Source organism: Pseudomonas sp. SG-MS2, from assembly GCF_009933855.1.
In the GTDB taxonomy this organism is placed as follows: domain Bacteria; phylum Pseudomonadota; class Gammaproteobacteria; order Pseudomonadales; family Pseudomonadaceae; genus Aquipseudomonas; species Aquipseudomonas putida_E.
Genome location: NZ_MOMO01000074.1, coordinates 1 through 55,929 on the forward strand (window position 1 = coordinate 1; position 55,929 = coordinate 55,929).

Genomic DNA, 55,929 nt, shown 5'->3' on the forward strand with positions numbered 1-55,929 from the left:
ACCTGCTCAAGCAAGCCCAAGGCGAACAGGCAGCCTACCTTGAAACCCTCAAGAGCCTGGTTTCGGTCGACACCGGTACCGGCACAGAGCCCGGCCTTGCACAAGTCAGCGCCGCGCTGGTCAAGCGCCTCGAGGCATTGGGTGCCCAGGTGCAGACCCACCCTGCCCAACCGTCCGTGGGCGACAACATCGTCGGCACCTTCAAAGGTACCGGCAGCAAAAATTTTCTGCTCATGGTCCACTACGACACCGTGTTCGTCCCTGGCACCGTGGCCAAGCGCCCGTTCCGCGTGGATGGCCCACGCGCCTACGGCCCAGGCGTTGCCGACGCCAAGGGTGGCGTGGCGATGATCCTGCATGCACTCAAACTGCTGCAACAGCAAGACTTCAAGGGTTACCGCACGCTCACCGTGCTGTTCAACCCGGACGAGGAAATGGGTTCGGCCGGGTCGAAACAGATCATCGCCGAACTGGCGCGCAAGCATGACTACGTGTTCTCTTACGAGCCACCGGACAAGGACGCCGTGACGGTCGCCACCAATGGCATCAACCGCCTCAGGCTCGAGGTCAAGGGCCGTGCCTCGCACGCAGGCTCGGCCCCCGAAGAGGGGCGCAACGCGTTGACCGAACTGGCCCACCAGTTGCTCCAGCTCAAAGACCTGGGTGATGCCAGCAAAGGCACCACGGTGAACTGGACCCTGGCCAAAGCCGGCGAAAAGGCCAACATCATCCCGGCATTGGCCACTGCCGAAGCGGACATGCGTTACTCGGACCTGAGCGAGACCGACCGGGTGCAGGGGGACGCTCAGCGCATCGTGAAAAAACTGCTGGTCGCCGATACCCAAGCGACCGTCACCGTCGAAAAAGGCCGCCCACCCCTGGCACGCAATGACGCATCGGCGAAGCTGGCCCAGACTGCCCAGCAGCTGTATGCCGAGGTCGGCCACAAGATCGAGCCGATTGCCATGCGCTTCGGCACCGATGCCGGCTATGCCTACGTACCGGGCAGCGACAAGCCGGCGGTACTGGAAACCCTGGGCGTGGTCGGCGCGGGGCTGCATGGTGACGACGAGTACATCGAGCTGAGCAGTGTGGCGCCGCGCTTGTACCTGACGGTCGCGATGATCCGGCATCTGGCGCAATAATAAAGGTACTTCCACAACTGCCCTATGGGCCGCCGGCAATCCGGCGCCCTCAGGGTCACCTCACCCCCACCCGTCCATGCGCATCGTCGCCCGCACCAGCCGCTGCTCCTCCTGCTCGATCTCGCGCAAACTGTCGCGAATCCCGTTGATGTGTTCGCGCGCCGCCCGCTGCGCCTGCTCCGGCAATTGCTCCATCACTGCGTGATACAGCCGCGCATGTTGGCGGTCGATCTGGCGCTTCTGCGCGGGGCGGCAATACAGGTTGTTGACCGATGCGAACACCGTGTTCAAGGTCAGGTCGCTGAGCGACTGCAGGGTGTGCACCAGCACCGGGTTGTGCGAGGCCTCGCTGATCGCCCGGTGGAATGCATGGTCGCGGTGGGCGTGCTCACGCGCATCCAGCCCTTCGGGCGCTGCGTGGGCGGCGAGCATGTCTTCGTAGCGACGGCGGATCAGCAGGCGATCAACATCGGTGGCACGCAACGCTGCCAGGCGTGCGGACTCGGCCTCGAGCAGCGCGCGCACTTCCAACAGGTCGAACAAGGTGCGCGGTTGCGAGCTGAACAGGTGCATCAGCGGGGTGACGCCCACCTGCTGCCCGGTCAGGTCGGCGACGAACGAACCGCGCCCCTGCTCGGTGTCGATGATGCCGCGCCCGCGCAGGATGCGCAGGCCTTCACGCAGTGCCGAGCGTGAACAGCCGAGCTTTTCCACCAGGCGTCGCTCCGAAGGCAAGGCCTGCCCCACCTTGAGCACACCCTCGACGATCAACCGTTCGACCCGCTCGGCAACCTGGTCGGCGACCTTGGCCTTGCCTTCAGCAACCATGTGCACCCCCTCAACTGGTAGGACCACTTCCATAGCCTGCGCCAATCTACGCATCCCAACCGGTAAATAACCAGCACCTGCCGGAAAAACTGGTAGGACCAGTGCGCTGCAGGCTCGACCTGAGGCAACGGGGCGCGCAGGCTGAGGGGGTGAACGGTTTACCCACAACAACAAAAACTGCCGTTGAGTGAGCCTGATGAACATTCTCTACGACGAACGGGTCGATGGCGCGCTGCCTGCCGTGGACCAGCCGGCCCTGCTGCAGGCCTTGCGCGAAGCGCTGCCCGACCTTGAGATCCTGCATAGGGGCGAAGACCTCACACCTTACGAATGCGACGGCCTCTCTGCTTACCGCACCGTGCCCCTGATGGTGGTGCTGCCCGAGCGTCTGGAGCAGGTGCAGACGCTGCTCAGGCTCTGCCACCTACGCGGCGTGCCCGTCGTGGCGCGTGGTGCCGGCACGGGCTTGTCAGGCGGCGCATTGCCACTGGCCAAGGGCATCCTGCTGGTCATGGCACGCTTCAACCGCATTCTTGAAGTCAACCCGCAAGGCCGTTTCGCCCGGGTTCAGCCGGGGGTGCGCAACCTGGCCATTTCCCAGGCAGCGGCGCCCTATGGCCTTTACTACGCGCCAGACCCCTCTTCGCAAATCGCCTGCTCCATCGGCGGCAATGTCGCTGAAAACGCCGGAGGCGTGCACTGCCTGAAGTACGGTTTGACCGTACACAACCTGCTCAAGGTGGAGATCCTCACCGTCGAAGGCGAACGCCTGACCTTGGGCAGCGATGCCCTCGACAGCCCAGGCTTCGACTTGCTGGCACTGTTCACCGGTTCCGAAGGCATGCTCGGGATCGTCACCGAAGTGACCGTCAAACTGCTGCCCAAGCCCCAGGTCGCCCGGGTCCTGCTGGCCAGTTTCGACAGCGTGGAAGACGCCGGCCGGGCCGTGGCCGACATCATTGCTGCCGGGATCATCCCCGGTGGCCTGGAAATGATGGACAACCTGGCGATCCGCGCCGCCGAAGACTTCATCCACGCCGGCTACCCGGTAGAGGCTGCGGCGATCCTTTTGTGCGAACTCGATGGTGTCGAGGCCGACGTGCAGGACGACTGCGAGCGTGTGGCAGCGATACTGCAGCAGGCCGGTGCCCGCGAGGTGCGCCTGGCCTGCGACGAGGCCGAGCGCGTGCGCTTCTGGGCAGGCCGCAAGAACGCATTCCCGGCGGTGGGGCGCATCTCGCCGGACTACTACTGCATGGACGGGACCATCCCGCGCCGCGAACTGCCGCGCGTGCTCAAGGGCATCAGCGAACTGTCCGCGCAGTACGGCCTGCGCGTTGCCAACGTGTTCCACGCCGGCGACGGCAACATGCACCCACTGATCCTGTTCGATGCCAACCTGCCCGGCGAACTGGAACGCGCCGAAGCCATCGGCGGGCGCATCCTTGAACTGTGCGTGGCAGTGGGCGGCAGCATCACCGGCGAGCATGGCGTGGGCCGCGAGAAAATCAACCAGATGTGCGCGCAGTTCAACAGCGACGAAATCACCCTGTTCCATGCCGTGAAGGCAGCGTTCGATCCCAAAGGGCTGCTCAACCCGGGCAAGAACATCCCCACCCTGCACCGCTGCGCCGAGTTCGGTGCCATGCATGTGCATCACGGCCAACTGCCCTTCCCTGACCTGGAGCGCTTCTGATGAGCCTGGACCGCGATATGAGCCAGGACCTGCTCGAACAGGTCAACCAGGCCTTGAACCTGAACACCCCGCTGCGCATTCAGGGCAGCAACAGCAAAGCCATGCTGGGGCGCCCGGTGGTCGGGGAGCTCGTCGATACCCGCGGCCACCGCGGCATCGTCAGTTACGACCCGACCGAGCTGGTGCTCACCGCTCGCGCCGGTACGCCACTGCAAGAGATCGAGGCGGCGCTGTTCGAGGCCGGGCAGATGCTGCCATGCGAACCGCCCCACCTCGGCGCCGGGGCGACCCTGGGCGGCATGGTAGCAGCGGGGCTGTCCGGGCCCCGTCGGCCCTGGGCCGGGTCGGTACGCGACTATGTGCTCGGCACGCGGGTCATTACCGGCCACGGCAAGCTGCTGCGCTTTGGCGGTGAGGTGATGAAAAACGTCGCCGGTTACGACGTCTCGCGGCTGATGGCCGGCAGCTTCGGCTGCCTGGGCCTGCTGACCGAAGTGTCGCTGAAGGTGCTGCCACGGCCGCGGCAATGCCTGAGCCTGCGCCTGCCGATGGACCGCCATCAGGCCCTGGCCGAACTGGCCGAATGGGGTCAGCAGCCGTTGCCGATCAGCGCAGCCTGCCACGACGGCGAAGCACTGTACCTGCGCCTGGAAGGCGGTGAAGGCTCGGTGCAATCGGCCCGCCAGCGCCTGGGCGGCGACGTGCTCGACAGCCCGTTCTGGAGTGACCTGCGCGAGCAGCGCCTGGCCTTCTTCGAGGGCCCCGAACCGCTGTGGCGCCTATCGGTGCCCATCGCCACCGCCGAACTGGACCTGCCGGGGCGCCAGCTGATCGACTGGGGCGGCGCGCAGCGCTGGCTGAAGTCCGGCGCCCCCGCAGCGGCGATCCGCGAGCAGGTGGCCAAGGCCGGCGGCCACGCCATCGGCTATGCCCAAGGCGAGCACAGCAGTGCACCACTGCCGGCCGCGCTGATGCGTTATCACCACGCCCTCAAGCGTCAACTCGACCCCCAGGGCCTGTTCAACCCTGGCCGCCTGCACCCGGACCTGTGAGGCCACGCCATGCAAACCAACCTGAGCGACACCGCCAAGCGCCTGGCCCGCGCCGAAGAGGCCGAGAGCATCCTGCGCGCATGCGTGCACTGTGGCTTCTGCACGGCCACCTGCCCCACCTACCAGTTGCTCGGCGATGAACTGGACGGACCGCGCGGGCGCATCTACCTGATCAAGCAAGTGCTCGAAGGTGCGCCGGTCACCGCCAGTACCCAACTGCACCTGGACCGCTGCCTGACCTGCCGCAACTGTGAGACCACCTGCCCATCAGGGGTCAAATACCATGACCTGCTGGACATCGGCCGCGCCGTGGTCGAACAGCAAGTGCCCCGCCCGGTCGGCCAGCGCCTGCTGCGCCAAGGTTTACGCGCAGTGGTGCCGCGCCCGGCGCTGTTCAAGGCGCTGACCCGCGCAGGCCAAGCCTTGCGCCCAGTCCTGCCGGGCACACTCAAGCGCAAGTTGCCCGCCCAGGTGGCCTCCCCTGGCAAACGCCCGGCGGTGCGCCACGCGCGCCGCGTGCTGCTGCTAGAAGGCTGCGTACAGCCGGCCCTGTCGCCCAACACCAACGCCGCCACCGCGCGGTTGCTGGACCGCCTGGGCATCAGCGTGGAACCTGCATTCGAAGCTGGCTGCTGTGGCGCGGTTGATTACCACCTCAATGCCCAGGAGCAAGGCCTGCAGCGTGCCCGGCGCAACATCGATGCCTGGTGGCCCGCCATCGACGCGGGCGCCGAAGCCATCGTGCAGACCGCCAGCGGCTGCGGCGCCTTCGTGCGTGACTACGGCCACCTGCTGGAGAAGGATCCGCTTTACGCGGCCAAGGCAGCGCGGGTCAGCGCGCTGTCACGCGACCTGGTGGAAGTGCTGCGCGACGAGCCGGTCGAGCAACTGGGCGTGTGCGCCGAACAACGCCTGGCTTTTCATTGCCCGTGCACCCTGCAGCACGCCCTCAAGCTCGGCGGCCAGGTGGAGAGCCTGCTGGCCCGGCTTGGCTTCACCCTCACCGCAGTGCCCGACGGCCATTTGTGCTGCGGCTCTGCCGGGACCTACTCGCTGACCCAGCCCGAACTGTCGCGGCAACTGCGCGACAGCCGACTCAACGCGCTGGAAAGCGGCAAGCCGCAACTCATCGCCACCGCCAACATCGGTTGCCAGACCCACCTCGACGGTGCCGGACGCACACCGGTACGGCACTGGATCGAAATCGTCGAAGCAGCCCTGAACCAGGAGAACAGCCATGCATAGCAAGTCCGTGATCGGCCAGGTCGAAGTTGCCCGCCTGCTTGCAGCCGCCCGCCAGGAGGCCCTGGCGCACCAGTGGAAGGTCACCATCGCGGTGGTCGACGACGGCGGCCATCCGCTTGGCCTGGAGCGCATGGACGGCTGCGCGGCAGCCAGCGCCTACATCGCCGTTGAAAAGGCTCGCAGCTCGGCCTTGGGGCGCAAGGAAACGCGCGATTACGAACAGATGGTCAACGGCGGGCGCACCGCGTTCGTCACCGCGCCGCTGCTGACCAGCCTGGAGGGCGGCGTGCCGTTGCGGGTGGATGGCCAGGTGGTCGGCGCCATCGGTGTATCCGGGGTCAAGCCTGAACAGGATGCCCAGGTGGCCAAGGCCGGGGCGGCGGCCATCACGTAATCCGCGCCTTGACAGCTCACCGCCAACAGAAGAGCCGGGCCGCGGTTGGCTTTTGCAGGTCGACCGCTTGCAAGCCACCCGGCACCTCTCTACACGTTCAGAAAATTCCTACCCATCCTCTCGGAAGCGTCCTACTTGCCGCGCACCACCATGGAAAACATGATCGGCACTTGTGTCCCAGAGGAAGCTGCGCATGCATCCACACACCCGCACCACTGCCGAGTTGCGCAGCGCCCTGCGCGAGCTGCTGGCCCATGATGTCAGCAACCCTGACGACGACCCGCACTGGTCGGGAGTACTGTTCTTTTGTGCCACCGACGAGCGCACGCGGGGGCTGATCGAACGCATCGAGTTGCTGGCCAGCGAATTGTTTTTCGACGCGTGTGGCCGCCTCATCGCGCACCGCATCCGTAACATCGCTGTCGAGGGCGTTTGCATCAAGCAAAAGCGCAAGGCGCCAGCCGATGAGACGGTGATCCGTATTGCGCTGCTGGACAAGGGCTATATCACGGTGAGTACCGCACGATTCTGAAGCCAGCAGGCGACTGGGACGCTGCTGCGGTGCCGTTGATTCATTTTTGCCTTGCTTTGTTTTTCTTTTGCTTTTGCTTCTAAGTGCGCGGTATGCCAGGCACCGCCGATTGCGACTTCAGGAGGCCGAGCGCAGGTCTTGCGCAGGGAGGTGACGGGCATGGATGCCCGTCAAGCGCTTCGGCCCATGGCTGGGCCGTGCAGGCGCTGAGGCCGGCCAGGCTGGGCCAACGCTACTGCCCAACCAACCTAGCCCGGTATCTCCCCGGGCTTTGCCCCGTCCACTTCTTGAACGCCCGATGAAACGCACTGGGCTCCTGAAACCCCGCCTGCTCGGCGATTTCGGCAATGCTCATCACCCCCTCACGCAAACGCTCAAAGGCCATGGCGCGACGCACCTCATCCTTGATCTGCTGATACGAACGCCCTTCGCGCTCCAACTGGCGGCGGAAAGTGCTGGCACTGATCCCCTGCTGCTCAGCCATGGCCGCCAGCGTCGGCCATTGCCCATAGCGCCGGGCACGCAGATGCCGGTACACCTGGGCCACCAACCCATTCTGGTTGCGAAAGCGGATCACCAGGCCCTGGGGCGCGCTACGCAGAAAGGTTTTCAGACCGGCCAGGTCCTGGACCACCGGCAGACGCAGATAAGCGCTGTCGAACTCAACCTCGGTGCGCCCGCTGCCCAGGCGCAAGTCCGGCCCCCACAGCAGCAGGTCGTCGTCCTGGGCCGGGCGCGCCACTGCCAGTTCGGTGCGGTCGATGGCCAGACGGCGCCCGGCCAGCCAGCACAGCAGGCCAACCACCAGCACCAGATAGGTCTCCTCGGCATAAACCCGGGTCAACGGGTCGGCAATGCCCGAGTGCACGCTGATCACCGCCCGCCCGGCGCGCACCGTCAGGCTGCCGCGCAGGTCATGCAGGAACAGGCTGAAATTGCCCAAGCATTGGCGCAGTGCCTTGTCCAGGTTCGGCTCCTGGATAAGGCCGCGACAGATCAGGGCAAAGCTGCCCAGCGGCATGCCATGGCTGTCGAGGCGAAAGAACTCATCGTCCAGTTGCTGGATCTGCGTCAGCCACAATTGGGCGAACGCCTTGGCCGGTACGCGGGCCTGCGGCTGATCGAGCAGCGCCGGGTCGATGCCCACCGCGCGCAGATGGGCGTCACGCGCCAAGGGCTGGTCGCGCAGGGCATGAAACATGGCATTGAGAAAGTACACGGCGACCGAATCGCTATCGCGCATGGCGTTATTCGCTGTCTATGCTGAGTGGCAAAAAGTGCCAGGTTGACTGAACAGATCCGGCATAGGCTGGAACAGGGCCTTTGCCTAGACTCGGACTCAACGAGGGAGCGCCGGCCATTCTCGCAGAGCCTGGCCCGCTTCCGCCATGCCTTCGCAATCGGAGCCTCTATGAGCAGCGCAGAAATCTACGTCGTCAGTGCCGTCCGTTCCGCCATCGGTGGTTTTGGTGGCTCGCTCAAGGACCTGCCGCTGGCAGACCTCGCCACTGCCATCAGCCGCGCCGCCCTCGAACGCTCGGGCGTAGCACCTGAGCAGGTCGGCCATGTGGTCATGGGTAATGTCATCCCCACCGAGCCACGCGATGCTTACCTGTCGCGGGTCGCCGCGATGAGCGCTGGCATCCCCAAGGAAACCCCGGCGTTCAACGTCAACCGCCTGTGCGGTTCGGGCCTTCAGGCCATCGTTTCCGCTACCCAGTGCCTGCTGCTGGGTGATGCCGATGTGGCCCTGGCCGCCGGTGCCGAGTCCATGAGCCGTGGCCCTTACTTGCTGCCACAGGCCCGCTGGGGAGCGCGCATGGGCGACCTGCAAGGCATCGACTACACCGTCGGCGTTCTGCAGGACCCGTTCGAACACTTCCACATGGGCATCACGGCGGAAAATGTCGCCGCCAAGCACGGCATCACCCGCCAGATGCAGGATGAACTGGCCCTGACCAGCCAGCGCCGCGCCGCCCGTGCCATCGCTGAAGGCCGCTTCGCCAGCCAGATCGTGCCGCTGGAACTGAAAACCCGCAAAGGCACCGTCGAGTTCGCCGTTGACGAACACGTACGCGGCGATGTGACCGCCGAACAGCTGGCCGGCATGAAGACCGTCTTCAAGAAAGACGGCACCGTTACCGCCGGCAACGCCAGCGGCATCAACGACGGCGCTGCCGGCCTGGTGCTGGCGACCGGTGACGCCGTACGCCGCCTGGGCCTCAAGCCGCTGGCGCGCCTGGTGGCCTACGCCCATGCCGGCGTCGAGCCCGAGCTGATGGGCCTGGGGCCGATTCCGGCAACACGCAAAGCGCTGGAAAAGGCCGGCCTGAACATCAGCGACCTGGACGTGATCGAGTCCAATGAAGCCTTCGCCGCCCAAGCCTGTGCCGTGGCCCGCGCGCTGGACTTCGACCCGCAGAAGGTCAACCCGAACGGGTCCGGCATTTCCCTGGGCCACCCGGTGGGTGCCACCGGGGCGATCATTGCCACCAAGGCCATCCATGAACTGCAGCGCATTCAGGGCCGCTACGCGTTGGCCACCATGTGCATTGGCGGCGGCCAGGGCATCGCCGTCGTCTTCGAGCGCGTCTGAGGGAACTTGCAACATGAGCATTGAACAGATCGCCGTGATCGGCGCCGGCACCATGGGCAACGGCATCGCGCAAGTCTGCGCGGTGGCCGGCTATCAGGTGCTGCTGGTGGATGTCGCCGAGGCCGCACTAGAGCGCGGCGTCGCCACCCTGAGCAAAAACCTGGAGCGCCAGGTCAACAAGGGTACCCTCGATGCTGAGCGCGCCAGCGCAGCCAAAGCGCGCATCAGCACCAGCACCGATTATGCCCGCTTGAGCACTGCGCAACTGGTGATCGAGGCGGCGACCGAAAACCTGCAGCTCAAGCAACGCATCCTTCAGCAAGTGGCTGCCAACGTGGCGCCCGATTGCCTGATTGCCACCAACACCTCGTCACTGTCGGTGACCCAGCTGGCGGCCAGTATCGAGCACCCTGAGCGGTTCATCGGCGTGCACTTCTTCAACCCGGTGCCGATGATGGCCCTGGTCGAGATCATCCGTGGCCTGCAAACCAGCGACAGCACCTATGCCCAGGCCCTGCTGGTTACCGAGAAGCTCGGCAAGACGCCGATCACTGCCGGTAACCGCCCGGGCTTCGTGGTCAACCGCATCCTGGTGCCGATGATCAACGAAGCGATCTTCGTGCGCCAGGAGGGCCTGGCCAGTGCCGAAGACATCGACACCGGCATGCGCCTGGGTTGCAACCAGCCGATCGGCCCGCTGGCGCTGGCCGACCTGATTGGCCTGGACACCTTGCTGGCGATCATGGAAGCCTTCCATGAGGGCTTCAACGACAGCAAGTACCGCCCTGCCCCACTGCTAAGGGAAATGGTCGCGGCCGGCTGGCTGGGGCGCAAGAGCGGCCGCGGCTTCTTCACCTACTGAGGAGCTAACAGCATGCCCCCGGTCAATGCCGCGATGCGCTGTGCCAATTTTGAAGAGCGACGTGACCGGGCCATGGCGCTGTTCGCCGAGAAGGGCTTCGGCCAGGTGAGCATGCGCGAACTGGCGGCACATCTGGGCGTGACCGCAGGTTCGCTGTATCAGCACTTCCCGAGCAAGCAGGACTTGCTGTACGACCTGATCGAAGAGTTGTACGAGGAGCTGCAGGCAACGCTGGAGCTTGGCCGCCGTGCTACAGCGCGCGGCGGTTCGGCGTTGGCTTGCCTGATTGCAGCGCACTGGCAACTGCATGCCGAACGGCCCCTGCAGTTTCGCCTGGCCGCACGGGACTTCTGCTGCCTGAGCGAAGCGCAGCAAACGCGCCTGGCGTTGTTGCGCAAACGTTATGAGACAGGGTTGCTGCGGTTGATCGCACCGCAGGCGAAACTGCCCGACGCAGCATTGGCGGCGACGGCGCAGGTGGTGGCGACGTTGCTCAACCAGTTGCCTGGGATGCTGAAGGCTTTGCCTGAGGAACAAGGGTTGGGGTTGATGGAAAGCCTGCTGGTTGGGGGAATTGAGCGAACATTGCGCTAGCCCACCGTACCGCTCGATCAGCCAGGCTCTACATCTTCACCACCTCAACAAACGCGGGCCAAGCACTGCTCCCATCAACGTGGGCACCGACATCCCCAGCACGTACCAGGTCCCCCAGAACGGCACCTGCATTTCCGGGCAGTGCAGGCAGTAAACCAAGGTTGCGGTCGCACCGGCGAGCAGGCCCGCGGCTGCGCCAGCCTGGCGCAGCCGCGTCGGTGCCAGGCCACGCAATGCCCAGAACAGGGTGATGAACACCGGCACGCACAGCAGCGTGATGTTCAACGCGCAGGTGCGCCAGGTACGCCCAAAGATCAAATCGGCACGGGCTTCGACCGGAGCCCCGAACAGGCTGATCGCAGCTCCCAGCCAGACCAGCAGCAACGGTAGCCCGAGCAGTTGCCACACCATCCCGCCGCGCACGCCGGGCCTGGCCAGGCGCTGCGTCAACGACAGCCCGAGCAGCGCCAGGCTGGCGGGCAAGGCCAGCTTGGCCCAGAACAGCGGCGTACGCGCCACTTCGGCAAGGTCGCTGCGCACGCCGTAGACGGCCACCGTCATCAGCACCGCAGCCAGTGTGCCTGCTAGCAACGCCAGCGCCAGGCGCCGTGCCAGCGCATGACGGCCCACCGGCGCTTCACCAGCAGCCAGCAGGGTAATCAGTTCATCAGTCTTCATGCTCTTCACTGCCTCGAATCAGCTTGGCCAGCGCCTTGAGCCCCCGGTGTATCCCCACCTTGACCGCCGAACAGGAAAGCCCGGTGATACGCGCAGTCTCCTCCACCGAAAGCCCTTCGAGCTTGACGTGGACAATGGGCAAGCGTTGGCGCGCCGGCAACCGCCCCAACAGCTTGCCCAGATCGCGGCTGGCCTGGGCAGGCGCTTCATCACTGGTGGCGAACAGGTCACTGTCGTCTTCCAGCACCTCGTGCAACGCGTCGTGGTGCGCGTAGCGGCGCAGGTAATCTGCCAGCTTGTAACGGGCAATCGCTTGTACCCACGCCGTCAGCGGCTGTTGCGGCTGGTAGGTATGACGTGCGTTATGCACGGCCAGCAACACTTCCTGCAGCAAGTCTTCGATTTCGGCCGGGCGCTGCTGCAGCCGCCGCCGCAGAAACCCACGCACATGCACCGCCAGCGCCGCAAGGAATTCGCGGTAGGCCCGTGCATCGCCCGCCAGCCCGCGCAGCAGCAAGCCCTGCAACTGCGACTCGCGTGCGCCGAGGTGGTCCTGAGAGTTAGTTCGTTGCATGGGGGGCCAAGGTTACACCGTCTGTAGTTTTTTCTTTTATCGAACCTTAGCCGCTGCTGCGCTTTTCAGCGCATGGGTCAGGGCAAATGCAGCAACCTGAAAATATTTTCGCGGGCCTGTAACCGCAGCAGCGGCCACCGCGAACTAGTCCATGAGCCTTCGGTACATCACCACGGCCCCATTCTCTGGAGACACCCCCATGAATACCCTCGCCCTTACCACTGCCGCCCTGGCCCTTGCTTCCATGGCCAGCGTCGCCACCGCCGCCGATACCACCAGCAACGGTGCAGCCATGGAAAAATGCTACGGCGTCGCCATGGCCGGCAAGAACGACTGCAAAGCCGGTGCCGGCACCAGTTGCGCAGGCAGCTCCAAAAAAGACTACGACGGCATGGCCTGGAAAAACGTCCCGGCCGGCACCTGCACCTCGATCAAGACGCCCAATGGCATGGGTTCACTGACCCCGATCAAGTCTTGAGCAGAGGCCGCCGACCATGAACCGAACTGCCCCTCTGGGCGCCGGGCTCGGGCTCAAGGCTGAACACTTTGCCCAGGCCTTGGCCTGCGATGCAGAAGGCCTGTGGTATGAGGTGCATCCAGAGAACTACATGGTCGGCGGGCCGCGCCTGGCGTGGCTGCAGCGCATCGCCGAACGCCATGCGCTGTCGCTGCACGGCGTTGCGCTGTCACTGGCAGCGGACGCCGAACCGGACATCACCCACCTGCGCCGGTTGCGCGTGCTGATCGACCAGGTAAACCCGGTGCTGGTGTCGGAGCACCTGGCTTGGTCCACCTGGCGTGACCAGTATCACCCCGACCTGCTGCCGTTCCCCCGCAGCCACGAAGCCTTGGCACGCATCAGTGAGAATATCCTGCGCACCCAGGATGCCCTGGGGCGCTGCATCGCCATCGAAAACCCCAGCCACTACCTGCAACTGCAAGGGCACGACCTGGACGAAATCGAGTTCCTCGGCGAGCTGGTGCGCCGCACCGGCTGCACGCTGTTGCTGGACATCAACAATGTTCATGTCAGCGCCCACAACCTGGGTTTCAACGCCCAGGGCTACCTCGACCGCTTCCCGGCCCATGCCATCAGCGAAGTGCACCTGGCCGGCCACAGCCACGACGACCAAGGCACACTGCTCATCGACTCGCATGATGCAGCCATTGCCGAACCGGTCTGGGCGTTGTACCGCCGGCTGATCGCGCGCATCGGCGCGCGCCCGACACTGATCGAACGCGACGGCAACCTCCCCGCCTTCGATGAACTGCTTGCCGAACGGGCGATTGCCCAGTCTACCCTCGACCACGCAGGAGCCTTGCCATGAACCTGCCACTTGGCCAGTTCCAGGATGCCTTCATCGACGCACTCTACCTGCGCCCTGCTCCGCTGCTGCACAACCTGACACGCCAACCGGCGTTCGCGGTCTACCGCAATACCGTGATGGCCGGCTGCGTGGACGCACTGCGCGCCAACTTCCCCAGTGTCGAAACTCTGGTCGGCGCCGGCTGGATGCAGCAAGCCGCTGCCGCCTACGCACAACACACCCCACCTGACGACGCACGGCTGATCCGCTACGGTGCGACGTTCGCGGCGTTTCTGCAAGACAGCCAGGCCAGCCACGGGCTGCCCTACCTGGCCGATGTCGCACGCCTGGACTGGTATTGGTGCGAAGTGTTCGCCGCCGACGAGCAACCTTGCCTGGCCCTGGCCGACCTGGCAGGCATGACGGCCAGCGACCTGGGTCGCAGCCACCTGCGGCCGCGCCAGAGCGTGCGCTGGCAGTGGTGCGACGCTCACCCGGCACTTAGCCTGTGGCGCTGCAGCCGCGAAGGCCTGGCATGGCCACAGTCGCAACCCTGGGTGGCAGAAGGCGCACTGTTGAGCGCCGACCAGGACGGCGTGAACCATCAGCCACTCGAGGCCGGTGGCTGCACGTTCCTGGATGCCTGCGCAGCCGGTCACACACTGGAAAGCGCCTCGCAACTTGCCCTGCAACGCCAGCCTGGCCTCAACTTCACCAGCCTGCTCGGTCGCCTGATGCAGGCCCGGGTCTTTCTCCCGCTTTCATTCGATTGAAGGAACGGCCATGGACACCCTGCGCCCCCCAGCTCCACCCATTGGCCTGCGCCAACGCTGGAACGGCCTTGCCGACTGCCTGCAACGGCTGCTCAACGACAGTGCGTTGTGCCTGGTCGCGCGGTTGGGCATCGCCTCGATATTCTTCCTGTCAGGCCGCACCAAGGTCGAGGGTCTGCTGAGCATCACGCCCAGTACCTACGAGCTGTTCCAGAGCGAGTATGCCTTGCCGCTGCTTTCGCCCTGGCTCGCAGCCCACCTGGCAACCTACGCCGAGCACCTGTTCCCACTGCTACTGGTGCTGGGCCTGTTCACCCGGCTTTCAGCGCTTGCCCTGCTCGGCATGACAGCGGTCATCCAGATATTCGTCTACCCGGACGCCTGGCCTACTCACCTTTCGTGGGCTGGCCTGCTGCTGTTGCTGATAGGCCGGGGTGCCGGCGCTCTGTCACTGGACCGGTTGCTACGGCTGCATTGAGCCCAGCCGGCCAGCTACCACTTGGCAGGCGCAGCGTGTCGGGTGAAGAACACTCACGCGGCTTTTCCATTAAACTCTTCGCAGCCCACGTTGTCTTGGTACCGCACTGTTGCACCCACCCTAGCGGTACACCCCAAGATGAAGCACCCCGCCACATTCACCCAAGGTTCATTGACCCACCACGTACGGGTAATGGCGTTTACCAGTGCGCTGAGCCTGCTGGCGATTTTCCTGACCGACATTCTCACGCTCACGTATGTCGCCCTGCTGCATGACGAAGTACTCATTGCTGCGGTAGGCATCGCCAAGACCCTGGCCTTTTTCAATTCAAGCCTGGTGGCGGGCATTGTCGTCGCTGCAGGCACCATGATCTCCCGCAGGGTCGGCCAGGGTTCGAGCGCCTCGGTGCCTGTGCTGACCAGCCACATGCTGATCCTCGCCGCGCTGGTCTCGGCCAGTGTGTCTGCACTGCAGTGGTATAACCTGGACTTCTTCGCCGGCCTGGTGGGGGCCGATGCGCCCGCCTCACCGCTTGCCCGGCAATTCATTGCCATGACGCTGGTGGCGTCGGTGCTGATGGCGCTCACTCAGGCCACGGCCCAAGTGCTCCGGGCGCAAGGTTTGAGCGGGCGCGCGCTGGCAGTGGTGCTGGCCAGTGCCGCCTGCCTGGCCATCGTCGACCCGATACTGATCTTTGGTCTGGACCTGAAACTGTTGGGCGCCGGCCTTTCCTGCCTGGTGGCAGCCACAGCAGGCAGCCTGACGGGCCTGTACCTGGTCAGGGCCCATGTCGGCCTTGCCACGCGCATACGCCTACGCCTGCTGCGGCTGTATGGCGCACGCATCATGCGCATTGCCTTGCCTTACACCCTCGCCAACCTGGCGATGCCCGTCGCCCTGACCTACACCATGGCGCAGCTGGCACTGTTCGGGGTCTCGGTCATGGCTGGCATGGCGGTGATGGACAGAGTGCTGCAGATTACCTACTGCCTGTACTTCGCCTTGCCGGGCGCGCTGGTGCCGATCCTGGCACAGAACCTGGGCGCGCACCGCCATGCGCGTTCACAGGCAGCCTTGCACAGCGCCGCCAGGCTGGTGGTGGTGTACGGCCTGGTCGCCTGGGCAGTGCTGGCAAGCGCCGCGCCGTGGCTTGGCCATGCCTTCACGCTGTCAGGCCCGGGGCAGGCGCTGATCGAGGACCTGTGCCGGTACGGGCCGGGGCTGTGGGTCATCATGGGCCTGGACTTCATCGCCATTTCGCTGTTCATCTGCCGCGGCCAGGCAGGGTGGGTGGCCTTCTACGCCTGGCTTCGCGCCACCTTGGGTACCCTGCCCTTCGTCACCGCAGGCGCAGCGCTGCAAGGTGCCAACGGCATCATGCTCGGGCTGTGGGTCGGCAATGCCCTGGTCGCACTGGCCAGCGTCGCCACGGCCATCCTGATCAACCGCCCAGGCGCATACCGGGCGCACGAACCCTAGAACTTTTGCCATAATCGCCCTCGCCGCTTCAGCGGAACCGGCACACCACCCACCACAGCTTGAAGTTGGTTTATGTCAGGTCAGGATCACGAAAGCGAAGCGTCCAGCACACCGGTCACCAAACGCCGCCGCGCCCCCAAGGGCGAAATGCGCCGCGCCGCCCTGCTGGATGCGGCCACCGCCGTGTTCGCCAAAGACGGTTATGCAGCGGCCTCCATGCGCGATGTGGCCGAAATCGCCGGCATCACTACGGTCGGGTTGTTGCACCACTTCCCCAACAAGGTGTCGTTGCTGCAGGCCTTGCTCGATCGGCGCGATCGGCGAGTGACGGAGAAGTTTGCCGAGCTGGAGATGGCGCCGACGCTTGCGAATTTCCTGGCGTTCGTGCGCATGAGCATGAACTTCAGCGTGCAGAACCTGCTTGAATGCCAGGCTTCGATGATGATCAGCGTCGAAAGCCTGTCCGAGCAGCACCCGGCCTGGCCCTGGTACAAGGAGAAATTCGCGCTGACCCACGCCCACGCCCAGGCGCACCTGGCGGCGCTGGTCGAGCATGGCGAGGTGCGCAAGGACATTGATGCGAAGGCGTTGGCGACCGAGATCTTCGCCGTGATGGATGGCCTGCAGATCCAGTGGCTGCGCGCCCCGGACCAGGTCGACGTCGAAGCGGTCTTCGACGCCTACCTGCTACGCCTTGCCTCTTGCATCAAGGCCTAGTGCGACGGTCAGTAAGCCTGGCTGTCGCTGACCTGCACCGCCGCTTGCAGCGGCGCCGGTAGTGGGTTGCTGTCACGCGTGGTCAGGTGTTGCGGCATGAGCGTGACCAGCGTGCGCTGCAGCGTGAGGTTTTCCGAGTCCGGGCCGACCCACACCTTGAACTTGCCGGCATCGACGTCCCAACTGTCGGTGTTCTGCACGAAGTACGCCAGCGAGCGCGAGTCGATCGGCAAACTCACGGTCTTGCTCTGGCCCGGCTCCAGGTACACCTTGGTAAAGCCCTTGAGCTCCTTCTTCGGGCGGTCGACTTGCGGGGCGATCGGCTGAATGTACAGCTGCGCGACCTCAAAGCCCGCCTTGTCACCCGTGTTGGTCAGGGTGAACGTGGCGTTCACGGTGTTGCCCGGGGTCATCACATTGGTCGAGAGCTTCAAGTCCGAATAGCCGAACGTGGTGTACGACAAGCCGAAGCCGAACGGGTACAGCGGTTTGGCGTGCTTTTTGTCATAGCCGCGGTACCCCATGTAAAGCCCCTCGCTGTAGTCGATCTCGGTCAGCGGGTTGTCGCCACGGTAGGCGGCCGGGTCCGGGTAGGACGCGTAACTTGGGTTGTCTTCGATCTTCTTGTCGATGGTCACCGGCAGCTTGCCCGACGGGTTCACCTTGCCATAGAGGATTTCAGCCAGTGCCTGGCCGCCCTGTTGCCCCGGGAACCAGGCATGCAACGCTGCGCCAACCTTCTTGGCCCACGGCTGCATGTCGGCCACGCCGCCGCCATGGGTGACGACGATGGTGTTCGGGTTGGCCTTGGTGACGAATTTGATCAACTCGGCCTGCTGGTCCGGCAGCGCGTAGCTGTGGTCGGAGCCTTCACCCTCGTTCTCGTAGTTGGTGCCTGCGGCGATCACCACGGCATCGTAGCTGGCGATGTCCTTCGGCGGTCGCAGGGACGCCCAGCTCATCTGAACGCCTGCCAGGCCGCCCAGTGCCGGCGTGAAGTTGCCTTGCACACGGCGGTATTCAAGCTTGACGTTGTAGGACTTGCCCGCCACCAGGGCAGCGCTCTTGCCCGAGGTGGTCAGCGCGTTGACCACATCAGAGGAGTACGGCACGCCGTCGCTCTGCACCACCAGCTTGCCATCGACCCAAAGCTTGTAAGGGCCGTCGGCGCGCACCTTGAATACATGCGCACCCGAGACGGTCGGCTTGATCGTCGCACTGAAGCGCGCGGAGAACGCCCCCGCTGTCGGGCTGAAGCCGGACACGGCAGTGGTGCCGGTGCTGGTTTCGTTGGTGCTGGTGGTCCAGTTGAGGTTCACGCCCGGCTCGATGCGGGTCAGTACCGGGTTGCCGCTGAGGCTGGTGTTGCTGAAGTACTCGGCCTTCACACCGGCATTGCTGACGCCGCTGCCGGACGAGGTCGGCTGGTACCAGACGGCCGCCTTGGGGTTCAGGCTCAACGCCGACAGGTAAGTGACATTGGCGCTGTTCGACGCCAGTTGCTGCAGCCCGCTGAGTTCGGTCACGTAGCTGTTGGGTGGCGAGTTGGCGGTACCGAACGGCGTGGCAGGCGCCTGGTTGGCCCAGTCGCCGATCACTGCGATTCTGGCGGTACGCGCCAGCGGCAGCAGCGGCTTGCCAGCAGCGGTATCGGCGTTGCGCAGCAGCACGATGCCTTCACGTGCAGCGTTCAGCGAGGCGCGCTGGCCATACTCGGTGTGCTCCAGCGTCTTTGCCGTGTTGAGGTTTTCCTGGAAGTCGTAGCTGACCACGGCGCGCAGGTTGCGCTTGACCTTGTCGTCGATGACGTTCTGGGTCAGCTGGCCGCTCCACAGGTACGGCAGCAGGTTGGCCTCGGTGAACTGCAGGCCCGAAGGCATGTCCAGGTCGGTGCCCGCCCATGCCCCCTTGAACGGGTCGTGAATGGCATTGAAGTCACTGATCACGGTGCCCTGATAGCCCCACTCGCCTTTGAGCACCTCGGTGATCAGGTGGTGGTTTTCGCAGGCGTAGTCGCCGTTGACCTTGTTGAACCCGCACATGATCGACGCCACGTTGGCGTTCTTGACCATCGACTCGAAGCCGGGCAAGTACAGCTCACGCAGCGTGCGTTCATCGGCCACGACATTGACCGCCTGGCGATTGGCCTCCTGCTCGTTGGCCAGGTAGTGCTTGCCGCTGGCCTGGATCCCCTGGGCCTGGATGCCGTTGACGATGGCCGGCGCCAGCACCGCGCCAAGGAACGGGTCCTCGCCACTGACGTATTCGGCCGAACGCCCGTTGTAGGGCGTGCGGTACAGGTTCACCCCGGGCGAGAGCATCTGCTGGCCGCCGGAAATACGCGTTTCATAGGCAATGGCCAGGCCGAACTCTTTGGCCCGGTTGATGCTCCAGGTGGCGGCCAGGGCCGACTGCGAAGGGTACTGTGCGCCAAAGGTGGCGTTATTGACATGCACGCCCATGGACGAGTCGTACGCCACCGTGCCCTGGATACCCCACTTGAGCAGCGACGGGATCATGTGGCCGTCGTTGACCCGGGTGAAATTGATCTTCTCGGCCTGGTTCATGTTGTCCAGGATGGAGCTGACCCGGGCCTCCACCTCGTTGCCGGTGGCCGGCCCGGCCGCCAAAGCGCCCGAGGCCTGCATGACGCCGAGCGCCATCAGGCTCACGGCCTGTTTGAAATGTTTCACGGGTTGAATCCTCAAGAACAGAATGGGAGCAGGCAAACCTGCGGCCTTACGGCTGGCTGACCAGCGCCGGCGCATCAGCGGTGTCTACCGGCGCGTCGACAAAGGCATTGGCATCAGTGGCGCCCTTTGCAACATCGCTGACACCGGACAGTTGTTCACGCTGGCTGTCCAGTTGTTCACGGGCTTCATAAGCCGCTGTACCGGAAGTGGCGCCGTTTGTATCTGCGAAGGCACTTGGCACAGTGGCCAGCAATGCCGAACAGGCGAACGGCAGCAGTAGTCTATTCATCGAATAGTTCTCGAAAAAAGAATGCAGGAATTAGCGGGCCGCAAACAGGGCCCGGCCGGCGCGTAAGTCTGGGCAGTTAACTGAAAAGTTCAAGCGCTCATGAAGTGCACAGTGGGCAACGCATCAAAAAACCAAAAAAACCACGCCAAATAACATCGAAATATAAAGAATAGAATTACATTAAACACATGCTAAGAGCAAAAATGTATTCGTAGATTCCAATATTTATTGTAATCTTGGTTTTTTAATGCTTTTTTTGAGTATTTATGGCAAACATTCACCTTCAACTAAACCTAGTTGCAATTAGGTTTAGCGGGGTGGTATGCTTCCGAGACCGCTGAGAACAGCCAACTAATTCACACTGAACAAACCAAAAATATAGGCTGTTGCAACGGTTAAAATTCCAAAGTATTCTCCGGGCCACCTCAGGTCTGACAAGTAGTAAAGTGCCGCTATATAGCCAGCACTTGCACTAAGCCATCATGATGAAATCAACTATTCCTTCTGCTGACGATATATGTGAGTGGCTGCTCAATGCTGGCGCATTGCAACCGGCTGATATGAATCGTGCTGCACGCCTGGGCGTGGCGCAGGCAATGGGCGAACATGAAAAACTGCGCACCTTGCTGCGCCTGGGCGCTGTAAGAGAGCAGCAAATGGCCGCGGCCTACGCCGAGTTGCTGGGCGTGCCCAGGCTTGACGGGCAGCGTGTCGACACCGCGCCTGTGGCCACTGAACGCTTTGCCCGCCACTACGGCGTGGTCACCCTCAGTGAAAGCAGCAGCCACTTGCAGGTCGCCGCCGCCGTGCCGCTTTCGGCCTACGCGCTGAACGCACTCGGTTACCAGGCGGCAAAACAGGTAGAGCTGGTGGTAGGGACCAGCGACGAGATCACCGCTCTGATCGAACAGGCCTACGGCGAAGGCCGCTCGGCCATGGGCGCGCTGATCCAGACCCTGGACGACGACAGCATCGACGAAGGCGACATCGAACAGCTCAAGGACATGGCTTCCGAGGCGCCAGTGATCCGCCTGGTCAACCTGATGCTGCAACACGCCGTCGACCGTCGCGCTTCGGATATCCACGTAGAACCTTTCGAAACCCAGCTGAAAGTGCGCTACCGGGTCGACGGCGTGCTGGTCGAAGGCGAAGCACCACCGGCCGGCTACGCCGCGGCGGTCATCTCGCGGCTGAAGATCATGGCCCGGCTGGATATCGCCGAGCGCCGCCTGCCGCAGGATGGGCGGATCATGCTGCGCATTCAGGGCCGCGAGCTGGACTTGCGGGTCTCGACCGTGCCGACCAGTTTCGGCGAGTCGGTGGTGATGCGCCTGCTGGACCGGCAAACCGTGAGTTTCGACTTCGCCAGCCTGGGCATCCGTGGCCCCACCCTGCACAGCATCGAGCATCTGCTGGCGCGCCCCCATGGCATCTTCCTGGTCACAGGGCCCACCGGTTCGGGCAAGACCACCACCCTTTACACCGCGTTGTCGGGCCTGAACACCGCCGAACGCAAGATCATCACCGTGGAAGACCCGGTCGAATACCAGCTCACCGGCATCAACCAGATCCAGGTCAAGCCTGCCATCGGCCTGGGGTTTGCCACGGCATTGCGCTCGATCGTGCGTCAGGACCCGGACGTGATCATGATCGGTGAAATGCGCGACCTGGAAACCTGCCGCATCGCCATCCAGTCATCGCTGACCGGGCACCTGGTACTGTCGACCCTGCACACCAACAGCGCCGCCGCCAGCATCACCCGCCTGCTGGACATGGGCGTCGAAGGTTACCTGCTCGCCTCCACCCTGCAGGGCATCCTTGCCCAGCGCCTGGTGCGCCGCCTCGACCCGGCCACCCGTATCGCCTTCCAGGCACCGACCGAACTGGTCGAGCGCCACCAGTTGGCCCGCTATACGCAACAGCTTCCGATCATGCTGTACCGCCCAGACGAGCAGGCGCCGGGCGGTGGCTACCATGGGCGCAGCGCGATCACCGAACTGCTGGTCATGGACGAAGACCTGCGCGGCATGCTCATGCGCCAGACCGATGCCGCCACACTCGAGGCCCACGCCCGTCGCAACGGGCTGGTGACCCTCTATGAGGACGGCCTGCGCCAGGCCCTGGCCGGCGTCACCTCGCTTGAAGAAGTGCTGCGCGTCACGGGTGGTGATTGAGGTGCCGACCTTCTCCTACACCGCGCTCGACAGCGAAGGCCGCAAGCAGCAAGGCGAACTGGACGCCAGTGACCGTGACCACGCCGCTCGCCAGTTGCAACGGCGCGGCCTGCTCATCCTGCAGCTCAGGCAGGGCAGCCGCCTGCTGCGTTCGGGCAAGGCGCGCAGCGTATTCCAGCCGGTGGAACTGATCACCATCACCCAGCAGCTCACTACCCTGCTCAGCGCCGGGCAACCGCTGGACCGGGCGCTGGGCACCGTACTGAAGAACGTGCGCAGGCCCGCCGCCCAGGCCGTGCTGGAGCGTGTGCGCGAGCAGGTCAAGGCCGGCTTGCCGCTGTCCCAGGCGCTCGAAGAACACCCCGGCAGTTTCTCACCGTTCTACACCAGCCTGGTGCGGGCCGGCGAGGCCGGCGGTGTACTCGAAGTGACCCTTGCCCAGCTTGCCGGCTACCTGGAACAAAGCCACAAACTGCGTGGCGAAGTGATCAACGCGCTGATCTACCCGGCTTTCCTGGTGATCGGTGTGGTCGGCTCGCTGGCGCTGCTGCTGGCCTATGTGGTGCCGCAATTCGTACCGATCTTCCAGGACCTGGGCGTGCCCATCCCGCTGGTGACCCGCGCCGTGCTGGCCATGGGCGAGTTCGTCAATGCCTGGGGGCTGGCCTGCCTGCTGACGCTGCTCGGCGCCAGCTGGCTTGGCCTGGCCGCACGGCGTGACCCGCGCAGGCGCATCGCCCAGGACCTGCGCCTGTGGCGCAACCGCCTGTTCGGCCCGCTGCTGCAGCGCCTGGAAACCGCACGCCTGGCGCGCACCTTGGGCACCTTGTTGAGCAACAGCGTCACCCTGCTCGGTTCACTGGCGATCGGCCGCGAAGTCAGTGCCAACCATGCCCTGCGCGAGCTTGTGGGGCATGCCACCGAGCAGGTCAGGCAAGGCAGCAGCCTGAGCCTTGCCCTGTCGGCAGAGGCCCTGTTGCCGGAGCTTGCCCTGCAGATGATCGAAGTCGGTGAGCAGTCGGGCACCCTCGGCGCGATGCTGATCAAAGTCGCCGATGTCTACGACCTTGAAGCCAAACGCACCATCGATCGCCTGCTCGCGGCGCTGGTGCCCACCCTGACCATCGTCATGGCGGTGATGGTGGCGGCAATCATGCTCGCCATCATGCTGCCGCTGATGAGCCTTACCAGCAATATCTAGGAAACCGCCCATGCCCTCCAAGCAACGCTTCAACGCCCGCCAAGCGGGCTTCACCCTGCTCGAAATGCTTGCCGTGATCGTGCTGCTGGGCATTGTCGCGACCATCGTGGTGCGCCAGGTCGGCGGTAACGTCGACAAGGGCAAGTACGGTGCCGGCAAGGCGCAGTTGGCCAGCCTGAGCATGAAGGTCGAAAGCTATGCCCTGGATGTCGGGGCGCCGCCGGCAACCCTTGAACAACTGCTAAAAAAGCCGGCCAACGCCAGCCGCTGGGCCGGGCCGTATGCCAAGCCCTCGGACCTGGTCGACCCCTTTGGCCATGGTTTCGCTTACCACTTCCCCGGTAGCCACGCCAGCTTCGACCTGATCTTCCTCGGCCAGGATGGCGCGGTCGGTGGCGAAGGCTACAAGGCCGACGTGGGCAACTGGGAATAACCATGGCAGCCCGCCCGCCCCGCGAACGCGGTTTTACCCTGTTCGAACTGCTGATCGTCATCGTCCTGGTCGGCGTTGCCACGTCGATCCTGGCCGTTGGCATTGGCCGGGGCATGCTGGTGGCCCATGAGCGCAGTGCATTGGCAAACATGGTGTCGGCGCTGCGTAGCGCGCGCGTGCAGGCCATTGCCAGCGGGCAACCGGTGCGCGCGAGCTTCGACCTGCAGCGCAGGCAGGTGCAGGCACCCGGGCGCACGCCCCAGGGCTGGCCCGAAGACTTCACCGTGCGCCTGCAGACGGCCCGCGGCCTGGGGGCGGGCTTTGAGTTCTACCCCGATGGCGCGGCCAGCGGCGGCAACATCCTGATCAGCCGCGGCCAGGCGCGTTGGCGCATCGACGTCAGCTGGCTCACCGGCAGCGTGCAAGTGCGGGAGTTGCCATGACCGGTCAGCGCGGTTTCACCCTGCTGGAGATGCTGGCAGCAATTGCCCTGCTGGTGGTGGCCTCGAGCATCCTGCTGGGCGCATTCGCCCAGAGCAGCCGCTCACTGGCGCAGGTAGAGCGCAGTGACCGCCACAATGCGGCGGCGCGTTCGCTGCTGGACGACTTCGACTTGGGCCCGCTTGCCGTGGGCCAGCAACGGGGTAGCTGGCAGGGCATCGACTGGGTGCTGGACGTCACCCTGGAGCAGGCAGTGCCCACACGCCTTGACCTGTACCGGCTGGACCTGACCCTGAGCGAGAGCGGGCACACCTGGCGCTACAGCACCCTGCGCGCACGCGCGCCAGGCAGTGAAACATGAAACGCCAGGCAGGCTTTACCCTGCTGGAGATCCTGGTGGTCATCAGCCTGCTGGGGTTGCTGCTGGGGCTGGTCGGCAGCGCCCTGGTGGCGGCCAACCGCTCAGTGGCAAAGGCCGAGCGCTACAGCGCCCGGCTCGATGAACTGCGTGCAACCCAGCGGTTCCTGCGCCAGGCGCTGGGCCAGGTGTTGCCATTGACCGCAGCGACCGGCCAGGGCGCCCACACCGCAACATTCGAAGGGCAAAACGACACAGTGGTGTTTTTCGCCCCGCTGCCAAGCTCTGTAGGTGGAGGTATCTACCGCCAGCGCCTGCAACTGCGCCAAGGGCACCTGGAGATCCGGTTGGCCAGGCTGCAAGGCCAACGCCTGCAGGCCTGGGGCGAGCCCCAGCGCTTGCTGGATGGGGTCAAAGGGCTGCACCTGAATTACCGCGGCTACTCCCCGCTGGGCAAAGCCACCGGCTGGATGCCCCAGTGGCCGTGGCCAGAGCGCCTGCCCCAGGCAGTGCGCGTGGCGGTGCAACTGCAAGGCACTCAGGCCTGGCCACTGCTGCAGGTCAACCTGCTGCTTGACCTGTCCGGCGACGGTGGCCGGCCATGAGCCGCCAGCGCGGCGCGGCCCTGTTGCTGGTGCTCTGGGTCGTCGGTTTGCTGAGCGTGCTGCTCGGCGGTTTGGCAGTGTCGGTCCAACTGCAGCAGCGCCAGGCCCGCTGGCAAGGCAACCAGACCCAGGCCGGGCTCGCCGCCCAGGCAGGCTTCAACCTGGCCGTGGCCAACCTGCTGCGCGGCGGCCAGGCGCGCTGGCTCGCCGATGGCCAAGTCCACGTGGCCCACTTTGCAGGCAGCACGCTGCACATCAGTGTGGTCAGCGAACGGGGCAAGCTGGACCTCAACGCAACACCTTCAACGAGCCTGGCAAAACTGCTGCGTGCCAGTGGCGCCACCGCCGAACGCTCGAAAATCATCACTCAGGCTTTAAGGACGAGGCGCAACCAGGTACCCCTGCGAATGCTCGAAGAATTTCGCGAACTGCCCGGCATGAGCTACGCCGTCTATGACCGTGCCCTGCCCTTCATCACCGTCTGGTCGGGCAATGCCCAGCCCGACCCCAGCCTGGCATCACCCACACTGGCCAGTGTGCTGGGCCTGCCCCACTATCACGGCCCCGCGCCGGATGGCGGGCCGATCCTCACCGTCACCAGCCAGGCCACCTTGCCCGGCGGCTTTCAGTCACGCCTGAAGGCAACCTTCGTGCTGCTGCCGGCCTACGCCGGTGGCAAGCCTTACCGGGTATTGAGGTGGCAGGATTGATCCGCCTGGCAAAACACTGTGCGGCACGCTGGGGCAGCCAACAGCAGCTTTACCAGGCACGCTGGCGGGCCAGCCGTGCCCGGCACTGGCTCAGCGCATGGCGCGCCGAGCTGCTGGGCATGCTCCCGCAGGCGGTCGCCGCGCGCCTTGGCAACGGTAATACGCCGCAGGTGCTGCCATGGCCGTTGCCTGCCGACTGCCAGCACAGTCAGCCTGCCGTTCTGCTGCTGCCTGCCTCGCACGTGCTGACGCAGCACATCGAGTTGCCCGTTGCCGCCACGCGCAACCTGATGCAGGTGCTGGCCTACGAAATCGATCGCTACACGCCGTATACCGCCGACCAGGTCCATTTTGTCGCCCGCGTGGCGCAGCGCCGCGCACCACAGGCCCAGGTTGAACTGGTGGCCATCGCACGCAGTACCCTGGACACCCTGCTGGTTGCCTGTGGCGAACAGGGTGTGCACCTGGTCGGCATCGATGCACTGGACGCCCGCGGCGAACGCCTGATGATCGACTTGCTGCCGGCCGAAAGCGCCCGCACGCGGTCACGCCCAGGCCAGTTGGGCCGGTGGCTGTGGCTTAGCTGCGCAGCCTGTTGCGTAATGCTTGGCGCAGCCTGGCTGGAGCGCCGCCAGGGCGAGGTTCTGGCCATGCAGCGCGAAGTGGCGGCACAACGCGAGGCCGCCCAGCAGGTGCAGCACTTGCGCCAGGCCCTGGACACCACGCTGGGCGCCTCGACCTACCTGGCCAGCCTCAAGGCACAACGCCCCACTGTCACCGCGCTGCTGGCCGACCTCACCGCCTGCGTGGGCGACGACACCTGGATAGAGCAGCTGGAAGTGAGCGATGGCACGCAGGTGACGTTCACCGGCCAAAGCGAACGCACCAGTGCCTTGCTGGCGCAGGTAAAGACCTGCACCACGCTTGAGCACGCGCAGTTCAAAGGCATCATCCAAGCCGACAAAACCACGGGCCGCGAGCGCTTTTCCATCACCGCCCAGCTCAGCCAGGAGGTGCCGCATGCGCCCACTCACTAGCAGAGAACGCAAGCTCTGCGCCTTGGGCGTGCTCGCGCTGTTGCTTTGGCTGGCCTGGTACCTGGTGTTCGAATGCCTGCTGCTCGCCCCCCTGCGCAGCCTGGACGCGCAAGCCCAGACGTTGCGCGAGCAGCAACGGCGCTATGCCAGCCTAATGCTTCAGCAACCTGAACTGCAGGCCCAGTTGCAGCGCAGCCGCAACGACCCCGCCCAACGCAACAGCCTGCTGCCGGGCGAAGACCCCAACGCCGTAGCCGCCGACCTGATGCAGCGTGCCGTCGATCAGGTGAAGGCGCAGGCGCACGTCGGCCCCGGCTGCGATATCACCCAGCGCATGCCCATCGCCCCCGCCGAGCAGGGCCAGGCCGAGCCTTATCGCCCGGTCAAGGTCAGCCTGACGCTGGCCTGCGCCATCGAACCGCTGGCGGCCCTGCTGCATGCACTGGAGTACGGCCAGCCCAGCCTGTTCATCGACCAGCTGAGCATACGCCGCGGTGCTGCGGCGCCAGCCAAGGGGCCTGCCGGGCGACTGGAAGTCCACCTGCTGATACGCGGTTACCTGCACGCGCAGCCAGCAGAAGGAAGCGACTCATGATGCGTGCGGCTAACCTGGTGCTGCTGGCTGCCAATGTCAGTGCCCTCGCCGTGGTCGCCTGGATGCTTGTCGCGCCAAACCCACCGCAGTGGCTGCCGGCGCAAAAGCCTTCAGCAACGCCCGCCCACCAGCCACCCGCGCCACTGGCCGAGCTTGCCCAGCCAGTGCGTGCCGCCACCTGGGCGCACCCGATCTTCAGCGTTGACCGTCAGCCCGACCCACAACAGCAAGGCCAGCACAGCCCTGCATTGGCCAACCTGACGCTGACCGGCGTGGTGCTCGACGGGCCGTCGCGCTGGGCCTACCTGCGCGAAGGCCGCAAACCAGCCAGCAAGGTTGCGCTGGGCAGCACGCTGACAAGCGGCTGGACCCTTACCCGGCTGACGGCGCTGAGCGCAACCTTCACCCGTGCCGGGCAACAGCACACCCTGAGCATGCCACTGCTGCGCCTGCCGCCGCCGTCCAAGGCCTCCGCCATCACTCTTCCGCGTATTGAAACCCCATGACCATGCAAGCTCCTTCACGCCACCCATTCCCTACTCTGCGTGCGCCATTGCTCGGCCTGAGTGTCGCCATCGCCCTGGCCGGTTGCGCCACCACGCAACGTGACCTGCACACCGACCCGGCGCTGCTGCAGCAAGCCTTCAACGGCGCCGACGCCCCAGCACCTGTGGTCACCAGCCTCGAGCCCGCTGCCGCGCCCGCTGCAACGGCCCCGCGCACCGCGCCTGGCCGGCAGATCATCACCGGCAACCAGCGTTTCATCCGCAAGGCCTCGGCAACGCCCCCCGCCGCGAAGGATGAGCAAGGCGATATCGTGTTCAACTTCACCGACCAGCCCATCGAGGCGGTGATCAACAGCGTCATGGGCGACCTGCTGCATGAAAACTACAGCATCAGCCAAGGCGTCAAAGGCAGCGTCAGTTTCTCCACCTCAAAGCCGGTCACCAAGCAGCAGGCACTGTCGATCCTGGAAACGCTGCTGTCGTGGACCGACAATGCCATGATCCGCCAGGGCGAGCGCTATGTGATCCTGCCGGCCGACAAGGCCGTCGCCGGCAAACTGGTGCCACAGGTGCCGGTCGCCCAGCCTGCCACGGGCCTCGCCGCCCGGCTCTACCCGCTGCGCTACATCGGTGCCAGCGAGATGCAGAAGCTGCTCAAGCCCTTCGTGCGTGAAAATGCCTTCCTGCTGGTCGACCCGGCTCGCAACGTGATCAGCCTGGCGGGCACCCCCGATGAACTGGCCAACTACCAGGACACCATCGACACCTTCGACGTCGACTGGCTCAAGGGCATGTCGATTGGCGTTTACGGCCTGCAACGCGCCTCGGTGGCCGAGCTCATGCCGCAGTTGCAGAAACTGTTCGGGCCCGACAGCGGCATGCCATTGTCGGACATGGTCAGGTTCATGCCCAACGAACGCACCAACTCGATCGTCGCCATCTCTGCGCAACCGGAGTACTTGCAGGAAGTCGGCGACTGGATCCGCACCATCGATGAAGGCGGTGGCAACGAGCCACAGCTGTTCGTGTACGACGTACGCAACATGAAAGCAACTGACCTTGCCCGTTATCTGCGCCAGATCTATGGCTCGGGGCAGATAACCGACGACAAGGCGGCCAGCGTCGCGCCAGGGCTCAAGACCACCAGCCTGACCTCGCTCAACGGCACCGGCGGCCAGTCGGCCCAAGGCCTGGGCGGCACTGGCATGAGCACCCAGGCCAGTATCGGCCAGGCGCCATCGGAGGATGACTACGAGGACACTGAGCAAACCCAGGCCAGCAGCGCCGAGCCGGGCGACGGCTCGGCCAAGAGCCTTGAAGAGTCGGTGCGCATCACCGCGCAGAAAAGCAGCAACCAGCTGCTGGTACGCACGCGGCCAGCCCAGTGGAAAGAGATCGAATCGGCCATCAAGCGCCTGGACAGCCCGCCGCTGCAGGTGCAGATCGAAACACGCATCCTCGAAGTCAAGCTCACCGGCGATCTGGACCTGGGCGTGCAGTGGTACCTGGGCCGCCTGGCCGGCAATTCGTCCAGCACCACCGTCGCCAACGAAAGCGGCAGCCAAGGTGCACTGGGTGCCGGTGGCGTCGCGCTGGGCAGCGCCTCGATGTTCTACTCCTTCGTCAGCAGCAACCTGCAGGTGGCCCTGCGCGCGCTGGAAACACGCGGCCTGACCCAGGTACTTTCGGCCCCCTCGCTGGTGGTGCTGAACAACCAGCAGGCGCAGATCCAGGTCGGCGACAACATTCCGATCAGCCAGACCACCGTCAACACCAGCGACTCCGATACCACCCTGAGCAGTGTCGAATACGTGCAGACCGGTGTCATTCTCGATGTCGTGCCCCGGATCAACCCCGGTGGCCTGGTGTACATGGACATCCAGCAGCAAGTGAGCGACGCCGACGACAGCGCCGTCACCACCACCCAGCCCAACCCGCGCATTTCCAGCCGTGCGGTATCGACCCAAGTGGCGGTGCAAAGCGGCCAGACGGTACTGCTGGGGGGCCTGATCAAGCAGGACAACGGCCAATCCGATACCCGTGTGCCGGGCCTGTCGAGCATACCCGGGCTGGGCTGGCTGTTCGGCAGCACCTCCAAGAGCCGTGACCGTACCGAGTTGATCGTGCTGATCACGCCAAGGGTCGTGAACAACCCTGAACAGGCGCGCCAGGTCACCGCGGATTATCGCCAGCAGATGCAGGTGCTCAGGGAGCAAGCAGCGCTGAACAGATAGAGAACGAACCGTGCATGGTTCCCTACTGGGCCCTTGCCGGTTGCATGTCACTGCGCATCCGTGCAAGGGTAAAAAAGGAATCCCAGTTACAAACAAAGGAAGCGAAGTACCCCATGCCAGGAATCACACGTATCCATCGCTATTTGCGCTCACTGTCTGCAAACCGATCTGCAGCCAGTGGGCGTGAAGTCAAACAAGGCGCCCGAGCTGCCTCGAAGCTCGCAGACATCCTCTGCACTCCCCGCTCTGCCCCCCCTTATTTCTACGTCGCGCCGGTGCGCGGCCCTGTCGATCGCATGCCCCCTACCTGACAGCTCAAGCAGCGGTTTTTTCGCAATGCTCGCTTGTACCCGTCTGCAAGCCGAGATGAATCACGATTCACCAAGGGGCAATACCGAATGATCTTTTTTCAGGGCAAACGCATTTTCAGCGCCATCTTCGATATGGATGGCACCATGTTCGATACCGAGCGCCTGCGCTTCAAGACGTTGAAACAAGCGTCGCTGGAAATTGCCGGCAAAGCGCTGAGCGAACAAACGTTGATCGGCTCGCTGGGCCTGAGCGCGAAGAAAGCCGAGGCCCTCGCCAAGGCCCACAACGGTGACGACTTCCCGTACGCCCAGATCCGCCAGCGCGCCGATGAGCTTGAGCTGGAGTACGTGCGCAATCACGGCGTACCGATCAAGGCCGGCTTGCTGGAAGTGCTGGAGCGGCTACGCAAGTCTGGCCTGACCATGGCGGTCGCCACCTCCAGCCGCCGCGCCATCGCCGAGGAGTACCTGATCAATGCCAATGTGCTCAAGTATTTCGACATCACCGTGTGTGGCGACGAAGTCAGCCAAGGCAAACCCCACCCCGAAATCTTCCTGCGCGCCGCCACCGCACTCAATTGCGAGCCGAGCCAGTGCTTCATGGTCGAAGACTCGGAAAACGGCATGCTTTCGGCCATCCGTGCCGAAGGCCAGGCGATCCTGATCGAAGACATCAAGCCGCCGGCCGCTGAAGTCAAAGCGGGCGCGCTGAAAGCCTACCGCAGCATGAATGAATTCCTCGCCGACTTGAGCGAGTGCGTGCCTGACCTGGGCATGCCGCAGCTTGAAGAGCCCTTTCCAGCGTCACTGAACCAGTTCCGTGTCGGCATTCACGGGTTCGGCGCCATCGGCGGCGGTTACCTGACCCAGGTGTTTTCCCATTGGGACGGCTACACCCGGCCATGTGAAATCATCGCCGCCACCCGTTCGCGCATGCTGCGCGAGACCGTTTCTGCGTTTGGCCGTTACAGCGTGCGTTACGGCGCCACCTCGTTCGACCAGACCATCGAAAATGTGCGCATGATCGACATGGACGATGCCGAGGCGGTGATCGACATGTACAACGCGGCAGAAATCATCGGCCTGAGCCTGCCGGAGCAGGCCATCCGCAAACAGGCCAAGGTGATTGCCCAAGGCTTGCTGCGACGCTTCGAGCGCCGGGGCCGTGACCTGACCATCCTGATCGTGCTGAACAAGATCGGTGGCGCCGCGTTCGTGCGCCTGCACGTGCAAGCGGAGCTGGAATTGCTGTGCACGCCGGACATCACTCAACAGATCCTGCAAAAGACCCATTTCGCTGAAACGGTGGTCAGCCGCATCGTGTCCAAGCTCAGCAACGAGGCGTTGGTCCGCCAGTTGCGCATCAAGTCGCAAATGTTCCAGAACAGCCTCGACGACGAGCCTGCACCGGCCAGCAAACCATCCGCGCCGGTACCTGAATACGAGCGCCTGATCTGTCGATTCCGGCCCTTCGCGCAGTCCAGCAACGCGATGAGCCAGCTGCACCTGATCCTGTTCAACAGCGAGCCGGACATGCCGTTGTATGTGGAGCGCGGCAGTGACCTGCTGGAGCGTCTGCGCCAGGTGAAAACGGTCGCCGACATCGCCCAGATCCAGGTCATCAAGAACCGCTTGTGGAACGGCCCTCACGCCATCATTGCCTGGTATGCAAGCCTGCTGGGCTATGACTGGGTTGGCCAGGCCATGGGCGACGACCGGGTCAGTGAACTGGCCGAGCGCCTGATCGGCCAGGAAGTCGCGCCAGCGCTGGTGGCTGAGAATGCCGACATGGCAGAGGCGGTGCGCGATTTTGCCAGCACCTTCCTGGAGCGCTGCAAAACGTCGTTCAAAGACCCTTGTGCCCGTGTGGGGCGCGACCCCCTGCGCAAGCTTCAGCGCAACGAGCGCATCCTGAGCAGCATCGACCTTGCCCACAAGCACGGCATCGAAACCCCCGGCCTGGCTTTCGGGGCAGCACTTGGCATTCACTATGCGTTGCGCTGCAAAGACAGCAAGGACCTGGAAGCGCAGACCATCAAGCGGCTTTACCAGGACAATGGCGAAAGCGTCGAGGCTGTGCTTACCCACAAGGGCGATTACAACGGCAAGCCTTACCCGGGGTTGGACCCGGTTGGCGACGCGGCGCTGATCGAGGCCATTGCAGGGAATTTCAGGCAGTTGCAGCAGGAGCAGGATTCGGTGATGTACGCGGCGCAGTGAGGCCTGGTTCGTCGTGATATGCAGACGCCCTTGAGAGCGAGCGCCGCCCGCGCGGCGCTCGCTCTCAAGGGCGTCGAAGCGCTCAAGGCATGCAAAGGCCGAGAAAAACCCAAAATCCGATCGACCTCTCACGCCCTGTCGGCGTCCGATGAACTGCACGTGCGAATTCACTCAAGGGCAACCAGGAGGCCAATCGCTCATGAACGATCGCATCATCGAATTTTTCACCGACACCACAGTGTTCGGTATTTCCATCCTCAACCTGCTGCTGGCGCTGGCTGTCGCCGCCCTGACCTTCCTGGCCACCCGGGCGGCCATCAGTTTTTTGCTCAGGCGGGTGCAACGCTGGTCCGAGCATGACGGCGCGCTGAGCCAGGTAATGGCCAAAGTGCTGTCCGGCACCAGCAACTTCCTGCTGTTCCTTGCCTCTGTGCTGGTAGGCCTGAGCATGCTCGACCTGCCCGAGCGCTGGCTGAGCCGGGTGGGCAGCCTCTGGTTCGTGGTGGCGGCGCTGCAGATCGGCTTGTGGGTCAACCGTGCCATCGGCCTGGGCCTTAACCGTTACTTCGCCCGGCACAGCACCGCGGGCCTGAACCAGGGCAGCGCCCTGGCCACCCTGGCGGGGTGGGGCGCACGGGTGCTGCTGTGGTCGGTGGTACTGCTGGCCATGCTGTCGAACCTGGGCGTGAACATCACCGCCTTCGTCGCAAGCCTGGGCGTGGGCGGCATTGCCGTTGCGCTTGCCGTGCAGAACATCCTCGGCGACCTGTTCGCCTCGCTGGCGATTGCCGTGGACAAGCCGTTCGAGGTGGGCGACTTCATCGTCATCGGCGCACTGGCCGGCACCGTCGAGCAGGTCGGGCTGAAGACCACGCGCATCCGCAGCCTGGGCGGTGAGCAGATCGTCATGGCCAACGCCAGCATGATCAGCAGCACCATCCAGAACTACAAGCGCCTGCAGGAGCGGCGCATCGTCTTTGAGTTCGGCCTGTCTTACGACACCCCGACCGAGGCCGTGAAAAAAGCCCCGGCCATTGTCGAAGAAGCGATCAAGGCACAAGAGCAGGCGCGTTTCGACCGCGCCCACTTGCGCGGTTTCGGCAAGGAGGCGCTGGAGTTCGAATGCGTCTACATCGTCAAGGACCCAGGCTACAACCTCTACATGGACATCCAGCAGGCCATCAACTTCCGCCTGCTCGAACGGTTCTCCAGAATCGGCGCAACATTCGCGGTACCGGTGCGGGCGATCAAGGTCACAGCGCTGCCGCACGGGGCCGATGCCCTGGGCCAGGGCATCGAGGGGCGGGGCTTCAAGGAGGCCTGAGCGGCACTTGGGCTCTGGCCGCTTTCAACCGTGCCTGCGCAGGGCTTCGACCAATTGGGCCTTGGTCATGCTGGAGCGCCCCTTGATGTCCTTGCTGCGGGCCTCCTTCATCAGGCTTTCCTTGGTCTGGGTCTGCAGGGACGAGCCTGATGCGCGGGCATGGCCCTGACGGGTTTTGGCAGCACGCCTGGCGGAATCAGAACGCGCGGTGCTCTTTTCGCCGGGCGTGGTCTTCTTGCCTGAGCCCCCAGCTTTCTCGCCACCTCCGGACTGCTTGTTGACGGTAGCCCATGCGCGAGCCTCGGCCTCATCCTTGGAGACCCCCTTATGTTCATAGCTTTCTTCTATGTGCTCAGCCTTGCGCTTTTGCTTTTCGGTGTATTTGTCCTTGTCTCCACGTGGCATGACATTGACTCCTCAGTGGTTGGAAGGCCGGGCTGCAGGCACAACCTTGAGACCCTGTGATTTTGAGAGCGTGGGACCGTGAATGTTCACCGTGGCATGCCAAACTGGGCAGAGGGCCTGCGCCGAGCGAAGCGAATCAAACTTTTATCCGCCTATGGGCTCTTCTGAAAGACGCTGACCGAACAGCCCTGCCCCCGTCAGCCAAAAGGACTTGCCATGACGACCCACGCCATGCAACAACCAGCCGGCGCCTCTGCGCAGGAGCGCTTCTACAGCACCGACCTCCCGGCCCGGCTCGACCGGGTGCCTTGGACGCGTTTTCATACCTTGCTGGTCATGGCGCTGGCGACGATGAATTCGGCCGTGGCGGCAGAACGACGGCCACTTGAACACGTGGCCAGGCCCCTGTCGCAAGTGAGCGATACCTGACCCATTCGGAGACTTTATGCTGCGCGCCTTTGAACGACGGCTCGACCCTTTCCCACCCGACGAGGCTCCACCACCCCCGGTTGGCCTGTTGCGCTTCCTGTGGGCCTGCACGCGGGGGGCTCGCGGCTATGTGCTCGCCCTTGCGCTGCTCAGCGCCGGGGTGTCGATCTATGAAGCCTGGCTGTTTTCCTTCCTGGGGCAGGTCGTCGACCTGCTTTCGGCCTGGCAGGCGGGCGGCGCAGCCGATGGGCAGGAAACCCGGGTGTTGTGGGGCATCGCCATCGTATTGCTGACCAGCATAGGCCTGGTGGCGCTGCGCACGATGGTGCAGCACCAGGTACTGGCAATCAACCTGCCGCTGCGGCTGCGTTGGGACTTCCACCGGCTGATGCTGCGTCAGAGCCTTTCGTTCTTCTCTGACGAGTTCTCCGGCCGGGTCACCACCAAAGTGATGCAGACGGCCCTGGCGGTGCGCGAGGTGTTGTTCACCATCATCGAGATCGCACCGGGCATCGGCGTGTATTTCATCGCGATCATCGCCCTGGCCGGCGGCTTCGACCTCAAGCTGATGCTGCCTTTCATTGCCTGGGTCGCGCTGTTCGGGCTGGCCATGCTGTACTTCGTACCGCGCCTGGGGCAAGTGGGGCAGGAGCAGGCCCACGCGCGTTCGTCGATGACCGGGCGAGTGTCGGACGCCTACACCAACATCACTACGGTGAAGCTGTTCTCGCACTCCAAGCGTGAAGCGCACTTTGCGCGGGCGGCCATGGAAGACTTCAAGCTCACCGGTTTTCGCCAGATGCGCCTGGTCAGCCAGTTCGAGATCGTCAACCAGGCGCTGGTGGTCGGCCTGATCGCTGGCGCTGGCGGCTATGCCCTGTGGCTCTGGCACCAGGGCGAAGTGGGCACGGGCGCCGTTGCGGCGATTACCGCCATGGCACTGCGGGTCAACGGCATGTCGCACTGGATCATGTGGCAGATGACTTCGCTGTTCGAGAACATCGGCACCGTGCAGGATGGCATGGAAACCCTCACGCGCGGCCCGAAGGTGCAGGATGCACCGAACGCCGGGGTGCTCAAGACCACTGGCGGTGCAGTGGACTTCGACAATGTCAGCTTCAACTACAACGGCGAACGTCAGGTGCTCGATGGCCTGACGCTGCACATTCGCCCAGGCGAAAAGGTCGGCCTGGTGGGCCGTTCCGGTGCGGGCAAGTCCACGCTGATCAACCTGCTGCTGCGTTTTTACGACGTCGACAGCGGCGAAATACGCATCGATGGGCAGAACATTGCCAAGGTCACCCAGGACAGCCTGCGCAGCGCCATCGGCATGGTCACCCAGGACACCTCCCTGCTGCACCGTTCCATCCGCGACAACATCGCCTACGGCCGCCCCGATGCGACCGAGCAACAGATCCGCCGCGCCGCAGCCAACGCCCAGGCCGACGCATTCATCGAGCAGCTCAGCGACCGGCAAGGCCACAGCGGCTATGACACCTTGGTGGGTGAACGCGGCATCAAGCTTTCAGGCGGCCAGCGCCAACGCATCGCCATCGCCCGGGTCATGCTCAAGAACGCCCCGATCCTGCTGCTCGATGAAGCCACCAGCGCGCTGGATTCGGAAGTCGAGGTCGCCATCCAGGAAAGCCTCAATGAAATGATGGAGGGCAAGACGGTCATCGCCATCGCCCACCGCCTGTCGACGATCGCCGCCATGGACCGGCTTATCGTCATGGACGAGGGGCGCATCATAGAACAGGGAACCCACAGCGAACTGCTCGCCAGGAACGGCACCTATGCCAGGCTGTGGCAGCACCAGAGCTGTGGTTTCCTGGGTGAGGATCAGGGCGTGGCCGAGGCCATGGAGTAAGCCATGGGCCGTACACGCATTGCCCTTGCCCTGGCGCTGGCTGTCAGCACCGCTGCGCTCGCCGAGCAGCCGTTGCGCCTGCAACAGCTCAAACGCTGCGGCGACTTGCTGAACAGCCAGCAGCAAACCTGGTGCCTGCGCGTGCAGGGGCTTGGCCAGGCCACACCGCAACTGCTGCTCAGCGGCCAAGCAGTGGCCCCGGAGCGTGTCCAGCGCCAGGGTGATACCTTGCGCCTGCAACTGGACGGCACGGCCGTGCAAAGCGGCCCGCTGTGGTTGCAGGACGGCCCGCGTGCCAGCAATGCCGCCTGGCTTACCCTGCGCAACAACCATGTGCTGGCCGCAGGGCCCAAGGAAGTGGCCAGGAACATGGATGGCCTGGCCACCTATGTCGACCTGGTCAGCGTGCTGATAGAAGAGGACCACGACGGCCGCCAGGAAGCCGAACGTTTGGCGCGCAAATACGGGGCCAAGGTGGTGGGCAGCATCGCTCCTCTGAACCTGTATCAGTTGCGCCTGCCCGCCCAGGACCTGGTGCAGCGTGACGCGCTGGTGTTACGGCTGGGCGGTGAAACCAGCGTGGATGCGGTGGTGGTGGAGGAATCGGCGCCCGAAGAGGCAGAACACGCCGCCCCCAAGGCGCCGGGGGCCAGCAAGCCTGCGCAAGGCTCGGACGAATGGGCTGCCAACCGCTTCCTCGATGCGGTGCACTACTACCAGCGGCGCATCCCGGGCCGCCAGGTGCCGGTGCTGCCCACCCCGGTTCGGGTCGGGGTGATCGAACGCAATGTCGACTTCGATACCGCAGATTTCGCAGACTACCTGGGCGCCTGCGAGGGGCACCGCACTTGCGTGTATGCCCAGGATGCCAGCAAGCCGGACAACCACGGCACAACCGTCGCCGGCATTCTCGCCGCCGGCTGGGATGACGGGGGCAACACCGGCTTCCTGCGGGGGCTGGACAAGGCGGCAGGTGGCTTCGAGGTGATTGTCGAACGCAACTCCGATGCCGGTATCACCGCCAACATCGCCGCATCGGTGAACCTGGTCGAGGACGGCGTGCGCGTACTCAACTGGAGCTGGGGCATTCACCGCGTCGGTGCGCGCAACGTGCAAGGCGATGAGGTGGATTCCCTGCTGCGCTCCGGGATTGCCATGGGCGGCTATGAAGAGCTGCTCGAGGAGTTCTTTCTCTGGCTGCGCAAGGCCCATCCGGATGTGGTCGTGGTCAACTCGGCCGGCAACGGCGCCTCGTTCTCGGGTACCGACGAGTACCGCCTGCCCTCCTCCTTCATCACCGAACAACTGCTCGTGGTGGGCGGCCATCAACGTAGCGGGCAGGCTTCTGTCCCTGTCGAGTCACCGAACTACGCCGTCAAGCGCAGCACCTCGAATGTAGACATGCGCGTCGACATCACCGCCGCAGCCTGCGCCCACGCCTCGACCCGCCAGGCAGGCCAGCCCGGCGCGGTGCATTGCGGCACGTCCTATGCCACCCCGATGGTCACCGGCCTTGTGGCCGCGATGCTGTCGATCAACCCGCAGCTGCAGCCCGAGCAGCTACGCATGCTGCTGCGCCGTAGCGCCATGACCATTGGCGGCAACCACGACTTCGAACGAGAGGACGCCGAAGACCTTACCGCACCGATCCTGCCCTCCGAGCGCAACTTTCAGTTGCATGACCGGGACGTGGGGCGTTCTGCGCGGCTGGACATGCAAAAAGCCCTGGAGCTTTCGGTACAAAGCCGTGAGCGGGTGCGCTGAGCATCACCCAGAACATCCGCGCTCACGGCCTCGATCATGTTGCCTTTTTCTCCACATCCCTGGGCGGCTTGGCCGGCCCTTGGGGATCAACCTGCGGGTCGTCCAGATCCGGTGAGTCCGGGTCAAAGCCCAGGTCATCCTCGGCGTCGGCGTGCTCGGACGAGTGCGGCCCCTTGCCTCGCGCGGTTTGCTGCGCGGTGGAATCATGCGCCGTACCGCTTGAGCCGTCTGGCCGACGGGCATCGTTGTCCCGCTCTACTTCACCTTGGCCCTTTGCCTGGCCTGCTTTTTCAGGCGCTAGCGTGGTTTGCGTCTTCATTGCCCCTCCTCAACCTTTGGCGTGATGCAGCGCTGGCAGCCCCACCGGGGCAACCGCTGCTGTAACAGAGGAAGCCTGGACGCCCGATAAAGTTCACCTCGCCATCGTTGTACCGGGATGGGCGGCCAGCTCGGCGGCTGGCCGCCAGCCTTGCTAATCGAAGATGGCCACTGCCCGAACGAACCCGGCGGATGCCTGGCGGATCTTGTAGGGAAAGCAACTGACCATGAAGCCATAGGCCGGAAGCTGCTCCAGGTTGGCCAGTTTCTCCATCTGCCCATACCCGATGTCGCGGCCAGCCTTGTGGCCTTCCCAGATGATCGACGCATCGCCCGTGGCGCTGAAACGTTCACGGGTGTACTTGAACGGTGCATCCCAGCTCCAGGCATCGGTGCCGACCACCCTTACGCCCCGCTCCAACAGGTAAAGCGTCGCTTCGCGGCCCATGCCGACCCCGGCTTCGAGGTAGCCGGGCTGGCCAAACAGGCTGCCTGCGCGGGTATTGACCAGCACGATGTCCAGCGGCTGCAGTTGATGGCCGATGCGAGCCAGTTCGGCCTCCACCTGCGCCGCCGTCACCACGTGGCCGTCCGGCAAGTGGCGAAAATCCAGCTTCACACCCGGCTGCAGGCACCACTCCAAAGGCAGCTCATCGATGCCGAACGCCCGCTCGCCGCCATTGGTGGTGGACGCATAATGCCAGGGCGCATCCATGTGCGTACCGCTGTGGGTGGTGATCTGCAGCCGTTCAGCTGCCCACGACTCATCGCCCGGCAGGTCTTCCTTGCGCAGGCCAGGGAACATCGCGGCCATTTCCGGCCAGCCCTGCTGGTGGTCCATGTAGTCGATCTTTGGCAGCAAAGGCGGTGGGTCGGTGTAGGGGTTGTTGTCCAGGGTTACAGAAAGGTCCAGCAAGCGACGCTTGTTCACGTTCATGCACACATTCCTTTACGGGTTGCCGCAATGCTGCGGCGCGGTGGCAGATCAAGGGCGTTGCGCAGCAGGCCAAGCACTGAGCCGTCATGGCAGAAGCCCAGCTTGCGGGCCTGGGTTGTGCGCAAGGGTGGATAACGACCGAACAGCGCTTCGAGCTGTGGCTCGGGATCGAAGCTGATGCATGCATGGTTCTCGTCGCCAAGGCAGGCCTGCAGCCCGGCAAGCACCTGGGCGATCGACAAGTGCAGCACGGGCAACTGCCAGATCCGCCCGTAGCCCGGGTCTTGCAGTTCGGCGGCATGCAGCAGGTTGTCCACGCAACAGCGCGCCGACATCCACCAGGCGCTTGCTTGAGCCGAGACCGGGCAGGTATAGGGTTTGCCAGCCGCATAGGCGTGCAACAAGTCGCTCATGAACGCCGAGCGCAGGCCGTTCGGCTCGCGCGGGCGGGCGACGATGCCGGGCAGGCGCAGCGCGCGGCCATCCACCTCGCCGCGACGCACCAGGTCCTGCAGTGCGATTTCCACCATGCGTTTGTGGGCCGCATAGGACAGTTGCGGCGAGGCCGGCTGGTCTTCATCCATGCGCTGGGGCAGATCGCCGCCATACACCGCAACGCTGCTGGCGTACACCAGCACTGGCGGTCGCCGGGCATTGCGCAACTGGTCGAGCAGCTCCAGGCTGCCCTGCAGATTCACTTGGTAACCCAGCTCGTACTGCGCCTCTGCGGCGCCCCCGGGCAGACTGGCCAGGTGGAACACCACATCCACACCATCGGCCAGCGCCCGGCGCAACAAGGCAGGGTCGGTGACACTGCCGTAATGGCGCCGTAGCCGCGCATCGTCGGGCAACCCGTCCAGTTGCTGGTCCAGCACCAGCAATGCCTGGATGCGCTGCCCGCGCAGCGTCCCCGCCTCCAGCAGGCGCCCTACCAGCTGGCGACCGACGAAGCCATTGGCCCCGCTGACCATCACGCGCATTGCCAACCTCCCGGCACCACACGCTGCTCGATGGCGCCGAACAGCACCTCGCCTGAGGTATCCCGTGCCTCCATCCGCACGCGGTCGCCGAAGCGCATGAAGGCCGTGCGCGGTGCACCGTGGGCGATGGTTTCAATGGCACGGCGCTCAGCGATGCACGCCGACCCTACGGAACGGTCCGCGTTGGACACGGTACCCGAGCCGATCAAGGTGCCGGCGCTAAGGCGCCGGGTCAGCGCCGCGTGAGCGATCAGTTGGTGGAACCCGAAATGCATGGCTCCGCCATGGGGGTGGCCAAACCACTCGCCGTTCCACTCCACGTTCAACGGCAGGTGCACACGACCGTCGCGCCAGGCGTCGCCGAGTTCGTCGGGGGTAACCGCCACCGGAGCAAAGCTGCTGGCGGGCTTGGCCTGGACAAAGCCGAAGCCGGTCTTCATTTCCCTGGGCGCCAGTGCACGCAAGCTGACGTCGTTGAGTTGCAGCACCAGACGCACATGCTGCAAGGCCCGGTCCGGCGGGCAGCCCATGGGCACGTCATCGACCAGCACCGCGAACTCGCCCTCGAAATCGATGCCGTGGGCCTCGCTGGGCAAGGGAATGTCGGCCCGCGGCCCAAGAAAGTCGTCGCCGGCCCCCTGATAGATCAACGGTATGTGCTCGACGCCATCGATGGGGTCCAGGTTGAAGGCCTTCTGCATCAGCTCGCCGTGGCTGAGGAAGGATGACGCGTCCAGCCACTGCCTGGCCTGGGGCAGCGGCGCGGCGAGCAATGCCAGGTCAAGGTCGAACGCACCCGGGGCCTGCCCGGCGTTGAGTTGCTCATACAATTGCTGCAGGTCGCCCTCGACCTGCGCCCAGTCGTCCAGTGCAGCCTGCAGCGTAGCGGCGATGCTGCTGGCCTCCACCGCCCGCTCCAGGTTGCGGGCAACCACCAGCAGGCGGCCAGCGCGGCTACCGTCATTGAGTGTGGCGAGCTTCATGGCAGCACCTCCTTGAGCTGCTCGGCGTAACGACCGTCAAGCAGGATGAACACCATGCGGGCCATCTGCGCGGTGCGGTTGCTCCAGGCATGGTTGGTGCCGCGCTGCACGACGATGTCACCCCGCTTGAGGTGTACCTCGTCGCCGTCCAGCACCAGCCACACCTCACCTTCAGTGACGATCCCGTAATCCAGGGTTTCTGTGCGGTGCATCAGTTTGTGCTTTGAATCAGCGTTGCCGGTGCCGGCATGCGCTTCGCCGATTTCGGCGAAGGCGGCCGCCGCCTGCTCAGCGCTGACCTGGTTCTGCAGGCTGTCCGGCGGGATATCCACCACGCGGATCACACTGCCCAACGGGCCGGGGCTCAATTGCAGGGGCCGGGCGGTCGGGTCGTCGCCGTTATCCAGCAGCGCCGGGCTGCCGGCACTGTTCCACACTTCGTAGAACACCGTGCCAGGCACCGCCTTGAGCGCAAAGTCATGCGCCGTAGGGCCACAACTGGCCACTACCGCCTGCCCTTGGGAGTCGTGGCCGGTGACGACGCGTTTGAAGGTTGCAAGTGACTGCATGCTGTCTCCTGTCAATTACCGTGGCCGGTGCCAGGGGCGGCACCTGGGCCTGTGTTGGAAAGCTGATCGTTCACAGCGCCCCCACTGCGCCCGCCGCGCGGGCGCGACGCAACAGCAGCAGGCACAGCGGCGCCAGGATCAGTTGGCTGAGGGCAACCAGTAGCAGCGCCTGGGGCAGATGCGGCGCCGCGCCGCCGGTCAGCGCAAGCACCAGCAAAGGGCTGATGAATTCACCGGCAAAAATCGCTGCGGTGAAGCCGCCCGTGGCCCGGCCGCGCTGGTCGAAACCGACGTGCTGCATGACCTGGCTGATCAGGGTGGGCAGCAACAGGCCCACGCCCAGGCCATTGACCAGTACGGCCAACACCACCATTGCGTGGCTGGTGGAAAGCGCCATCAGCCCGCCGCCAAGCCCCGCCGTGGCAAACCCCAGCGCCAGCAGGCGGCCAGCAGGCTGGCGGGCCAGCAAACGGAAGGCCAGTGCGCCGGCCAGCACGCCGAGCTGGTTGGCGCCCATGGTCAGGCCCACCTGCTGGGGCGCATCCACCTGCAGCAGTTGCAGCAGGTAACCAACCTGCACAGGTACGATGAACAGGCTCACACCTGCCAGGCCGGTCAGCAGGTAGATCGGCGCCAAGGCGGCCCAGGGAAAGCGTGAAGCCTGGGCGTGTTGAGGTTCGACACGGCGGGCCTGAGGTTCCCACAACAGCAAGGCCATCAGCGGCAGGCACAACACGCCGACTGCATACAGCGCGAACGGCGTACGCCAGCTGTTCTCGCCCAGTGCCCCGCCCAGCCCCATGAACAGGGCGGCTGACAGCGAAGTGGCGACCATTTGCAGGGCAAACAGGCGCTCCCGGCGCTGGCCATCGAAGTAGTCACCCATCAATGTGGTGCAGCAGGTCATGATACCGGCTTCGGCCAGGCCAATGCCGGCGCGGCTGGCGATGATCAGGCCAAGTGAATCCAGCCACAGCGGCAGCACCCCGCAGACGCTGTAAAGCAGCATGCTGGCGAGCAGCAAAGACCGTCGGCCGACACGGTCCGCCAGCATCCCGGCCCATGGTGCCGCCAACGCAATCACCAGCGCAGGCAGCGTCAGCACGACCGGTACCAGCACCGCGACGCCGGGCGTCTCGGTGAAATGCATCTGCATGCGTGGCAGCACAGGCGCGATCAGCACTGCCCCGAGCACCGGCAGGCAGCTGCCGAACAGCAATAGCAGCGCCTGAACACTGCCGGCGATACGTTCAGCGGCCATGGCTCACCTCCTCCAGCGAATGAAGCTTCGCCTGGCGCGGGGTGAGTTCAGCGCCTGCCAGGCACTGTTGCGACAAAGGCTCACGAGCAGGCAACACCGGATCCGCCTGCGAACGCACCTGGCCTTGCGGCAGCAGGAAGTAGGCCAGTGCCGGCAGCAGGACCAGTGCCCCGACCATGTTCCACACGAACATGAAGGCCAGCAACACGCCCATGTCTGCCTGGAACTTGATCGGCGAGAAGATCCAGGTGCCCACCGCAATGGCCAGGGTCACGCCAGTCAGCATCACCACCTTGCCGGTGAACAGCAGCGCGCGGTAATACGCCTGGGAAAGGCTCGCCCCCTGTCGCAGCTGGGCCAGCACGATGCTCATCACATAAAGCGCGTAGTCCACTCCGATGCCGACGCCGAGCGCGATCACAGGCAAGGTCGCCACCTTCACGCCGATGCCCAACGCCACCATCAACGCTTCGCAAAGGATCGAGGTGAGCACCAGCGGCAACACCGCGCAAAGCACCGCACGCCAGGAGCGGAAGGTCACCAGGCAAAGCAGGATGACGGCCCCGTAAACCCACCAGAGCATGTCGCGGTTGGCCTGTTTCACCACCTGGTTGGTGGCGGCCTCGATGCCGGCGCTGCCGGCAGCGAGCAGGAAGGTGGCCTGTTCGCTGTCGTTGTCGCGGGCAAAGGTCTGCACGCTGTCCACCACCCGCGCAAGCGTGTCGGCCTTGTGGTCAGTGAGGTAGGCATAGAGCGTGAGCAGGCTGCAGTCATCGTTGTACAGCCCGCGCGGGGCGTTGGCGGTGACCATGTTCAGGGTCGCCTGGTTGTTCACCAGCTCGTACCACTTCGGGCTGCCTTCAGACAGGCCAACCAGTACCCTGCGGTTGAGCAGCGCCAGTGAGTTGGTCGAGTCCACGCCCGGCAGGCCGCGCAACTGCCAGTCAAGGTCGTCCACACGCTTGAGGGTATCGTAGGCCGAGCAGCCGCCGGCTGGCGTGCGCACCATCACCGCAAACACGTCACTGCTGGCACCGTAATGCTCGGTGATGAAGGCGTTGTCGCGGTTGTAACGCGAGTCCGCACGCAGCTCGGGGGCGCCAGCATCCAGGTCACCGACCTTCAGGTGCAGGCTCACGGCGAATCCGCCAGCGGCCATCAGTACTGCCAGTGCAATGCACCACGCCGCCCAGCGGCGCCGGGTGAAGTGGTCCAGCAGGCGCCACATCGCGTGCTTCTGCGCCCCGCTCGCCTCCGCTTCTTCGGCGCGCAGGCTACGGCGCGCACCTCGGGCGCTGACGCCGACATAGGAAAGCAGCACCGGCAGCAGGATCAGGTTGGTGAAGATCAGCACCGCCACGCCGAGGCTGGCGATGACGGCAAGGTCCTGGATCACCTGGATACGGATGATCATCAGCACCGCAAAGCCCACTGCATCACACAACAGCGCAGTGAGCCCGGCCAGGAACAGCCGGCGGAAGGTGAAGCGCGCCGCCACCAGGCGGTGCATGCCGCGGCCGATGTCCTGCATGATGCCGTTCATCTTCTGTGCGCCATGGCTCATGCCGATGGCGAACACCAGAAACGGCACCAGCACCGAGTACGGGTCCAGTTCGTATCCCAGCACCGGCAGCAGGCCCATTTGCCAGATCACTGCCACCAGTGAGCAGGTCACCACCAGCGCCGTACTGCGCGCACATCGGGTGTACCAATAGAGCACGACAGCCGTGATGGCGATGGCGGCGGCGAAGAACAGCAGGATCTGCCTCAGCCCATCGATCAGATCGCCCACCACCTTGGCGAAGCCGGTGATGTGAATCTGCACACCCTGCTGCTGGAAGCGTTCACGCAGGGTTTCCAGTTCGCTGGCGAAGGCGGTGTAGTCAAGCGCCTTGCCGTCCGGCGTCGTTTCCAGCAGCGGCACGTAGACGATGCTCGAACGCTGGTCGAAGGCCACCAACTGGCCGATCTCGTTGGAGCGTTCGACGTTGCGCTTGAGCGCTTCGAGGCTCGCGAGGCCGCCGTCGTAGCCGTCGGGGATCACCGGGCCGCCTTCCAGGCCCTCCTCGGTCACCCCGGCCCAGCGGGTTGAGGGGGTCCAAAGCGACTTCATCGCCGCACGGTCGACGCCCGGCAGCAGGTACACCGCGTCGTTGAGCTGCTGCAGGCTGTGCAGATAGTCCTTGTCGTAGATGCTGCCACTGGGGTTGGCCACGGCGATGCGCACCGCGTTGCCCAGGCCGGCAAGTTCCTGGCGGTGTTCCAGGTAGTTGTGGACGAATGGGTGATCGCGCGCAATCGTCTTCTCGAAGCTGGCGTTGAGCGTCAGGCGCGTGGCCTGCCAGCCAAGCAGCAAGGTCGCGGCCAGGCACAACAGCAGGACCAGCGCCCGGTGGTTGAACAGTGCACGCTCCAGCAGCGACCCGGACATGTTGTCGAAGTCATCGAGACGGCCGCTGCAAGGCGCGGGCGGATTCATGGCATGCATGGCTCAGTCCTTCGTGGAAGAGGAAGAAGAAGGTGCCAGGCGGCGTGCACCGGCCATGCCGACGGCGACGATGGCACCGTCGGCGGCAGTGGTGGCGGCAGTCAGTGGCAGGCCATCGGAGACCGGCAAGGGATGCGCGGCAAAGGCGCTGAGGCTGCTGCGCAGCAGCATCCCGGCCTGGTTGGCCAGCAACACGTGATCACCGGCGACGCGGATGCCATTGAGCGAAGCAGGAATCGGGTTGGCCAACGCCTGGAAACTGGCACCGCCGTCATCGGAGGCAAACAACGAACCGCGCAACCCGCCGACCAGCAGCCGCCCGTTGGGCAGCACGCTGGCAGCGAAGTAGCTCCCGTCATAAGGGCCTTGCAAAGCCTCGAAATGAGCACCGCCATCGCGCGAACGCAGCAGCAGGCCCTGTTCGCCGGCGACATACACGTCAGCGCCCTGACGTGCCAAGGCATACAGGTGCAGGCCGCGGCGGTTGGGCAACAGGCCCATGCCCGACTGCCAGCTGCGCCCGCCGTCGGCCGTGATCATGGCCAGGCCGTAGGCGCCCACGACCAGGCCGTGCTGCGCATCGGCAAAGCTCAGCGCCAGCAACGGCTTGTCGGCACCGTCGGCCAGCAGCCGTTGTGCCGCGGCCAAACGGCGCTCATCAGCAGATGCCTCGGCTGCCTGCAACTCCAGCGCAGCGGCGCGCTTGCCGTCGAGCTGCAAAGTCCAGTGCTCGCCGCCATCCTCGCTGCGCAGCACTACGCCGGCGTGGCCAACCGCCCAGCCGTTGCGCTCGTCGACGAACTGCACCGCGGTCAGGCTGACACTCACCGGCACGGTCTTGGCCTGGCGCCAGGCCTGGCCGTTGTCATCCGAGAGCAGCACCACGCCACGTTCGCCCACCGACACCAGGCGCGTGCCGGCACGGGCCACATCCTGCAACACCGCTCGCAAGGCCTGGGGGCCCTGCACTGCGGGCTGCGAGAGCACATCCACGCTACCGCCGGCGTAGGCCGGGGGCAGCGCGCAACAGGCGGCCAGCAGCCAGCCATGGAGCATCTTGTTCATCGCACGCAACCTTTTGTTCTTGTAGTCGATACAGCCCAGGTGCAATGCGCCTGCTCAGCGCACGCCCTCACCCGCCATGGCATCGGCGGTGAATACCGAGTCCTTGTAGGGCGGCACGATGCGGTACTGCTCCTGCTTGCCGGCAAACAGATCGCCGGCAAACCACGCGCCGGACAGCAGGTCATAGAAGCCGTTGGTCAGGGTCACCACGCCAGGCAGGTCAGGCAGTACCACCGGCGAGGTCCAGACCACTTTGGCCAACTGGTTGCGTGCGTCGTATCGCTCACCCAGCACCGCTGCCCAGGTGTCCTCATCGAGGTAGTAGGTGCTCTTGGGCATCACGTGACGCTGGCCCTCCTTGAGCGTCGCCTCCACCACCCACACCCGATGCAGTTCCCAGCGGATGGCTTGTGGCTTGAGGTGATGCGGGTCGAGCAGCGCTTCGGCGTTGGCGGCGGTAAACACCTTGTTGGCGTTGTAGGGGATATACATCTCTTTCTTGCCCACCAGCTTCCAGTCGAAGCGGTCCAGGCGGCCGTTGAACACGTACAGTTCGTCGAAACTCATCACCCCCGCTGTAGCTGGGGTCGGCGTGTCGCAGCAGGCATTGGGCAGGCGGCGCACGCGGCGCTGACCAGGCAGGTAGGTCCACACCGCCGCTTTATCGGCATTGAGGTTTTCAAGGCCGGTGATGGCCTCGCCCGCCCGCAACGGCGGCCCATCGTTGGTCATGCGGATGGACCAGAACACACCTTTGTCACCACTGCCCCCAGGCAGATACCAGGGCATCTGCAAATCGGCGCGCGAATCGTTGGTCAGCACGTGCTTGCCGTCGGCGGTGGTCAGGTACTGGTTGAAGCTGGCGTGCCACGAGGCCCCGCGCCAGCGCAGCAGGTGGTTCCACATGGCTTCTACGCCATTGCCCGGGATCGGGAACGGAATGCCCCCGGAGGCGCCTTCGGGCATGGCGCCGGCAGGGCCGTCCACCAACTTGCCGCTGGTGGCGTTGGCAAAGGTTGCGTCATACACCGATTGCGGTGCGGCAGCGCTGCGGTGGGTCGGGTACACGTCCAACCGGTAGCTGTCGGGGTACTTCTTGAGCATCGCCTGGATGCCTGGGGTCAGCTTGTCAGCGTACTGCGTCATGTTCTGCGCAGTGATTGTCAGCAGCGGCTTGTCAGCGGCGAACGGGTCGCCACGCTTGCCGCCGTCCTTGTAAGCGGCGTCGACCTGGGTGTAACCGCCGGTCCAGGCGGGGATACTGCCGTCGGCATTGCCGGCACGCTCGCCGCCCAATGGGGTCAGTGTGGTCTTGAGCGTTGCCGCCTGCTCGGGGGATACCGCGGCAAAAGCGCCGTGGGCGAGCAGCAGCGAGGCACTCAGGGCAGTGAACAGGGAAACGACTTTATTGTTGTGTTTCATCGGGTAGTCCTCGGTCAGAAGGTACGGCTGACGGTGAAGGCGATGAAGTCGCGGTCTTTGAGCGACTGTTCGAAGGTGTAGTTGTTGTCGGCATCGAGGAAGGTGTTTTCCGGGCCGTAGTAATGCGTGTAGGTCAGGCCAAGGCTCCAGGTATTGAGATAGTTGCCCTTCAGGCCGATGTTCAGGTCGCCGCCATGGTCGGTGCCAAAGCCGGTACCCAAGGCCATCGAGGCACCGTTGGTGTAGCTCGCCCCGATCGGCACCGAGAGGTCCAGGCCTGGGTAGATCTGCCGGTACATCGGTTCGAAGACCAGGCGCAGGCTGGTGGCGTCACGGTCGGCGTTGGGGTCGACGGCGTCGGCGTTCTTGCTCACGCTCATCACCCGGTTCCAGGCAATCTCGCCCAGGAAGGTCGACTCGGCGGCAATGAAGTTAGGCTCCAGGCTCGCCAGCCAGGAGACGTTGGCATGCAGCGTGCGGCCGGTGGCGTAGACCGGGTTGTCGTCGTTGTCGATCACCTCGCCCGTCGCCAGTGCATGCTGGTTGGTCGAGGCCAGTGGCTGGTTCCAACGGGTGGAAAGCTCGCCAGCGACGTTGAAGTTGCCCAGGGTGGTGGAAAAACTGGCGCCCAGTGCCTCGATGCCCTCGGGGTACACCCAGTAGAACTCGCCGGCCTTGCCACTGACCGGGTCGAGGTTGGCGAAGTCGGGGCGTACGTTGAGCTGCGGTGACTTGTCGTGGAAGCGAATGGCATAGAGCCCCCAGTCCACGGTCTCGGTGCGCCAACGCAACTGCACACCGCCCTGCCCCGAGTCTTTGGCTTCCTTGTCGTTGCCATGATAGAAGGCCAGTGGCTGGCCACCAGGGAACACCGGCGCGCCAACGAACATGCGCTCTGCGCCGTCCCCAAAGAAGTCGTCGTTGGAGAAATAGCTACCGGCTGCCGGCAGGCGGTTGGCCTCCCACTCGAACTGGTAGTAGGCGCCCAGGGAAACATCCGGCGTCAGCTGCAACTGCCCGGAAATCTGCTGCACCGGGCGGATCAGCTCCTTGAACTGGGTGTTGGGCACCGACAGGCCCTTGACCACATCCACCGGCGCCATGCCCCCGGCGATGCCGTTCATGCCGTAGAACAGGCTCTCGCCCCACTGCATGGCGTAACGGCCCAGGCGGCCAGACACCGGCAGCTCACCGATCTCGGCCTTGCCAAAGATGAACGCATCGAGCAGCTCGCCCTTGCGCCCGTGCAAGGTACGGGTGTCATCGGTGAACTCGTCGAAATCTACCGAATAGCTGTTGGCGCGGCTGGGGTCGCCATTGTCGTTACCCTGGTTGTAGACATCGTCATACCAGGCCGCGCCACTGACCCGGGCGCCGACGTTGCCGTAGGTCACATCCAGCTCTGACAGCAGGTCCAGGCGGTTGGAAATCAGGCCTTTGTCGAAGTTGCGGTCACCATCATCCAGGTTCAGTGCCGTCTGCCCCTCGGTGAGTTTGCTGCTGGCATCCTGGGTGCGCCAGGCGGCGCTGTACTTCAGGGTATTGTCCCAGCGTACCCTCAGGTCCGGGTTGCCAGTATCGAATTGCAGCGCCTGGGCCTGGCTGGCCGCCAGCGCGAAAATCGCCAGGGTGAGGGGTTTGAGCGGCGGCAACGGCCGGGCGGTTGCACCTTTACGAGTCAACATCGTGGTTTCCTCTTTCTTGTTCTTGTGTCGGTGTTGGCATGCGTCGCGGCGCGCCAGCAAGGCAGGGTGCGCCGGGCACAGGTATCAGATCGGCCGGGCCGTGACCTCCAGCATCTGCTTGACCAGGCCGATGCGGTCAAAGGACGGGTCACGCTGGACCTCTTTCTCGCCCGCCAGCAGCGACATGTCGCTGATGAACTTGCAGCGCTCGAAACGGCGGCCCATGAAGCACTGCAACTGCTCGTCCAGGCTGCCGCCGGCGGTCAGCGCTTCGGCCAGCACCACGGCATCTTCGATGGCCATGCCCGCACCCTGCCCCAGGTGCGGTGTGGTGGCATGGGCCGCATCGCCAATCAGCAGCACGCGGCCGCGGTACCAGGGCTCGTCGACGAACACCGCCTCCAGTGGCTTGTAGACGACCTCTGCGCTGTCACGGATCTGTTCGCGCAGCTCACCGATCAACCCGCCAAACCCCGCCAGGCGCTGGCGCAGGCCAGCAGCAAGCCCGGCCGGGTCCATCCACGGGTTGCCCGGTTCGTGGGAAGTGGTGAACAGGTACATCAGGTTGTCGGCCAGCGGCACCAGCCCAGCATTGCCCGAGGGGCCCTGGTAATTGGCAAGGTGGTCGATACCGGCTGCGCGCGGGAAGTTGTGACGCCATACCGACTGGCCGGTGAATTGCGGCTGGTAGGCATCACCGAACAGCAAACCACGGATCTTCGAGTACAGGCCATCGGCACCGACCACCAACGCATAGCGCCCCTGGCGGCCATCGCTGAACAGCACGTCCACGCCAGTGGCATCCTGCTCGAAGCTCTCCACAGAGGTGCCCAGGCGCACTTGGGTACCGAGTTCGATGGCGGTTTCGCTCAGCACCTTGTGCAAGGCACGGCGAGAGATACCGACGTTGGCCGGGTACTGCGGGCCGGCCAGGCGCTGCCCCGGAATACGCGCCAGCTGGTGGCCTTCAGTGGTGTAGATGGCTACGTCCTCGAAGGCGTAGGCCGCGCTCAGGTAGGCATCGAGCACCCCCAGGCGGTGCATCTCGCGCACCACGTTGCTCTGCTGGATGATGCCGACGCCGTAGACGGTCCACTCGGTCTTGAGTTCGACCAGGTCGACCGCCATCCCCTTGCGGCGCAGCGCGATGGCGGCGCACAGCCCGCCAATCCCGCCGCCCACGATCAGTACGTTGCTCACAGTATTCATGGCATCCCTCACGTCTTGTTCTTGTTGTTCGCCGCAGCGTGGGCGGCGGGCATTTCCTGTGCCTTGGGCACAGCTTCCCGGCAGCGCCGGGCTTTGACCAATCGAGTCCTGGGATGCGACCTATCACGCGGCGCGATACCTCAGGGGTGCAACTGTTGCAGCGGCACTACCAGCCAGCCGTCCACCTCGCGGTGATCAAGCGCCTGCAGCGCATCGCCACGGCAAGGGCCGTGAACGCAGGTGCCATCGTCAGGCCGAAAGCGTGCGCCATGGGCGTAGCAGACCACCCACTGGCCATCGGCACTGAGGAAGCGGTCCTTGCGGTACTCCAGCGGTACCAGCAGGTGCGGACACAGGTTGCGGTAAACACGCACAACGCCGCGGTGCCGCAGGGCGAACAGGCTGTCTGCCCCCCTGCCCTGCGGGTCGAAGCCGCGTGCCTTGCCCTCGCTCAGTTCCGCGAGCGGGCACAGCGCCACGCAAGGCACAGCTCAGGGCTGCTTTGGCGGTGGGCCACCGGGCGCCCACTTCTCCCGCGAAGCGAAAAGGAACAGCTGCGAGTTGTCGGCCGACATCGGTGCCTGGCGCGCCGCCCACTCATCGTCATGCTTGTCCATGTCGGCGTCGTACTCGATGTGGCAGCCCAGCGGGCTGTTGAAGTACCAGAACCAGTTCGAGCCCAGCAAGTGACGGCCCGGGCCCCAGAAACTGGTCCAGCCCTTTTGCTGGAAGCGATTGCCGGCCAGCAGCACTTCCGTGCCGCTGCCCATATGGAAGGTGAAATGCTCGCAGCCCTGCATGTGTGGCGGCGTCTGGATCATGAACAGGCAGTGGTGATCGTCCATGCCAGCGGTACGCATGAACGGGCCGACGCCGATGAAACTGTCAGTGGTGACGAAGCCCAGGCGGTCGCGATAGAAGGCTTCGCCTTTGGCCGCATCGGGCACGAAGTACACCACATGAGACAAGGTGCGCGGCTGCGCTGGCATGTCCAGCGTGATGCCCAACTGGTTGAGTGGGCGCTGCGGCGCGCTACCGGGAGCGTTGGTGAGGTCGGCCGGCGCCTGGAAGCTGCGTCTGCAGGAGACCTGGAAGGCGATGGCAAAGCCCAGGTCGTCGACACTGTGCAGCACACCCTGCTCGTCACGGCGCACCTCGCGGTCGCGCCCCAGCTCGTCGGCGATGGCCTCAAGGTCCTGCGTCGCTGCCACGCCGTAAACGGTTTCACGCAGCGATGGGGTCGGGCCCAGCGCCGGCGGCAGGTGGGGGTCATCGCCGTGACGGATGATGATCGCAGTGCCGTCGAGTGCTTCGAAACGGCCACCGTCGGGATCCAGTTGTACGGCTGTGAGGCCGTAATCACGCAGGCAATCGGCGCAGGCCTGGATATCGTCGACGCCGAATACCAGTGCGTCGAGTCCAAGAATGTTCATGGCTACCACTCCATTGAAATTGTTGTTCGGTGCCAGCCAGGGTCACCGGTAGCAGGTCGGCGCGGCGGGCAGGCCGCTCGACTGGAGGGCAGATTGCTGGCTGATCGGCCAGGCTGACCAATCGCGAGTCAGGATGCGAGGCATCGGTAATCGCGATACCTGTGCGCAAGCCCATGGCGCCTGGCGTTGGCTCGGGTGGACAGCGGATTGGCCTTGACGTATCGGCAATGCGGCGGGAAGGTATCGCGAAAATAACTACAAGAACCGTGAGCTATCACCATGCGCTTTCACCACCTGGATCTGAACCTGCTGGTCGCACTGGATGTCCTGCTCGAAGAGCAGAACATCACCCGTGCCGCTGAACGCCTGCACATGACGCAATCGGCCACCAGCGGGGTGCTGGGCCGCTTGAGAACGTTTTTCGAGGACGAACTGCTGGTGCAGGTCGGCCGCAAGATGCAGCCCACACCCTATGCACTGGAGCTGGCCCAGCCGGTGCGCGAGGTGCTGCTGACCATCCGCTCCTCGATTACCGCCAAGCCGGTGTTCGACCCCTCGAGCAGCAAACGGCACCTGCGCCTGGTGACCTCGGACTACCTGATCAGCGTGCTGTTCGCCCAGGTCATCCAGAAAATCCACCTTCAGGCGCCGCACATCACCTTCGAAATGATCAGCCCCGGTGACAACAGCGCCGAGCTTCTGATGCGCGGCGAAGTCGACATGATGATCGTGCCCGAGCGTTACCTCATCGATGGCCACCCGTCGCAGCTGTTGTTCGAGGAAGACCACGTGTGCGTGGTCTGGCGCGACAATCCGCAAGTCGGCGAGAGCCTGACGCTGGAACAGTACATGCAGATGGGGCATATCTCGGTGGGCTTTGGCCGTAACCGGCACCTGAGCATCGAGGACTGGTTCATGAACCAGTACGGCTTCAACCGCCGCCTGGAAGTGATTACCAACGACTTCAACACCCTGCCGCAGCTGCTGGTAGGCACCCCCCGCGTGGCCACCATGCACCGGCGCCTGGCGCAGCTGTATGCCCGCTACCTGCCCCTGCGCATCCTGCCGCCACCGGTGAAGATCCCGGTGATGCGCGAATTCATGCTCTGGCACCGCAGCATGGAGGGTGACCCCATGCACCGCTGGTTGCGTGAACGCATCAGCGACTTCATTCAGCACGTCGACCAGCAACCCGACGCCCTGCTCGCCAGCGCCTGAGCGGCAGCCATCGCCCCGGCAGGCGCAACGTCGCCGGGGCATCGCGTTTGGCGATACCTCGCATCCTTGTTCACGATTGGCCCCACCTCGCCGTGTCTGCGTACCTTGCCTTCGGACAGCGCCTTGCGTACCTGTCGCAATTGTCAGGCGCCGGACTCAACGACCGCAGAAGGACAACAACAATGTTCCGTTACTTCCCCACCAACTATGTCTGGAATCTCTCGGTGGACCTGGCCATCGAAATGGGCGCCCGCCTGGGCGAGATCGAAGCGATGTGCGCGCCGCTGCAGGAGGCGGCCCTGCAACCCGACGCCGCCGGCACCCAGGCGTTTCGCGAAACCTGGTCGAAGATGGCCGACAAACTCTGCGCCCTGGCCGAAGAAGACGAGGCCGCAGGCCGATGCCTGTCCGCTGGCGAAAAATACAACCGCGCTGCCACTTACTACCTGACCTGCGAACGCCTGCAGGCGCATGGTGCGCCAGGGCGCGAGGCCCTGTACCAGCGTTTTCTCGAGACCTTCGCCCGCGGCATCGACCTGTCTAGGGAAAACTGCGAGCGGGTGGAAATCCCCTACGAAGGCCAGCATCTGAGCGGGCTGCTCGTGCGCGCCGAAGGCACGACCGGCCCGGCACCACTGCTGGTGCAGGTCAACGGGCTGGATTCGACCAAAGAGATGAAGTACCGCGTCGGTCTGCCAGCGTGGCTGGCCAAACGTGGCGTGTCCTCGCTGATCATCGACCAACCCGGCACGGGCGAGGCGTTGCGCCTGCAAGGCCTGACCGCGCGTTACGACAGCGAGCATTGGGCCAGCCGCGTAGTGGACTGGCTGGAAACCCGCCCGGAAGTCGACCCCAAGCGCATCGGTATGGAAGGGGTATCGCTGGGGGGTTACTACTGCCCACGTGCGGTGGCCTTCGAACCGCGCTTCGCCTGCGGTGTGGTGTGGGGCGCCAACCACGACTGGCGGGATGTACAGAAGCGTCGCCTGGAGAAGGAAGGCGACTTCCCGGTGCCGCATTACTGGGCGCACGTGTGCTGGGTCTGGGGCGCCAAGGATATGGACGAATTCATGACCATTGCCGAAAACGTACACCTTGATGGCGTGCTCGACCGCATTCGCGTCCCCTTCCTGGTGACCCACGGCGAAAAGGACTCGCAGATCCCGCTCAAGTGGGCCCATCGCACCTACGAGCAGCTGGTCAACAGCCCCAAGCGCGAATTGAAGGTCTTCACTGAGCGCGAAGGCGGCGTGCAGCATTCAAGCTTCGACAACAGCATCAATGCCGGCCAGTTCATCGCCGACTGGGTTGCCGAAACGCTCGGCGGGCATACCGCCTGAACCCTTGCTGGTGAAGGTGCCGGGGCAGCCTTTATGGCGACTGCCCCGGTGCCTGTCAGCGGTTCATGCCGTCATCAGGCCGGTGCCCGCGTACCGTGGAATGATGCGATCCGCCACCCCTTCTCCCGTTTGACCCAAAGCTGCGTGGCGAAACCTTCGGCGCGCACCGGTTCGCCGCCGCCGCGTTTTTGCAGCAGGTTGCATTGCACCCCGCTCATCAGCGCCAGCCCGTCGGCAAACACCCGCACCGTCAGCTCACCGCGATCCACGGCCAGGTAGCGCACGGCATTGCGGGCATAATCCAGGTACTGTCCTTTGTCCTGCACCAGCCCCGTGGTGTGGACATAAAGCAGATCATCGTCGAACAGCACCTCGAGCTGCTCATGGTCCTCGTGGACCAAGGCGCGCTGGCGTTCGGCTTCAAGGCTCAGCAACTCATCACCAATAGCCTTCATGGTACTTCCTTCAGGAT

General features: G+C 64.6%; 53 protein-coding genes and 1 pseudogene. 33 read left to right on the forward strand and 21 right to left on the reverse strand.

Annotated features, from left to right (window positions below; genetic code table 11):
- Positions 1-1,145, forward strand: a 1,145-nt coding sequence (locus tag BLX42_RS05935) for a M20/M25/M40 family metallo-hydrolase (RefSeq protein ID WP_161871353.1), incomplete at its 5' end; no start/stop codon positions are given.
- Between the two features lie 60 nt (positions 1,146-1,205).
- Here the strand turns inward: BLX42_RS05935 and glcC are convergent.
- Positions 1,206-1,973 (reverse strand): transcriptional regulator GlcC, encoded by a 768-nt coding sequence (gene glcC, locus BLX42_RS05940; protein ID WP_125922921.1) that lies wholly within the window; start codon positions 1,971-1,973, stop codon positions 1,206-1,208.
- Positions 1,974-2,169: 196 nt separating this feature from the next.
- Here glcC and glcD point away from each other — a divergent pair, with 196 nt between their 5' ends.
- The 5 genes from glcD (at position 2,170) to BLX42_RS05965 (ending at position 6,892) form a co-directional block, all read left to right on the forward strand.
- Positions 2,170-3,669, forward strand: coding sequence for a glycolate oxidase subunit GlcD (gene glcD, locus BLX42_RS05945; RefSeq protein ID WP_161871354.1), 1,500 nt, complete (start codon positions 2,170-2,172; stop codon positions 3,667-3,669).
- A complete protein-coding gene (gene glcE / locus BLX42_RS05950; protein ID WP_161871355.1) occupies positions 3,669-4,721 on the forward strand; it encodes a glycolate oxidase subunit GlcE in 1,053 nt (350 codons plus the stop codon). Before glcD ends, glcE begins: the two co-directional genes overlap by 1 nt.
- 9 nt (positions 4,722-4,730) lie before the next feature.
- Positions 4,731-5,966, forward strand: a complete 1,236-nt coding sequence (gene glcF / locus BLX42_RS05955) for a glycolate oxidase subunit GlcF (protein ID WP_161871356.1) — start codon at positions 4,731-4,733, stop codon at positions 5,964-5,966.
- On the forward strand, positions 5,959-6,360 hold the full coding sequence (locus BLX42_RS05960) for a heme-binding protein (protein ID WP_046785513.1): 402 nt from the start codon (positions 5,959-5,961) through the stop codon (positions 6,358-6,360). Before glcF ends, BLX42_RS05960 begins: the two co-directional genes overlap by 8 nt.
- 193 nt (positions 6,361-6,553) lie before the next feature.
- On the forward strand, positions 6,554-6,892 hold the full coding sequence (locus tag BLX42_RS05965; protein WP_125922916.1) for a hypothetical protein: 339 nt from the start codon (positions 6,554-6,556) through the stop codon (positions 6,890-6,892).
- 232 nt (positions 6,893-7,124) lie between these two features.
- On the opposite strand, the gene BLX42_RS05970 is transcribed toward BLX42_RS05965, so the two are convergent.
- Complete coding sequence (locus tag BLX42_RS05970) at positions 7,125-8,135, reverse strand: AraC family transcriptional regulator (RefSeq protein WP_161871357.1); 1,011 nt, start codon at positions 8,133-8,135, stop codon at positions 7,125-7,127.
- A gap of 168 nt (positions 8,136-8,303) precedes the next feature.
- Between BLX42_RS05970 and BLX42_RS05975 the strand changes: the two genes are divergently transcribed.
- The 3 genes from BLX42_RS05975 to BLX42_RS05985 are packed head-to-tail and all read left to right on the forward strand — an operon-like array spanning position 8,304 to position 10,944.
- Positions 8,304-9,488 carry an acetyl-CoA C-acyltransferase family protein gene (locus BLX42_RS05975; protein ID WP_161871358.1) on the forward strand — a complete coding sequence of 395 codons (1,185 nt, stop codon included), beginning with the start codon at positions 8,304-8,306 and terminating at the stop codon, positions 9,486-9,488.
- A gap of 13 nt (positions 9,489-9,501) precedes the next feature.
- Positions 9,502-10,350, forward strand: coding sequence for a 3-hydroxybutyryl-CoA dehydrogenase (locus BLX42_RS05980; protein WP_046785517.1), 849 nt, complete (start codon positions 9,502-9,504; stop codon positions 10,348-10,350).
- A 12-nt stretch (positions 10,351-10,362) separates the two neighbouring features.
- Positions 10,363-10,944, forward strand: coding sequence for a TetR/AcrR family transcriptional regulator (locus BLX42_RS05985; RefSeq protein ID WP_161871359.1), 582 nt, complete (start codon positions 10,363-10,365; stop codon positions 10,942-10,944).
- A 36-nt stretch (positions 10,945-10,980) separates the two neighbouring features.
- On the opposite strand, the gene BLX42_RS05990 is transcribed toward BLX42_RS05985, so the two are convergent.
- Together BLX42_RS05990 and BLX42_RS05995 are read right to left on the reverse strand one after the other, a co-directional pair.
- Positions 10,981-11,622 carry a DUF1109 domain-containing protein gene (locus tag BLX42_RS05990; RefSeq protein WP_161871360.1) on the reverse strand — a complete coding sequence of 214 codons (642 nt, stop codon included), beginning with the start codon at positions 11,620-11,622 and terminating at the stop codon, positions 10,981-10,983.
- Complete coding sequence (locus BLX42_RS05995; protein WP_161871361.1) at positions 11,612-12,196, reverse strand: sigma-70 family RNA polymerase sigma factor; 585 nt, start codon at positions 12,194-12,196, stop codon at positions 11,612-11,614. The genes BLX42_RS05990 and BLX42_RS05995 overlap by 11 nt, the downstream gene beginning before the upstream one ends.
- 199 nt (positions 12,197-12,395) lie before the next feature.
- Between BLX42_RS05995 and BLX42_RS06000 the strand changes: the two genes are divergently transcribed.
- The 6 genes from BLX42_RS06000 to BLX42_RS06025 all read left to right on the forward strand — a co-directional run bounded on the left by BLX42_RS06000 (position 12,396) and on the right by BLX42_RS06025 (position 16,950).
- Positions 12,396-12,674: a DUF2282 domain-containing protein gene (locus tag BLX42_RS06000; protein WP_039602319.1), complete on the forward strand. Its 279-nt coding sequence runs from the start codon at positions 12,396-12,398 to the stop codon at positions 12,672-12,674.
- Between the two features lie 16 nt (positions 12,675-12,690).
- Complete coding sequence (locus BLX42_RS06005; protein ID WP_161871362.1) at positions 12,691-13,524, forward strand: DUF692 domain-containing protein; 834 nt, start codon at positions 12,691-12,693, stop codon at positions 13,522-13,524.
- Positions 13,521-14,276, forward strand: a complete 756-nt coding sequence (locus BLX42_RS06010; protein WP_161871363.1) for a DNA-binding domain-containing protein — start codon at positions 13,521-13,523, stop codon at positions 14,274-14,276. The genes BLX42_RS06005 and BLX42_RS06010 overlap by 4 nt, the downstream gene beginning before the upstream one ends.
- 10 nt (positions 14,277-14,286) lie before the next feature.
- Positions 14,287-14,754 (forward strand): DoxX family protein, encoded by a 468-nt coding sequence (locus BLX42_RS06015; RefSeq protein WP_119688797.1) that lies wholly within the window; start codon positions 14,287-14,289, stop codon positions 14,752-14,754.
- Between the two features lie 138 nt (positions 14,755-14,892).
- On the forward strand, positions 14,893-16,233 hold the full coding sequence (locus BLX42_RS06020) for an MATE family efflux transporter (RefSeq protein WP_161871364.1): 1,341 nt from the start codon (positions 14,893-14,895) through the stop codon (positions 16,231-16,233).
- Between the two features lie 72 nt (positions 16,234-16,305).
- Positions 16,306-16,950, forward strand: a complete 645-nt coding sequence (locus BLX42_RS06025; RefSeq protein WP_125922909.1) for a TetR/AcrR family transcriptional regulator — start codon at positions 16,306-16,308, stop codon at positions 16,948-16,950.
- A gap of 8 nt (positions 16,951-16,958) precedes the next feature.
- Here the strand turns inward: BLX42_RS06025 and BLX42_RS06030 are convergent, their stop codons facing one another.
- Both BLX42_RS06030 and BLX42_RS06035 read right to left on the reverse strand, forming a co-directional pair.
- Positions 16,959-19,613: a glycoside hydrolase family 3 protein gene (locus tag BLX42_RS06030; protein WP_256671923.1), complete on the reverse strand. Its 2,655-nt coding sequence runs from the start codon at positions 19,611-19,613 to the stop codon at positions 16,959-16,961.
- A 76-nt stretch (positions 19,614-19,689) separates the two neighbouring features.
- Positions 19,690-19,932 carry a hypothetical protein gene (locus tag BLX42_RS06035; RefSeq protein ID WP_161871366.1) on the reverse strand — a complete coding sequence of 81 codons (243 nt, stop codon included), beginning with the start codon at positions 19,930-19,932 and terminating at the stop codon, positions 19,690-19,692.
- Between the two features lie 482 nt (positions 19,933-20,414).
- On the opposite strand from BLX42_RS06035, the gene gspE reads away from it, so the two are divergent.
- The 13 genes from gspE (at position 20,415) to BLX42_RS06100 (ending at position 34,081) form a co-directional block, all read left to right on the forward strand.
- On the forward strand, positions 20,415-22,106 hold the full coding sequence (gene gspE, locus BLX42_RS06040; RefSeq protein ID WP_161871367.1) for a type II secretion system ATPase GspE: 1,692 nt from the start codon (positions 20,415-20,417) through the stop codon (positions 22,104-22,106).
- A gap of 1 nt (position 22,107) precedes the next feature.
- Positions 22,108-23,307, forward strand: coding sequence for a type II secretion system F family protein (locus tag BLX42_RS06045; protein WP_161871368.1), 1,200 nt, complete (start codon positions 22,108-22,110; stop codon positions 23,305-23,307).
- A gap of 10 nt (positions 23,308-23,317) precedes the next feature.
- Positions 23,318-23,740, forward strand: a complete 423-nt coding sequence (gene gspG / locus BLX42_RS06050; protein WP_046785525.1) for a type II secretion system major pseudopilin GspG — start codon at positions 23,318-23,320, stop codon at positions 23,738-23,740.
- A gap of 2 nt (positions 23,741-23,742) precedes the next feature.
- Positions 23,743-24,183: a GspH/FimT family pseudopilin gene (locus BLX42_RS06055; protein ID WP_046785526.1), complete on the forward strand. Its 441-nt coding sequence runs from the start codon at positions 23,743-23,745 to the stop codon at positions 24,181-24,183.
- The gene (locus BLX42_RS06060) at positions 24,180-24,542 is read left to right on the forward strand and encodes a type II secretion system protein (protein WP_161871369.1); all 363 of its coding nucleotides are present in this window, start codon (positions 24,180-24,182) and stop codon (positions 24,540-24,542) included. Before BLX42_RS06055 ends, BLX42_RS06060 begins: the two co-directional genes overlap by 4 nt.
- On the forward strand, positions 24,539-25,144 hold the full coding sequence (locus BLX42_RS06065; RefSeq protein WP_161871370.1) for a prepilin-type N-terminal cleavage/methylation domain-containing protein: 606 nt from the start codon (positions 24,539-24,541) through the stop codon (positions 25,142-25,144). Before BLX42_RS06060 ends, BLX42_RS06065 begins: the two co-directional genes overlap by 4 nt.
- Positions 25,141-25,854: a general secretion pathway protein GspK gene (locus BLX42_RS06070; protein ID WP_161871371.1), complete on the forward strand. Its 714-nt coding sequence runs from the start codon at positions 25,141-25,143 to the stop codon at positions 25,852-25,854. Before BLX42_RS06065 ends, BLX42_RS06070 begins: the two co-directional genes overlap by 4 nt.
- On the forward strand, positions 25,842-26,891 hold the full coding sequence (locus tag BLX42_RS06075; protein WP_161871372.1) for a type II secretion system protein GspL: 1,050 nt from the start codon (positions 25,842-25,844) through the stop codon (positions 26,889-26,891). The genes BLX42_RS06070 and BLX42_RS06075 overlap by 13 nt, the downstream gene beginning before the upstream one ends.
- Positions 26,875-27,486, forward strand: a complete 612-nt coding sequence (gene gspM / locus BLX42_RS06080; RefSeq protein ID WP_161871373.1) for a type II secretion system protein GspM — start codon at positions 26,875-26,877, stop codon at positions 27,484-27,486. The genes BLX42_RS06075 and gspM overlap by 17 nt, the downstream gene beginning before the upstream one ends.
- On the forward strand, positions 27,483-27,992 hold the full coding sequence (locus BLX42_RS06085) for a general secretion pathway protein GspN (RefSeq protein WP_161871374.1): 510 nt from the start codon (positions 27,483-27,485) through the stop codon (positions 27,990-27,992). The genes gspM and BLX42_RS06085 overlap by 4 nt, the downstream gene beginning before the upstream one ends.
- Positions 27,989-30,226 carry a type II secretion system secretin GspD gene (gene gspD, locus BLX42_RS06090; protein ID WP_161871375.1) on the forward strand — a complete coding sequence of 746 codons (2,238 nt, stop codon included), beginning with the start codon at positions 27,989-27,991 and terminating at the stop codon, positions 30,224-30,226. Before BLX42_RS06085 ends, gspD begins: the two co-directional genes overlap by 4 nt.
- Positions 30,227-30,624: 398 nt before the next feature.
- Positions 30,625-32,757, forward strand: a complete 2,133-nt coding sequence (gene mtlD / locus BLX42_RS06095; protein ID WP_161871376.1) for a bifunctional mannitol-1-phosphate dehydrogenase/phosphatase — start codon at positions 30,625-30,627, stop codon at positions 32,755-32,757.
- A 199-nt stretch (positions 32,758-32,956) separates the two neighbouring features.
- Positions 32,957-34,081 carry a mechanosensitive ion channel family protein gene (locus BLX42_RS06100; protein WP_161871377.1) on the forward strand — a complete coding sequence of 375 codons (1,125 nt, stop codon included), beginning with the start codon at positions 32,957-32,959 and terminating at the stop codon, positions 34,079-34,081.
- A gap of 24 nt (positions 34,082-34,105) precedes the next feature.
- Here the strand turns inward: BLX42_RS06100 and BLX42_RS06105 are convergent, their stop codons facing one another.
- Positions 34,106-34,486, reverse strand: a complete 381-nt coding sequence (locus tag BLX42_RS06105; RefSeq protein ID WP_119688785.1) for a termination factor Rho — start codon at positions 34,484-34,486, stop codon at positions 34,106-34,108.
- 216 nt (positions 34,487-34,702) lie between these two features.
- Between BLX42_RS06105 and BLX42_RS06110 the strand changes: the two genes are divergently transcribed.
- The 3 genes from BLX42_RS06110 to BLX42_RS06120 are packed head-to-tail and all read left to right on the forward strand — an operon-like array spanning position 34,703 to position 38,549.
- Positions 34,703-34,915 (forward strand): hypothetical protein, encoded by a 213-nt coding sequence (locus tag BLX42_RS06110; RefSeq protein ID WP_196998024.1) that lies wholly within the window; start codon positions 34,703-34,705, stop codon positions 34,913-34,915.
- A 16-nt stretch (positions 34,916-34,931) separates the two neighbouring features.
- A complete protein-coding gene (locus BLX42_RS06115; protein WP_161871378.1) occupies positions 34,932-36,785 on the forward strand; it encodes an ABC transporter ATP-binding protein in 1,854 nt (617 codons plus the stop codon).
- 3 nt (positions 36,786-36,788) lie between these two features.
- Positions 36,789-38,549, forward strand: a complete 1,761-nt coding sequence (locus BLX42_RS06120) for a S8/S53 family peptidase (protein ID WP_161871379.1) — start codon at positions 36,789-36,791, stop codon at positions 38,547-38,549.
- Between the two features lie 34 nt (positions 38,550-38,583).
- Here the strand turns inward: BLX42_RS06120 and BLX42_RS26825 are convergent.
- The 13 genes and pseudogenes from BLX42_RS26825 to BLX42_RS06185 form a co-directional block, all read right to left on the reverse strand.
- Positions 38,584-38,724, reverse strand: a pseudogene (locus BLX42_RS26825) (DUF6021 family protein); the annotation flags it as partial.
- 297 nt (positions 38,725-39,021) lie between these two features.
- Entirely contained in the window at positions 39,022-39,804 is a 783-nt protein-coding gene (locus tag BLX42_RS06130; protein WP_115275122.1) for a cyclase family protein, read from the reverse strand.
- Positions 39,801-40,784: an NAD-dependent epimerase/dehydratase family protein gene (locus BLX42_RS06135; protein WP_161871381.1), complete on the reverse strand. Its 984-nt coding sequence runs from the start codon at positions 40,782-40,784 to the stop codon at positions 39,801-39,803. The genes BLX42_RS06130 and BLX42_RS06135 overlap by 4 nt, the downstream gene beginning before the upstream one ends.
- Positions 40,775-41,767 carry a fumarylacetoacetate hydrolase family protein gene (locus tag BLX42_RS06140; RefSeq protein WP_046785540.1) on the reverse strand — a complete coding sequence of 331 codons (993 nt, stop codon included), beginning with the start codon at positions 41,765-41,767 and terminating at the stop codon, positions 40,775-40,777. Before BLX42_RS06140 ends, BLX42_RS06135 begins: the two co-directional genes overlap by 10 nt.
- Positions 41,764-42,336: a cupin domain-containing protein gene (locus BLX42_RS06145; protein ID WP_046785541.1), complete on the reverse strand. Its 573-nt coding sequence runs from the start codon at positions 42,334-42,336 to the stop codon at positions 41,764-41,766. The genes BLX42_RS06140 and BLX42_RS06145 overlap by 4 nt, the downstream gene beginning before the upstream one ends.
- Positions 42,337-42,406: 70 nt before the next feature.
- Positions 42,407-43,597 carry an MFS transporter gene (locus BLX42_RS06150; RefSeq protein ID WP_161871382.1) on the reverse strand — a complete coding sequence of 397 codons (1,191 nt, stop codon included), beginning with the start codon at positions 43,595-43,597 and terminating at the stop codon, positions 42,407-42,409.
- Positions 43,587-46,085: an RND family transporter gene (locus BLX42_RS06155; protein WP_115275125.1), complete on the reverse strand. Its 2,499-nt coding sequence runs from the start codon at positions 46,083-46,085 to the stop codon at positions 43,587-43,589. The genes BLX42_RS06150 and BLX42_RS06155 overlap by 11 nt, the downstream gene beginning before the upstream one ends.
- Before the next feature lie 3 nt (positions 46,086-46,088).
- Entirely contained in the window at positions 46,089-47,150 is a 1,062-nt protein-coding gene (locus tag BLX42_RS06160; protein ID WP_125922893.1) for a YCF48-related protein, read from the reverse strand.
- 54 nt (positions 47,151-47,204) lie between these two features.
- Positions 47,205-48,572 carry a DUF1329 domain-containing protein gene (locus BLX42_RS06165; RefSeq protein ID WP_046785546.1) on the reverse strand — a complete coding sequence of 456 codons (1,368 nt, stop codon included), beginning with the start codon at positions 48,570-48,572 and terminating at the stop codon, positions 47,205-47,207.
- A gap of 14 nt (positions 48,573-48,586) precedes the next feature.
- Positions 48,587-50,257, reverse strand: coding sequence for a DUF1302 domain-containing protein (locus tag BLX42_RS06170; protein ID WP_161871383.1), 1,671 nt, complete (start codon positions 50,255-50,257; stop codon positions 48,587-48,589).
- Between the two features lie 84 nt (positions 50,258-50,341).
- Positions 50,342-51,466: an FAD-dependent oxidoreductase gene (locus tag BLX42_RS06175; RefSeq protein ID WP_046785548.1), complete on the reverse strand. Its 1,125-nt coding sequence runs from the start codon at positions 51,464-51,466 to the stop codon at positions 50,342-50,344.
- Positions 51,467-51,606: 140 nt separating this feature from the next.
- Positions 51,607-51,945 carry a Rieske (2Fe-2S) protein gene (locus tag BLX42_RS06180; protein ID WP_371316833.1) on the reverse strand — a complete coding sequence of 113 codons (339 nt, stop codon included), beginning with the start codon at positions 51,943-51,945 and terminating at the stop codon, positions 51,607-51,609.
- Between the two features lie 12 nt (positions 51,946-51,957).
- Positions 51,958-52,899 carry a VOC family protein gene (locus BLX42_RS06185; RefSeq protein WP_046785550.1) on the reverse strand — a complete coding sequence of 314 codons (942 nt, stop codon included), beginning with the start codon at positions 52,897-52,899 and terminating at the stop codon, positions 51,958-51,960.
- A 279-nt stretch (positions 52,900-53,178) separates the two neighbouring features.
- Here BLX42_RS06185 and BLX42_RS06190 point away from each other — a divergent pair, with 279 nt between their 5' ends.
- Together BLX42_RS06190 and BLX42_RS06195 are read left to right on the forward strand one after the other, a co-directional pair.
- A complete protein-coding gene (locus BLX42_RS06190) occupies positions 53,179-54,117 on the forward strand; it encodes a LysR family transcriptional regulator (RefSeq protein ID WP_046785551.1) in 939 nt (312 codons plus the stop codon).
- 182 nt (positions 54,118-54,299) lie between these two features.
- The gene (locus BLX42_RS06195) at positions 54,300-55,457 is read left to right on the forward strand and encodes a S9 family peptidase (RefSeq protein WP_161871384.1); all 1,158 of its coding nucleotides are present in this window, start codon (positions 54,300-54,302) and stop codon (positions 55,455-55,457) included.
- 74 nt (positions 55,458-55,531) lie between these two features.
- Here BLX42_RS06195 and BLX42_RS06200 read toward each other — a convergent pair whose 3' ends face one another.
- Complete coding sequence (locus BLX42_RS06200; RefSeq protein WP_046785553.1) at positions 55,532-55,912, reverse strand: nuclear transport factor 2 family protein; 381 nt, start codon at positions 55,910-55,912, stop codon at positions 55,532-55,534.
- Between the last annotated feature and the right edge of the window lie 17 nt (positions 55,913-55,929).

Bases quoted from the DNA above. Each gene is read 5' to 3' on its own strand.
- BLX42_RS05970 (WP_161871357.1), bottom strand. From the start codon at position 8,135: ATGCGCGATAGCGATTCGGTCGCCGTGTACTTTCTCAATGCCATGTTT.
- BLX42_RS06140 (WP_046785540.1), bottom strand. From the start codon at position 41,767: ATGAAGCTCGCCACACTCAATGACGGTAGCCGCGCTGGCCGCCTGCTG.
- BLX42_RS06160 (WP_125922893.1), bottom strand. From the start codon at position 47,150: ATGAACAAGATGCTCCATGGCTGGCTGCTGGCCGCCTGTTGCGCGCTG.
- BLX42_RS06015 (WP_119688797.1), top strand. From the start codon at position 14,287: ATGGACACCCTGCGCCCCCCAGCTCCACCCATTGGCCTGCGCCAACGC.
- gspD (WP_161871375.1), top strand. From the start codon at position 27,989: ATGACCATGCAAGCTCCTTCACGCCACCCATTCCCTACTCTGCGTGCG.
- BLX42_RS06100 (WP_161871377.1), top strand. From the start codon at position 32,957: ATGAACGATCGCATCATCGAATTTTTCACCGACACCACAGTGTTCGGT.
- glcE (WP_161871355.1), top strand. From the start codon at position 3,669: ATGAGCCTGGACCGCGATATGAGCCAGGACCTGCTCGAACAGGTCAAC.
- BLX42_RS06060 (WP_161871369.1), top strand. From the start codon at position 24,180: ATGACCGGTCAGCGCGGTTTCACCCTGCTGGAGATGCTGGCAGCAATT.
- BLX42_RS06190 (WP_046785551.1), top strand. From the start codon at position 53,179: ATGCGCTTTCACCACCTGGATCTGAACCTGCTGGTCGCACTGGATGTC.
- BLX42_RS05980 (WP_046785517.1), top strand. From the start codon at position 9,502: ATGAGCATTGAACAGATCGCCGTGATCGGCGCCGGCACCATGGGCAAC.
- BLX42_RS05990 (WP_161871360.1), bottom strand. From the start codon at position 11,622: ATGAAGACTGATGAACTGATTACCCTGCTGGCTGCTGGTGAAGCGCCG.
- BLX42_RS06110 (WP_196998024.1), top strand. From the start codon at position 34,703: ATGACGACCCACGCCATGCAACAACCAGCCGGCGCCTCTGCGCAGGAG.
- gspG (WP_046785525.1), top strand. From the start codon at position 23,318: ATGCCCTCCAAGCAACGCTTCAACGCCCGCCAAGCGGGCTTCACCCTG.
- BLX42_RS06145 (WP_046785541.1), bottom strand. From the start codon at position 42,336: ATGCAGTCACTTGCAACCTTCAAACGCGTCGTCACCGGCCACGACTCC.
- BLX42_RS06000 (WP_039602319.1), top strand. From the start codon at position 12,396: ATGAATACCCTCGCCCTTACCACTGCCGCCCTGGCCCTTGCTTCCATG.
- BLX42_RS06120 (WP_161871379.1), top strand. From the start codon at position 36,789: ATGGGCCGTACACGCATTGCCCTTGCCCTGGCGCTGGCTGTCAGCACC.
- BLX42_RS06170 (WP_161871383.1), bottom strand. From the start codon at position 50,257: ATGTTGACTCGTAAAGGTGCAACCGCCCGGCCGTTGCCGCCGCTCAAA.
- BLX42_RS06035 (WP_161871366.1), bottom strand. From the start codon at position 19,932: ATGAATAGACTACTGCTGCCGTTCGCCTGTTCGGCATTGCTGGCCACT.
- BLX42_RS06030 (WP_256671923.1), bottom strand. From the start codon at position 19,613: ATGGCGCTCGGCGTCATGCAGGCCTCGGGCGCTTTGGCGGCCGGGCCG.
- BLX42_RS06165 (WP_046785546.1), bottom strand. From the start codon at position 48,572: ATGAAACACAACAATAAAGTCGTTTCCCTGTTCACTGCCCTGAGTGCC.
- BLX42_RS06175 (WP_046785548.1), bottom strand. From the start codon at position 51,466: ATGAATACTGTGAGCAACGTACTGATCGTGGGCGGCGGGATTGGCGGG.
- BLX42_RS06005 (WP_161871362.1), top strand. From the start codon at position 12,691: ATGAACCGAACTGCCCCTCTGGGCGCCGGGCTCGGGCTCAAGGCTGAA.
- glcF (WP_161871356.1), top strand. From the start codon at position 4,731: ATGCAAACCAACCTGAGCGACACCGCCAAGCGCCTGGCCCGCGCCGAA.
- BLX42_RS06155 (WP_115275125.1), bottom strand. From the start codon at position 46,085: ATGCATGCCATGAATCCGCCCGCGCCTTGCAGCGGCCGTCTCGATGAC.
- gspE (WP_161871367.1), top strand. From the start codon at position 20,415: ATGATGAAATCAACTATTCCTTCTGCTGACGATATATGTGAGTGGCTG.
- BLX42_RS05985 (WP_161871359.1), top strand. From the start codon at position 10,363: ATGCCCCCGGTCAATGCCGCGATGCGCTGTGCCAATTTTGAAGAGCGA.
- gspM (WP_161871373.1), top strand. From the start codon at position 26,875: ATGCGCCCACTCACTAGCAGAGAACGCAAGCTCTGCGCCTTGGGCGTG.
- BLX42_RS06200 (WP_046785553.1), bottom strand. From the start codon at position 55,912: ATGAAGGCTATTGGTGATGAGTTGCTGAGCCTTGAAGCCGAACGCCAG.
- BLX42_RS06055 (WP_046785526.1), top strand. From the start codon at position 23,743: ATGGCAGCCCGCCCGCCCCGCGAACGCGGTTTTACCCTGTTCGAACTG.
- BLX42_RS06020 (WP_161871364.1), top strand. From the start codon at position 14,893: ATGAAGCACCCCGCCACATTCACCCAAGGTTCATTGACCCACCACGTA.
- BLX42_RS05965 (WP_125922916.1), top strand. From the start codon at position 6,554: ATGCATCCACACACCCGCACCACTGCCGAGTTGCGCAGCGCCCTGCGC.
- BLX42_RS05975 (WP_161871358.1), top strand. From the start codon at position 8,304: ATGAGCAGCGCAGAAATCTACGTCGTCAGTGCCGTCCGTTCCGCCATC.
- BLX42_RS05995 (WP_161871361.1), bottom strand. From the start codon at position 12,196: ATGCAACGAACTAACTCTCAGGACCACCTCGGCGCACGCGAGTCGCAG.
- BLX42_RS06010 (WP_161871363.1), top strand. From the start codon at position 13,521: ATGAACCTGCCACTTGGCCAGTTCCAGGATGCCTTCATCGACGCACTC.
- glcC (WP_125922921.1), bottom strand. From the start codon at position 1,973: ATGGTTGCTGAAGGCAAGGCCAAGGTCGCCGACCAGGTTGCCGAGCGG.
- mtlD (WP_161871376.1), top strand. From the start codon at position 30,625: ATGATCTTTTTTCAGGGCAAACGCATTTTCAGCGCCATCTTCGATATG.
- BLX42_RS06085 (WP_161871374.1), top strand. From the start codon at position 27,483: ATGATGCGTGCGGCTAACCTGGTGCTGCTGGCTGCCAATGTCAGTGCC.
- BLX42_RS06025 (WP_125922909.1), top strand. From the start codon at position 16,306: ATGTCAGGTCAGGATCACGAAAGCGAAGCGTCCAGCACACCGGTCACC.
- BLX42_RS06130 (WP_115275122.1), bottom strand. From the start codon at position 39,804: ATGAACGTGAACAAGCGTCGCTTGCTGGACCTTTCTGTAACCCTGGAC.
- BLX42_RS06115 (WP_161871378.1), top strand. From the start codon at position 34,932: ATGCTGCGCGCCTTTGAACGACGGCTCGACCCTTTCCCACCCGACGAG.
- BLX42_RS06150 (WP_161871382.1), bottom strand. From the start codon at position 43,597: ATGGCCGCTGAACGTATCGCCGGCAGTGTTCAGGCGCTGCTATTGCTG.
- BLX42_RS06195 (WP_161871384.1), top strand. From the start codon at position 54,300: ATGTTCCGTTACTTCCCCACCAACTATGTCTGGAATCTCTCGGTGGAC.
- BLX42_RS06070 (WP_161871371.1), top strand. From the start codon at position 25,141: ATGAGCCGCCAGCGCGGCGCGGCCCTGTTGCTGGTGCTCTGGGTCGTC.
- BLX42_RS06065 (WP_161871370.1), top strand. From the start codon at position 24,539: ATGAAACGCCAGGCAGGCTTTACCCTGCTGGAGATCCTGGTGGTCATC.
- BLX42_RS06105 (WP_119688785.1), bottom strand. From the start codon at position 34,486: ATGCCACGTGGAGACAAGGACAAATACACCGAAAAGCAAAAGCGCAAG.
- BLX42_RS06135 (WP_161871381.1), bottom strand. From the start codon at position 40,784: ATGCGCGTGATGGTCAGCGGGGCCAATGGCTTCGTCGGTCGCCAGCTG.
- glcD (WP_161871354.1), top strand. From the start codon at position 2,170: ATGAACATTCTCTACGACGAACGGGTCGATGGCGCGCTGCCTGCCGTG.
- BLX42_RS05960 (WP_046785513.1), top strand. From the start codon at position 5,959: ATGCATAGCAAGTCCGTGATCGGCCAGGTCGAAGTTGCCCGCCTGCTT.
- BLX42_RS06185 (WP_046785550.1), bottom strand. From the start codon at position 52,899: ATGAACATTCTTGGACTCGACGCACTGGTATTCGGCGTCGACGATATC.